Genomic DNA, 57,189 nt, shown 5'->3' with positions numbered 1-57,189 from the left:
CCGGCCAGACGATAATAGAGCCCGAGCAGCGAGGTCGGCGAGCGCGGGCCAAGATGACTGCCGAGGGTGGCATCGAAGGCGAGCAGCCCCTTCAGCCTGTCGTCGGCGAGCTGCTCGTCAAGCAGGTCGGCAACGTTCATCAGAAGCACGCGCAGGAAGTCGCGCATGTCTTCCTTGCCGAGTTTCTTCAACGCTAGCGCGGTCTGGCCGAGCGAAGCTGTCTCCAGCAGCGACATGCCACCGAGATCAGGCGGCCGGCGCGACAGGAACGGCTTCAATATGCCGGCATAGCGCAACAGCTGCGCGCGCAAATCCTTCCAGGCGGACTGTTCCGACGAACTGGCGCCGGTCAGCACCTCGCCATATGCGCCATGCAGGACAAGTGGCGGTGCATCTTTCGACAATGCGACTGACGGGATGAAGTCGGCGCGGGCGATTTGCAGCCCGTGCTTTTCCAGCTCCAGCGTCTTCATCACATCGGGGTGCAGCCGGTTCAGCACATGCGCGATCGACGAGACGCGAAAACCGGGCGCGAATTCCTCGGTGCGCGCCGCGCCGCCGGGTTCGGCTGCGGCTTCCAGCACCAGCACCTTGCGGCCGGCCTTCGCCAGCGTGGCGGCAGCGACAAGCCCGTTATGGCCGCCGCCGATAACGATGCCATCAAATAACGTCATGGGCCGGGCTCATATGCGAGGTGGATTTTGCGAGATCGCGCAGGATTTCGGCCGCAGCATTGCGGCCGGGCGCGCCCATGACGCCGCCACCGGGATGGGTCGAGGAGCCGCACATATAGAGCCCACCGAGCGGCGACCGATACTGCGCATAGCCCGGCACCGGGCGGTTGAACAGAAGCTGGTCGAAGGTGAGTTCGCCCTGAAAAATGTTGCCTTCGGTGAGACCGACCTCGGCCTCGATTTCGCGCGGCGTGCGCACTTCCATGTGGACGATGCGGTCGCGAAACCCCGGCGAGTATTCAGCGATCTGCGCGATCACGCTTTCAGCAAAACCGTCGCGGTCGGCATCGGTCCACTCGCGGCCGTTCACCTTGGGCGGCGCGTACTGCACGAAGCAGCTCATGAAGTGTTTTCCCGGCGGGGCCATGGTCGGGTCGAGCGTCGTCGGGATCACCATGTCGAGGAAGGGATCGGCGGACCAACGGCCGGCCTTCCAGTCGTCATAGGCGCGCTCCATGCGCTCAATCGAATCGGTGAAATGCATGTCGCCGCGATAGACTGGCGAGTCCTTCGGCAGCGCCGGGAATTCCGGCAGCGAATCGAGCGCGATGTTGACCTTGCCTGAGGAGCCGCGGATCTTGAAGTTCTTGACCCGGCGCAGGAAGATGTCGGGCAGTTCCTTCTCCTCGACCAGCTTCAGGAAGGTGCGCTTCACGTCGGCATTGGAGACGACCAGCTTGCCGTAAATCTCCTCGCCGCCGGCAAGAACGACGCCCTTGGCCTTACCTCTGTTCACCAGCACATGGTCGACCTCGGCGCTGGTGCGGATCGTGCCGCCGGAGGCCTTGAAGGAGGCTGCCAGCGCCTTGGTGACTGCGCCCATGCCGCCGCGCGCATAGCCCCAGGCGCCGACCGATCCGTCGACCTCGCCCATATAGTGGTGCAGCAGCACGTAAGCGGTGCCGGGCGACATCGGTCCGAGAGCCGTGCCGATGATGCCGGACAAAGCGAAGTTCGCCTTGATGACGTCGGTCTCGAAATATTCGTCGAGGAATTCCGAGATCGACATGGTCCAGAAGCGCAGCGTCAGCGCCATTTCCTCGGCGGAGAGACCGGCGAATTTCTTGCCGAGATAGAGCAGTTCGCCGAGGTCACGCGGTCGCAAACTGGTCGGGTCCGGCGCGGTGCGCATCAGCAACGGCTGGATGAAGCGGCACTGGCGCGTCACGTCGCGAGAGTAGCGGTCATAGGCCTCGGCATCCCTTTTGGAGAAGCGGGCGAATTCGCGCCGGTGCGCGTCGTGGTCGCGGTAATTGGCGAGGTAGTCGCCGTTGCGCGTGAACACCGCACCGCCCTCATAGGAAATGACCTGCAGGCCAAAGCGCGGCAGGTCGAGGTCACGCATGATTTCGGGGCGGAATAGCGAGCAGACATAGGAGCAGTTGGAGTAGAGGAAGCCTGGCGTCAGCTCCCGGCTGGTGGCAGCACCGCCGACCCAGTCGGTCTTCTCCACCACCAACACGTCGAGACCGGCGCGCTGGAGGTAGCAGGCATTGACCAGACCGTTATGTCCGCCGCCGATGACGATCGCATCCCAAGCTTTCATTGTGGCCCAGTCCTCCCTGTTTTGCGTCATTCCCAAGGGGAAGCGCTATGCGCTTCTCCCGCGGAAAACCGCTCACATTTTTCCTGGAATTGCTAAGGCGACCCGCTCTTCATTTTTGCGTGATCTGTTCCCGAATGCGCGGAATTTGGCATGACATCAGCCATTCTGTCCAGCCATTCTGAATGAATGTTCAACAAATGATATTGCGTTTTCCCGCATCTGCGCTACGCTTCGCCGGCGTTCGAACCGAGCATTCCGTCGATTGGGGGACCGAGGGCTGATGATCGAAACGGCAGACGCCGAACCGGAATATGACGACACCGCCATCCGCTTCCTCGAGGCGCTGTGGGGCGATGGCTACCTGTCGCCAGGCGGGCCGGACGAGGTCGACCGGGTGGTCGAGGGGCTTTCGCTCAAGGGCAGGACGATCCTCGATATCGGCTGTGGCTGCGGTGGCATCACGTTGCATCTGGTCGAGCGTCACGGCGCGGCCCACGCCACCGGCTTCGATGTCGAACGGCCGGTGATCGCGGCGGCCAGACAGCGCGCCGCCGCGCGTGGCCTTGGCGAGCGCGCCGGCTTCGTTCAGGCGCCTCCGGGATTGCTGCCTTTCGCCGACAGCTCCTTCGATGTCGTCTTTTCCAAGGATGCGCTGTTGCATGTGCCCGACAAGGACGGGCTCTTCGCCGAGATTTTCCGCGTGCTCAAGCCGGGCGGGGTCTTTGCCGCCTCCAACTGGATGATCTCGCATGACGGCGAACCATCGCCCGACATGAAGGCGTATGTCGCAGCCGAGGGGCTGTCCTTCGCGATGGCTTCGCCAGCGCGCTATGCGAAGGCGATGCGTGGCGCCGGTTTTGCGGATGTCACCGTCAGAGACCGTAATCCCTGGTACCGCGAGGTGGCGCGAGGGGAGCTCGAAAGGCTGAAGGGACCACTCTATCCGGCCGTTGCCGCAGTGGTGGGCGCGGCCTATGTCGACAAGAACATACGAACCTGGGAAGCCATGCAGAAGGTGCTTGACAGTGGAGAGCACCGTCCCACTCATCTTCGCGGGTCGAAGCCGGATGCAAAGTGATAGCCGGCGATGCTGGAGACCATCAGACGCATGAAAACGGCAGACGCCAGGGACGCGCTCCTTGAACCGGCGCGGAAAGCCGAATCCGAGAAACGCGGGCGCAAGGCCTCGAAGGAGGTCAGGCAGCTTCAGCTCATCGAGGCGACGATCGATTCGCTGGCCAAGCGCGGCTATTCGGAGACGACAATGGCCGACGTCGCCGATGGCGCCGGCTTGTCGCGCGGCATCGTCAATTTCCATTTCGAGAGCAAGGAAAAGCTGCTCGTCGCGACGCTGCAGTATATGTATGACGAGTATTCGGCGCATTGGCGCAATGCGCTGCAGAAAGCAGGCGACGATCCTGCCGACCAACTGCAGGCCCTGGTCGCTGCCGACTTCGACCGCTCGATCTGCAACAAGCGCAAGCTCGCCGCATGGTGCGCCTTTTGGGGCGAGGCCAAGTCACGGCCGACCTACCAGGCGCTGAGCAGCGCCCGCGACGTCGTCTATCAGGACATCTTCATCGAGCTCTGTGCGACGCTCAAGCAGAGCGGCGGCTACGCCTATGAGCCGCAGGTCATGGCATTGGCGCTTAGCGCCATGCTGGAAGGGCTTTGGCTGCGGCTGATGATGGGGACCGAGAACACGACCCGCGAGACCTCCTTGCAGGCGGCGAACGAATTCCTGTCGGCGGCTTTCCCGAAACACTACCCGCGGAACGCCGCCGCCCCGACCAAATCATCAGAAAAGACGAAATCATAAGAAAACCACAGAGGATGGAACAGCAATGAAGACACTGACAAGACGCCTGACACTGACGCTCGCACTGGCCGGAACCCTGGCGGCCTCCGCCGCCGCCTTGGCGATCGCCGCCGACAAGGATCTGATCGTGTTCGACTGGTCCGGCTACGAGGATCCGGGCTTCCACCCGAAATATGTCGAGAAGAACGGCGATTCGCCGACCTTCGCCTTCTTCGGCGATGAGGACGAGGCGTTCGAGAAGGTCCGTTCCGGCTTCAAGGCCGACCTTGGCCATCCCTGCTCGCAGAGCGTGGTGAAATGGCGCGAGGCTGGCCTGCTGCAGCCGCTCGACACCTCGAAGATCACGGGCTGGAAGGACCTCAATCCCGGTATCATGGCGATGAAGAATCTCGCCACCACCGATGACGGAAAAGCCTGGTTCATGCCCTGGGACTGGGGCAACACGCAGCTCACCTACAATTCCTCCAAGATCGACGACAAGGACGTGCAGTCGCTGAAGGCGTTCGCCGATCCGAAGTTCAAGGGCCGGGTGTCGATCGGCGACAATGTCGACGACGCCTATGCGCTGGCGAGCCTCGCCATCGGCCTGAAGGACTGGACCAAGATGACGGACGCCCAGTTCAAGCAGGCATCCGATTTCCTGCGCCAGGTGCACAAGAATGTCCGCTCCTACTGGACCGACACCACCGACATCGTGCAGTTGTTGAGCGGGGGCGAGGTCGACCTCGCCTGGGCCTGGAACGATGCGACCGTGCAGTCGGTCGCAGCCGGCATGCCGATCAAGTCGAAGAAGGACACGGCGGAGGGCATCTCGACCTGGGTCTGCGGCTATGTGTTGTTCAAGGATGCGCCCGGCAACATCGACAAGGCCTACGATTATCTCAACGCAGTCAACGATCCGGAGATCGCCAAGGTGCTGGTCAAGGACTGGGGCTACGGCCAGGCCAACGCCAAGGGCATGGCTGGTGTCGACCAGGCCGTCCTGAAGGAAAAAGGCTATGACGACGTGCAGAAATTCGTCGACAAGACGCTGTTCCAGCAGCCGCTGCCGTCCGATCTCAAGCTCAAGATGATCGCCGAGTTCGAGAAGATCAAAGCGGGCTATTGAGGCCTGCTTTCGAGTGGCCGTTCCTACCCGCTCGGATATGGAACTAGGGTGATTGCTCGGGTTGCCATCATCCATTCGAGCGCTGGCGCCGCCCCTCACCTGCCTGCCGGCATCCTCTCCCCGTATAGTGACGGGGAGAGGGGCGCTGTCGTCGCCGGTTTCGCCAATCGCCGACGTTGCAGGAAGAGTGCCGGCACTGCGGGCAGCCTTCTTCTCCCCGTCGCTATACGGGGAGAAGTGCCCGGCAGGGCGATGAGGGGCAGCGCTGACTTCAATGATTGCCGGTCCCGGCCGCAAGTTGGTCCGAAGTGGTTGCTCCATCGAATTCGCGGCCTCGCCAAAGCTTGGGAATTCTCCTAACCTCGCTCTCGGCATCTTTCGCGATGGGGGAGTTTTCGCACCATGAATTCCGCGCTTCGCCGTCTTGTTGTCGCCGCCGCCTGCATGGTTGGCGCCGGCGCGGTTTACGCGCTCGCCGAAGGCGGCGGTAACCTCGTCGTATTCGACTGGTCGGGCTATGAGGATCCGCTGCTGCATCCGGCGTACACGACCAAATACGGCGCCGAGCCGACCTTTGCTTTCTTCGGCGACGAGGACGAGGCCTTCGAGAAGATGCGGGCAGGCTTCAAGGCCGATGTCGCGCATCCCTGCTCGCAAAGCGTGGTGAAGTGGCGCGAGGCCGGCCTGCTGCAGCCGCTCGACACGTCCCGGATCGCTGGCTGGAAGGATCTCAATCCAGGTATCATGGCGATGAAGGATCTCGCCGTCACCGCCGACGGCAAGGCTTGGTTCATGCCATTCGACTGGGGCAACACCTCGCTGCTCTACCGCACCGACAAGGTGACGGCCCAACAGGCACAGTCGCTCAAGATTTTCGCCGATCCGCGGTTCAAGGGCCGCGTCACCATCGGCGACAATGTCGATGACGCCTATGCGCTGGCGAGCCTAGTCATCGGTCTCAAGGACTGGACCAAGATGACCGACGACCAGTTCAAGCAGGCGTCCGCTTTCCTGCGTGACGTGCACAAGAACATCCGTTTCTACTGGACCGACGACACCGACCTCAACCAGGCCTTTATCGGCAACGAGGTCGACCTCGTCTGGGGCTGGAACGAGACCTTCGTGACGCTGAAGGGACAGGGGCTGCCGATCGCCATGAACCGCGAGACCAACGAAGGGATTTCGACCTGGGTGTGCGGCTACGTGCTGATGAAGGATGCGCCAGGCAAGCTCGACGAGGCCTATGATTTCCTCAGCGCCGTCAATGCGCCCGGCGTGTCGGACTATATGGTCAAGACCTTCGGCTACGGCCACGGCAATGGCGCCGGGATGGCTGCGATCGACCACAAGGTGCTGGCCGACCGCGGCTTCGACAATCTCGACAAGTTCCTCGACAAGACCTTGTTCCAGCAACCCGTCGCGCCGGAACTGAAGCAGCGCATGGTCGCCGAGTTCGAGAAGATCAAGGCCGGCTATTGAGCGACAAGACCGAAAGGACCGGCGTCGTCATCGTGGGGGCCGGCTTCACCGGTCTCTCGGCCGCGATCGAATTGAAGCGCGCCGGCGTCGATTTCGTGCTGGTGGAAGCCCGCGATCGTGTCGGCGGCCGCGTCGAGGCGGTGCGAAACGGACTTGGCGAGCGCATCGACAGCGGCGGCCAGTTCCTGTGCGAGGACATGCCTCAGCTGATGGAACTGGCCCGGGCTCAGGACAAGACCTTCGTCGAGACCTACGTCGAGGGCGATTTCATCACCCATCCGGCGATGTCGGCCCCGAGAGCCGAGCGCACCTATCATGCCTCGATGGCGATCCGCGAACGCATGAACAGGATCGAGCCCAACGATCCCGCGATCGAGGGCCTGACCGTTGCCGACTGGCTCGAAGGCCAGAACGACACGGCTGACGCCAAGGCGGCCTTCCGGTCGATGATCGAAGGCCTGTGGTGCCTGGCCCTGGAGAAGGTGCCGCTCTGGTACCTGATCGACAATGACCGGCGCATCACCAATGAGGTGCCGGAGCTGCAATATTCCCTGCGCGAGACCATGCAGTCGGTGGCCGACGATCTGGCTAGGGATTTCGACGGCCGGGTGAGGCTCGGTGAACCGGTCACCCGCATCGAATATGGTCCGCCAGGGGTTCGTGTTGTCTCGAGCAATGGCGTGATCGAAGCGCGCGCCGTTCTGGTGGCCGTGCCGCCGGCGACAGCCGCGAAGCTCGATTTCACGCCCGTCCTGCCAGCAGCCTTGGACAGGGCGCTCGGCGCCTGGGAAAGCGGCGCCGTGATCAAGATCCTGGTGCGCTATCCCAGGCCATTCTGGCGCGAGCGGGATTTGAGCGGGATGGTGATGTGGCGGGATCTGCCGGGGCTGTTTGCCTGCGACGCCAGCAAGGATCCCGATCATGCGGCGCTTGTCGTCTTCGCCGGCGGGCCTCTGGCGCTGCGCTGGCACGAACTCGGCGAGGCGGACCTGCGGGCGCAGGTGACGATGAGGCTTGTGGAGGCGCTCGGTCCGGAGGCTGCGGATAGTCTCGATTTCAGCCGCCGCGACTGGACGCACGATGGCTGGAGCGGCGGTGCCTATAGCGACCTGATCATCGACGTGACGGCGAGGGATGCCGAACGCACCATTCTTGCCGGTGCGCCGCCGCTGCATTTCGCTTCGTCGGAATTGTCGCCGTCATTCCCGGGCTATGTCGAAGGCGCGATCGTGGCCGGGCGCATTGCGGCGCGCAGGATCATCGCAGATGTTCAGTCGGCCATCGCGACCAGGGCTTCGGGATCATAGGCGAGGCGGATCGGGGTGCCGACCGGGATATCGTCGGCGCCGAAATCGTTGGTCTCGGTCACCGACAACGGCTTTTCCAGGCCCGGGATTTCGACGATCAGATGGGTGATCTCGCCGAAATAGTGGCGCTCGACCACCTTGCCGGCGACCTCGAATTTGGCTGTCGCGTTGTCCCATAGCACGCGCAGCCGCTCCGGTCGGATGCCGAGCGTCGCGGCGCCGCCATTGCGCACGAAAGCCTTGGGCTTGTCGGTCTTGATGCGGCCGAATCCGAGCGTGTCGACGATCAGCGAGGCGCCATTCTCCTCGACGATCTCGGCCTTGACGAAATTCATGCCGCCAAGAAAGTCGGCGACCTGGCGGTTGACCGGACGCTGGTAGATTTCCTTTGGCGACGCGACCTGCGCGATCTTGCCGCCGAACATCACGGCGATGCGGTCGGACATGGCGAGCGCCTCGTACTGGTCGTGGGTGACCAGCACGAAAGTGATGCCGACCGCCTGCTGCAGCCGGCGCAACTCGACTTGCATCTGCTCGCGTAGCTTCTTGTCAAGCGCCGACAGCGGCTCGTCGAGCAGCAGAACTTTTGGCCGCATTACCAGGGCGCGGGCAAGCGCGACGCGCTGGCGCTGGCCGCCGGAAAGCTCGGTGGCAAGCCGCTTGCCGAGGCCGGTGAGCGAGACCTGCCCCAGTGCTTCCTCAACTCGGCGCTTCTCTTCGCCGCCCTGCAGCTTCAACCGCTTCAGCCCGTAGGCGACGTTCTGCTCGACATTGAGGTGCGGGAAGATCGCGTAGCTCTGGAACACCATGTTGGTCGGCCGGCGGTTGGCCGGGATGCCTTCCATGGGCTGGCCGCCGACCGCGATCGATCCGCTGGTCGGATTGTCGAAGCCGGCGATCATGCGCAAAAGCGTGGTCTTGCCGCAACCGGAGGGTCCAAGCAACGAGAAGAACTCGCCTTCCCTAATGGTCAGGGAGGCGTCGTCCAGCGCCTTGAACGCTCCGTAGCTGCGGGTGACGTTGCGGATCTCGATCATCGGCCTTTCGGATTGGATCCTGTCCCCGTGAGGGAGCTCGATCCGCGGCTGCTCAGGCATAGAGGCCTCCCTCGTTCTGGGTGCGTCTGGCCGCGCGGCGACGCAGGATTTCGGCGATCGTCATCAACAGGAAGGAGGCGACCAAAAGCAGCGTGCCCAGCGCCAGCACGCCGGGCAGTTTCGACGCGAAGCGCAACTGGCCCCAGATGTAGATCGGCAGCGTCGCCTCGGTGCCTGTCAGGAAGAAGGCGATGATGAACTCGTCCAGCGAGATGGTGAAGCAGACCAGCAGGCTGGAAATGATCGCCGGCGCCACCATGGGCAACGTCACGCGCCGGAAGGTGCCGAAGGCGCTTTCGCCGAGATCGGCGGAGGCTTCCTCGAGGCTGCGGTCGAAACCTTCGAAGCCGGAGGTCAGCACCGTCATCGAATAGGGAATGCAGACCAGGACGTGGCCAAGCACGACGGTGAACAGTGACAAGCTCAAACCAAGCTGCAGCATCACCAGCAGCATGGAGATGGCAACGATGACTTCGGGCAGCACAAGCGGCGCCATGATCAGCCCGTTGATGGCGCGGCGGCCGGGATAGCGGTAGCGGGTGATCGAGCGGGCGGCGAGGATGCCGAGTACGGTGGAGAGGATGGCCGCCGAGACGCCGACGATCAGGCTGTTCCAGGCGGCGTCGAGCAGCGCCGGCGTGCGCGGCAGGTCTTCGTACCATTGCAGGGTGAAGCCGGTCAGCGGGAATTTCGGCGTCGCCGCCGTGTTGATCGAGAAGATCGGCAGGAAGATGACGGGCAGATAGAGGAAGACGATGTAGAGGAACGCATAGGCCGACAGCCAGCCGCCCGGCAGGAAGCGCCGCGCTCTCATCGCGCCATCCTCTGCAAGGTGCGGATGATCAGCACCGTGGCGCCCGCCATCAGGGAGACGATCAGCATGGTGGTGACGGAAAGTGCGGCGCCGAGCGGCCAGTTGGCGGCCTTGCCGAACTGCGCCTGGATAGCGTTGGCGATCATGACGCCGTCCTTGCCGCCGACGAGCTTTGGCGTGACATAGTCGCCGACCGTCGGGATCATGACGATCAGCGCCGCGGAAATGATGCCTGGCGCCGACAGCGGCAAGGTCACGCGCAGGAACGAGCGCAAGGGGCCATCGCCAAGATCGGTAGCCGCTTCGACCAGCGTGCGGTCGACCTTCTCCAGGGACACGAAGATCGGCAGAATGGCGAAGGCCGCCCAGGCATGGGTGAGGGTGATGATGACGGCGCTCGAATTGTAGAGCAGGGCTGTCGATGGTTCGTCGATGATGCCGAGGCCCATCAGGCCGGAATTCAAGACCCCGTTATAGCCCAGGATGACCTTCCACGACATCACGCGCAAGAGATAGCTGGTCCAGAACGGTATGGTGATGAGGAACAGCCAGAGGCTCTTGTGACGGCCGCCATGGAAGGAAATGAAGTAGGCGATCGGGTAGGCGAGGACGACGGTGAACAGGCTGACCGTCAGTGAGATGTAGAGCGAGCGCCACAACAGATCGCGGTAGATCGGCTCGGTCAGAGCGACGCGGTAGTTCTCCAGCGTGAAGGTGCGGTCGATGGTCAGGTAGTGCTGCGTCCAGAAGGAATGGGCGATGACCACCATGATCGGCAGGACCAACAGGATCAGCGCGTAGAGGAAGGTCGGGCTGATCAGGGCAAAGCCCTGTACGGGCTCGGATCGCAGAAGGGCATTTCGTCTGGCCCGCGTCATGCGCAACGGGGGCGACCCTTCCGCAGCCACAGTCATTACAGGGCACCGGGGGGCAGGGCTCCGGGTGCGATCTCGGTTGCTGGCCTGGACTGTCCCGCCATACGGCATCCCATTGGGCTGGCGCCGGCTATTGTTCCCCTTGCCGGCTTTCTTTCATCATGCGCGCATCCGCGGATTGAAATCAAGCGCTAATTCTGCAATGTTGATTGAACGGACATTCAAAATCGGGTGAGCAGGGCGAAGATTTCGGCCATGGCGGACCGGATTGATGCCCGGGAAATTCGAGGGATGATGTGGAGGCGATGATGGCGGCTCTGAGAGATCTGAAGGCACGCGAAACGGCTGGCCCTGGCAACGACGATGCGGCCGAACTGGCCAGGCGTCATCTCATCCAGCCCTGGCCTTATGCCGGTTCCGTCGGTTCGGAGGCGCGCGCGCTGATCGGTGAGGGCGATGGCATCTACATCACCGACAGCACCGGCAAGCGGCTGATCGATGGGCCTGCCGGCATGTGGTGCGTCAATGTCGGCCATCGTCGAGAGGAACTCGCCAGGGTGATGTACGATCAGGCGATGGCGCTGTCCTACAACACGCCTTGGTACACGATGAACGCGCCATCGGCGGAGCTTGCCAAACGCATCGCCGGCCATGCCCCAGGCGAACTCAGCCATGTCTTCTACACCACGGGCGGTTCGTCCGCGGTCGAGACGGCGCTGCGCTTCATGCAGTTCTACAACAATGTGCGTGGCCGGCCGGAAAAGAAGCTCATCCTGAGCCGAGGCGGCGCCTATCATGGCTCGACCTATCTGTCGGCCTCGCTCAATGGCCGTCCGCGCGATCGCGACTGGATGGACGGCGCCGACGAATTGGTGGTCAAGCTGTCCTCGCCCGATCCGTTCAGGCGCCCGCAAGGGATGAGCCTTGCCGCCTTCACCGATTTCCTCGTCGACCAGTTCCGCGACACGGTGGCGCGCGTCGGCGCCGACAGAATAGGCGCCTTCATCGGCGAACCGGTGCAGGCTTCCGGCGGCGTCGTCGTGCCGCCCGATGGCTATCTCAAGCGTATCCGCGAGATCTGCCGTGGCAACGACATCCTCTACGTCTCCGACGAGGTGGTGACGGGCTTCGGCCGGCTTGGCCATGTCTTTGCCTCGGGCGATGTGTTCGGCATCGATCCGGACATGATCACCTTCGCCAAGGGCGTCACCTCAGGCTATTTCCCGCTCGGCGGCGTCATCATCTCGGAGCGGCTGCTGGAAAACCTGCGCCGGTCCAACCATCCCGATGCGCTGTTCGGCCATGGCCTGACCTACACCAGCCATCCCGTCGGCTGCGCGGTGGCCTTGAAGAATCTCGACCTGCTGGAGGAAAGCGTGCTTGCCCACACGCAGGCGGTCGCGCCCTATTTCCAGGCGCGGTTGAAGACGTTGGAAGAGCTGCCGCTGGTCGGCGAGGTGCGCGGCGTGGGGCTGATGGGCTGCGTGGAATGCGTCGCCGACCGCGAAAGCAAGGATCCACTGCAACTCGACAAGGATGTCGGCAAGCGCATCGACGCCCACTGCCACGAACTTGGCCTGCTGGTGCGGCCACTGATCAACATGTGCGTGATGTCGCCGCCACTGATCATCACGCGCGAGCAGATCGACGACATGGTTGGCATCTTGCGCGAAGGCATTTCACGCACGATGGATGATCTCAGGAAAGAAGGCGTGTGGCGGGGATGATTGGCAGCTTCTACACTCGCGACCGCAGCGCGTCGTTCAGATTCCACATGTCCTTTTCCTCTGGCGCGGTCTCCAGGCCCAGCACCGGAATCTGCTTGCGCAGGTGGTCGTGGTGCGTGCGTACGCCATATTCGAGGTCGGAGAGGTAAAACCCCTCGAAGGCCTCGGACAGCATGGATTCGTTCGACCAGACCGAGAGCTGCACATCTTCCGACATGGTGTCACGATCGATACGGAAGGAGAGGTAGCGGGCAGCGGCCTGCTCGCGACTTTCATCGCGGTAGCGATAGATGGCGCCACGCAGCAGGGTCTCACCCGTCGACAGCGGGAACTCCTGGTAGAACTGCACCGATTCCGGCATCACCGACAGGACGGCGTTGGGGAAGATGCCGTAATAGACCCAGGCCTTCCTGAGATGGTCCGGCAGATGCGTCGGCTCCGGCGCGATCTTGACGTAGTTCCTGACGCTCCAGCGGCGGCCGGCATGCGGGTTGTAGGTGGCGAAGGAGCGCGAGACGCCGTTGATGAAGGGCTCGTCGAAATAGGTGGCGCCATAGAGATCCTGCAGGGCCGGATGCGCCATGGCGACGTGATAGCCTTCATTGTCGACGTCGCGCACCGACTTCCAGTTGACCGGTGTCTTCTGGGTCCAGATGCCCCAGGAGGGCACCATGTCGGCGGCCTTGTAGTGTGCGAATTCGGGTTCGATCGGCTTCAACAGCTCGGCGACCGAGGGCTGTGGCCCGCCATTGCGGAAGCGGATGAAGATGAAGCCCATCCAGACTTCGAGATCGAGCGGCATCAGGCCGAACTCGGTCTTGTCGAGATCGGGGAAGGAGCGCGGCCGGGCGGCGCCGCGCAACGTACCGTCGAGGTTGTAGACCCAGCCATGGAACGGGCAGACCAGCGCGTTCTTGCAATTGCCCTGGCTGTCGGCCACGACGCGGCTGCCGCGGTGGCGGCACATGTTGTTGAAGCCGCGCACGACGCCGTCCTTGCCGCGTACGATCAGAGCGCGCTCGCCAATGACATCCATGGTGAGATAATCACCGGCATTCGGTATGTCGCAGACATGTCCGGCGATCTGCCAATGATTGCGGAAAACATACTCCTTCTCCAGTTCTAGAAGGGCGGCGGAATGGTAACTCCAGCCCGGTAATCCCCGCCGGTCCCAATCGTTCGGGATTGCCACGTCACGGAGGTGCGGGTTCATGAACCGTCTCTTCTTTTTATTGAATATGCATTCAATATAATCATATTTTGCATTGAAATGCAATGGCTTGTGGAAATACGCAGATTCCGTATCGGAAATGTAAGCCCAGGTTCCAACGGCATCCGGCTCCGCCGCGGGCCCCGAAAACCCCGGAAAATCCGGGTGTTAGCCGGACTTCCACAACCTCCGCCCTGTCGCCGGTTCACGCTGCAAATCGCGCCCCTCGACAAGGTATTGCGCTGGCAAGAAAGCCCCGGCGGCGCACGGAGGGCAACCCGCCACTCAGGTCAAAATAGCCAATGACCGATTTTGACCGTTTCTGCCCGCATGGATGTTTCAATCCGGTTACATTGCCGCGCTCTCGTCACCTTTGCGCCGTTACAGAGCGCGATTAAATTCGTTTTATCGCAAAAAGAAAATCAACGAAGGGGAAGATGATGCATGCGAAAGTCCAGATCACCAGCGGCAACCGCTTTCAGGCTCCAGAGCGCGCTGACCGCCGCCCGAAGCTGGCCCTTCGCCAGCGTGCCAGCGACCACCCGATGGCAATGTTCATGGCGCTGGCTGCTTGCGCCTTCGCCGGCATGGCGTTCACGCCGACGGTCGGTCCGGCCTTCGCTTCGTTGAATCCGCCTGCCAACGTCATCGAAGGTGCGCCGACCACAACCACGACCGCCCGCCTGCCGATGCCAGCGATCGATTTCGCCTGCAAGGGGCAAGCCTGGGGCGCCGAGAGCGTGGATTGCCTGCGCGCCATCGCCCAGCAGTCCGGAACGCACAAGGTCCGCGCGATCCGCATGATCGCCAACGCCGTGCCGGTGACCAGCACGCCGAACATCTTCTGATTTTTGTCTCCGGGTTTCTGCCTGGGCATGATTCCGAAAACAGGTTCCCGTTTGGGGATCATACCCTGACCTCCCCGAGCGCACCTCCAGCGCTCTCCTCGGCTCCCGCCGCACGTCGGCCGGGGGCCTCTTTTTATGCTTTCAACGCGGCCTGCTCGGCAATGGTCGAAAGCACGCTGCGTACATCCAGCGTGCTGAACGGTTTTTCGAGGATCTGGGGCCGCTGCTGCGCCGGCAACGCCTCGATTTCCGCCTTCGCGCCGATGAGGTCGCCGGTGACCAGCACGAAGCGCCGCGCCAGGTCGGGGCGCTCGGCGAGCAGTTCGCGGTAGATCGAAATGCCTGATGTGCCGGGCATGCGCAGATCCGAAAAGACGATGTCAGGCGGCATGTGGCCGCTCAAGGTGGCGGCGCTCGATTCCCAGACCGGCGCGATCCGCGACTTGATGCCCATCAATTCGAGAATGTCGGACAAGGACCCGGCGACGTCAGGCTCGTCATCGATGATCAGGGCATGGCGCAGGCCGCTCGATCGCGGCTGGCTTTCGCCAGCTGCGATCATGCCTGCCGAGATAGCGGGCAACTGGACGACGAAACGCGCGCCTCTCGGCTGCACTTCCTCGAACCAGACATTGCCATTGTGCCGCTCGATGATGGATTTCGAAATCGACAGGCCGATGCCGGTGCCGACACCGACCGGCTTGGTGGTGAAATAGGATTCGAAGATGCGGGAGCGGATGGCTTCGGGAATGCCGGGGCCGTTGTCCTCGACCGAGAAGCCGGGATTGCCCCGGTCGCCACGGAAGCTCCGCACCTTGATCAGCCGATCGCCGGCGACGCCAGCCAGGGCGTGCTGGCTGTTGATGAGGAAATTGGCCGCCACCTGCGTCACGTGGTCGGCGTCGGCCATGGCCAGCAAGGGACCCGGTGCGAAATCGGTATCGATGATGATGCCGCTCGAGCGCGCGCCATAGGCGGTCACTTCGAGAGCGGCGCGGATCACCTGGTTGAGATCGGTCTCGGCCTGCGCCGCCGGATGGAGGCGGACCATCGACAGGAAGCTCTTGACGATGCGCCCGCAGCGCTCGGCGGCGGCGCGCACTTTTTCGGCGCGCACCTTGGTCTGCGGATCGCTTGCGAATTCATGCAGCAGCGTCGATTGCGCGACCACCACGGCCAGCGGGTTGTTGAGTTCGTGTGAGACGCCCGCGAGCAGCGAGCCCATCGCCGCCATCTTCTCGTTCTGGTGCAGCTTCTCGCGCTGCCGGTTGATCTCCTCCTCGGCGCGCAGCCTCTCGCGCAGGTCGCGGATGGAGCCGAAGATCAGCCGGCGGTCGGCGACCCGCATCTCGGTCGCCGTCAGCTCGATCGGAAAGACCTCGCCGGCGGCATTCTGCGTCACCGTCTCGAGCCGCTGGCCGACCATGGGCGCGCCGCGGCCGGACATGTAGTCGGCGCCCGAGGAATAGCCCTTGCGGTAATATTCCGGAACGACGGTATCGAGCAGGTCCTTGCCGAGGATTTCGCTGCGCTGGAAGCCGAACATCTTTTCCGCGGCCGGATTGAATTCGATGATCGATCCGGCCTCGTCGATGACGATGATGGCGTCGAGCGAGGCCTGCAGCATGGTGCGGCGGATCACCTCGCTGGCATGGGCGTCGGAAGGGGAGTGTTCGATGGCGTCGCCGATGGCGAGCGCGATGATGTGCAGCGTCGCCTCTTCCTCATCGGTCCATTCACGCTCCTCGACGCAATCATTGACCGCGAGCGTGCCCCAGAGATGGCCGTGCGCGAAGACCGACACCGACAGGAACGACTTGATGTTCTGCTTTTCGAAATCGGCCCTCAGGAACCCCGAGAGATCACGCGTATGCCCGGCGAATATCTTGCCTTGCCGCTCATCCTCGGCCAGCCGCTCCAGCAGCGGATCCGAATTGACGATCGACTGCATGATGACGGTCGGTGAGGCCAGTTCGCCGCCAAAATCGGGGTCGATCCAATAGGCGGCGACCGACTGAGCGAAACCCTGGCCGGGCAGTTCGCGCAAGCGGAACAGGATGCCGCGCTGGCATTCCATGGCGTGGCACAGCGTTTCCAATACGCCGTCCATTTCGCGCTGCCAGTCGCCTGCCTCGCGCAGCCGGCGCACGACACGCACGGCCGCCATCGCCGCGCCTTGCCTGAAACCCTGCATATCCGTGCTTGCCGTGTCGCCCGTCATTGTCAGCCGCTATTCCAGAGTCACGCCATCGATCGGCTGGCAACGGCCGTGGAGCGGAACCCCCGTGGGTCTGACGCTCAGTTGCCGTCGCCGGTCGGCAGCGAGAAGATATAGCCTTCGCCGCGTACCGTGCGCAGGAATTTCGGATTGGCCGGGTCCGTCTCGATCTTCTTGCGCAGACGCATGATGCGGATGTCGACGGCGCGCGATGATTCCGGATCCTCGGTGAAGCCGATCGCCTCGGAGATCGCAGCCCGGGTCAAGAGCCGGTTGGCGCGGGTCAGGAAAACCTCCAGCACGTCGAATTCGCTCTTGGCCATGTCGATCACAGTGCCGTTGGCGCCGGTGACCAGCCTGCCGTCGAGATCGGCCTGGAAGGGGCCGAAGGCGACGGAGCGGCGGTCGGTCCTGGCTTTCCTGTCCTGCGGCTCTATCGGCTGCGGGACACGGCGCAGCACGCTGCGCACCCTGGCCAGCACCTCGCGCAGTTCATACGGCTTGACGATATAGTCGTCGGCGCCGAGTTCCAGCCCGACGATGCGGTCGAGCGCGGTGCCGGCGGCGGTCGCATAGATGATGCCGATCGGCATTTTCGAGCGCAGCCAGCGGCCGAGCGACAGGCCATCCTCGCCAGGCATGGCGATGTCGAGGATGGCCAGATGGAAGGGCTGCGTCTCGATCAGGCTGCGCGCGGCGGCCGCGGTTTCCGCGGTCGCCACATCATAGCCCGCGGCGCCGAGATATTCGGCGACCGCGTCCCTCAGGTCGGGCTCGTCCTCGACGATGACAATTCTTGCCCGCACGATGCTCTCGCTCCCACTTTCAGTGGAAAGTAGATTGGGTATAAACATGATGTCCAGCACTCATATCCGGTTGCCAGGGAACGGTTGGAAAACATGGCCGCACGAGCCGTCATCGCGCTTGTTTCCGTCGCCGAGGTCGTGGCGACCGAGCTTGCCGACCATCTTGAGCGGCGCGGCCATGACGTGCGTCAGGCGCGGCAGCCCTGGGAGGCGGAATCGCTGCTGGAGGGCAGAGGCATCGATGTCGTCGTCGTCGGGGACAGCCTCAGCCAGGCGGAAGGGCGGGATCTGCTCAGGCGTTATGGCGGCCAAGGCGGGGGCGGCGAACATGGACCGGATTTCATCCTGATATGCCGGCCGGCCGATCTCCTCGACAAGGTGCTGGCGCTCGAGCTTGGCGCCGCCGACGTCGTCGAAAGTCCGCTCAATGTCAGGGAACTCGCCGCGCGTGTCGGCGGCCTGCTTTCGCGGCGTGGCAGGGGCACCCAGGAACTGATCGTGCTGGAGAACGCGACCGTCGATCTGAGATCGGCGATCGTCATGCATCGCTCCGGTACGCAGGAGCAGCTCTCGCCCGGCCAGGTGGCGCTGCTCAGGCTGTTCCTGGCGAGCCCGCGCAAGGTGCTGACGCGTGACGACATTATGGCGGCGGCGCCGGCCGAGAATGCCGACGCCTTCGATCGCTCGATCGACTCGCGCATCGTGCGACTGCGCCGCAAGCTCGATACCGAGACCATCACCACCATACGCGGCGCCGGCTACAGGTTCGATCCGCCGCGGCAGTTCGCCGACTGACGGCTGCCTTTTCCCGCTTGTTCCCCGGATCAGCATCGGCCCTTCCATTTCCGCGCCGATGCGCGCGAGGTTCAGCGCACCACCAGCAATGACGGACCCGAGGCCATGTCGCCGCCGGCGACGAACTCGCTTGCGTGAGCGCGTTCCTTGAGGAGCACGCTGGCGAGTGCGGCAAAGCCGAGCAGACCCTGCGCATAGAGCAGCGCGGAAAGCACGGAAGCTGCGAATTTCGTTTTCATCGTCGGAATTCCCCAAAAAATGCCGGTGTCGCGGGTCGCTTCAGGAAACTCCCGAAGTGCCCGCGCCGCCCACGGAGCCCCCCGTCGCGGCGCGGGCCTTCGGTCCTCTCGGCAGCAAGTTGCCGGAGGGGCCGCGCAAAACCAGCAGCCGAAGGCCAACCCGCCAGAGGGCCTTCAACCGGGCGATGCGCAGGCTGGAAACAATCCAGACCGTGGCGCAAAACAGAGCGACGTGCAGGGTCGAAATCTCGCTCGAACTCATCGCTGCCAGCTTCGCCGCCGGGCGGCGGGCAATGCTGCCGACGCCGCCGATGGCCGCCGCCGCGATGCTGATCCTGAAGAGCCAGGACCGCGTGTTCGTTTTCGTTCCCATGGTCGTTGCCGTCTGCTTTCGTTGGGTCAACTTTTGCCTCCCGTCCGTATCCGGATCATGCCGCCAAAAGCCGCGCTTTGTTGCAGTTTGGTTTCGAAATTCGCCTCCATCCTTTCATATAGCGGCAAGTCGAACTTTCGTTTCGGTATGAATACCTATGTACGTCATCCCTGACCACGTGTTTCGGATGGGATAGTTGCCGACGATACCGATTGCTCTGTTAACCAGGGGAAACAAATTCGAAACACAAACGCGTATTTCGCGAAATATCACCGAAACATGCGGGAGGGATAAGCCACCCATCGAATTGGAGCCGGCCTGATCGGCAGAGAGAGGGGACGTCATGCACACCGCCATTTCCGCAAAGCTCATCAACATCACCGCCGCCGCGTTCATGGGCAGCGTGCTTCTGTTCGGCGCAAACGCCGCCCATGCCGCCAACACCGTCGTGGCACGCGTTTCGCTGTCGCAGCAGGTCATGGAAGTCTCGGTCGACGGCCGGCCGACCTTCGCCTGGAAGGTTTCCACCGGCGACAGGGCGCATGTGACGCCGACCGGCTCGTTCAAGCCGACGCGCATGCACGAGATGTGGTATTCGAAAAAGTACGACAACGCGCCGATGCCGCATTCGGTCTTTTTCAGCGGTGGCTACGCGGTTCATGCCACCTATGCCATCAAGCGCCTCGGCCAGCCGGCCTCGCATGGCTGCGTGCGGCTGCATCCGGACAATGCCGCCGATTTCTACCAGCTTGTCGAGACCTTCGGGCCGGCCAACACCAGCATCGTCATCGTCAAGTAGCAGGCAGGTTGCCGCGCTCGGCCATATGCCGGAGCTGCTGGAGCGACCGCCAAAAAAAGAGGCCGGAAAAATTCCGGCCTCTTTTTTGTTTCTTGCGTCCTGTGCGTCAGCTCGGCAGCGCCGGCATCAGCTTCGGATCCGGCTTTTCCGCCAGATGCGGCAGGTCCTTGCTGGCGATGAAGGTGTAGAACATGGGCACGACGAACAGCGTGAACATGGTGCCGACCAGGATGCCGGTGAAGATGACGAGGCCCATCGAATAGCGGGCCGCGGCACCGGCACCGCTGGAAACGATCAGCGGCACCACGCCCAGCGCCATCGCGGCCGTCGTCATGAGGATCGGCCGCAGGCGCACCTTGGCCGAGGCGATGATGGCGTCACGCCGCCGCATGCCATGCAGTTCTCGCTGCTGGTTGGCGAATTCGACCAGCAGAATGCCGTGCTTGGTGATCAGGCCGATCAGCGTGATCAGTCCGACCTGGGTGTAGATGTTGAGCGTGCCGAGGCCCAAATTGAGCGGCACGATCGCGCCGAAGATCGACAATGGCACCGCCATCATGATGATCAGCGGATCGCGGAAGCTTTCAAACTGCGCCGCCAGCACCAGATAGATGACAATGACGGCCGCGCCGAAAGCGATCAGGATCGTGTTGCCCTGTTCCTTCTCCTGCCGGGACTGGCCGGAATAGTCGATGAAGAAGGTGTCGGGCAGGCTCTCCTTCGCAATGTCCTCGAGGACTTTCAAACCGTCGCCGGTTGTGACACCGGGCAGCGGCAGCGCCGAGATCGTCGACGAATTCAACTGGTTGAACTGCTCGATGGCCGCCGGCGAGGCATTGTTCGAAATCGTGACCACGGCCGACAGCGGCACCATCTCGCCCGTCACGCTGCGTACGAAGTATTGGCCGAGCTTTTCGGGATTGTCGCGGAATTCCTGCGGCACCTGCGGAATGATGTCGTAGCTGTTGGAGTCGCGGTCGAACTGCGCCACTTCAGCGCCGCCGACCAGCAGCGTCAGCGTGCGGCCGATATCGGCGATCGGCAGGTTGAGGGCGGCGGCGCGGTCGCGGTCGATGGTCACCGTCACCTGCGGCGCATCATAGGCCATCGAATTCTGGACGACGATGAAGCGGCCCGAGGCCTGCGCCTTGTTCTTGATCTTCTCGGCTTCCTCGAACACCTGAGCGGAATCGCCGGTCGAGCGCACCACCATGGAGATCGGCAAGCCGCCGCCGGAGCCTGGTAGCGTCGGCGGCGCGAAGACAAAGGCCTGGACACCCGCCACCTTGGCGATACGAGCCGTAATGTCGGCCTGCAGTTCCTTCGAATTGCGCTTCCGCTCCGCCCAATCCTTGAAGGCAAAACCGACGAAGGCGCTGTTGGTCGTGCCGCCGAACGCGACGGCGGAGAACTGCGCCCGTGTTTCGGGGATATCCTTCACCAGGCCCAGGATCTGGTTGACGTAGGTCTCGGTGTAATCGGAGGTCGCATAGCGCGGCCCCGTCACCAGCGAGAGCAGGAAGCCCTGATCTTCTTCCGGCGCCAGTTCCGTCGAGGTCTTGGTGAACATGAAGCCGGTCACGCCGACAAGCGCCAGCACAATGAGCAGCGTCAGCGGGCGATAGTTCAAAGACCCCGTGACGGCGCGCTCATAGACGTGCTCGACACGCGAGAAGGTGCCGTCGACGATGCGCTGGAAGCGGCCGGCATTGCCGGGCTTCAGGAGGCGCGCCGACATCATCGGCGTAATGGTGATGGCAATGACGCCAGACAGCACCACGGATCCGGCAAGCGTCACCGCGAATTCGCGGAACAGGGCGCCGGTCAGGCCGCCGGTGAAGGCCAGCGGCGCGAACACGGCGGCCAGCGTCATGGTCATGGCGACGATGGCCGACGCGATCTCGCGCATGCCGCTGAAGGCCGCTTGCATGGGCGGCATGTGGTCTTCTTCCATGTGGCGGTGGATGTTTTCCACCACCACGATGGCGTCGTCGACGACAAGGCCGATCGCCAGCACCATGGCCAGCAGCGACAGAAGATTGATCGAATAGCCCACCGCGAACAAAAGGAAGCAGACGCCGATCAGCGACAGCGGGATGGTGATGATCGGCATCATCACCGAGCGGAACGAACCGAGGAACAGCAGGATGACGATGACGACGATGGCAACCGCCTCGCCGATGGTCTTGAACACCTCGTCGATCGAGGCGCTGATCTGACCGGTCGCGTCGTAGACGACCTCGATCGTCATGCCTTTGGGCAGCGTCTCCTGAATCTGCGGGACGAGCTTGGTGAGCGCGGCCGCGGTGGTCAGCGGATTGGCCGCCGGGGTTGGGAAGATGGCGAGGAAGGTGCCGGGCTTGCCGTTGAAGGAGACCCTTGTGTCGGTGTTGGCGGCGGCGAGTTCGACGCGAGCCACATCGCGCAGGCGCACTACGTTGCCGTCGGTCGAACGTAGCGGTAGAGCCGCGAACGCCTCGGGCGTCTGCAGCGTCGAGCGCACCGTGATAGAAGAGACGACATATTCGTTCTGGGTGTTGCCGGGCGCCGACAGGAAGTTGGAGTTGTTGATCGCCGTCAGCACCTCGGCAGCCGTCACGCCGCGGGCGGCGAGCCTGACCGGGTCGATCCAGACGCGCATCGAGTATTCCTGGGCGCCGAAGATCTGCACGTCGGCGACGCCTTCGACCGTCGACATGCGGGGCCTGATGACGCGCTCGATATACTCGGTCAGCTGCTCCTTGGTCATGTTCGGATTCTGCATCGAGATGTACATCATCGCGAACTGCTGACCCGTACCCTTGACGATGACCGGGTCCTTGGAGGCGTCCGGCAAGGTGCCGCGCACGCCCTGGACCTTGGACAGCACTTCGGTCAGCGCCACGTCGGGATTGGAACCGAGCTTCATCTGCACCGTCACGGTGCTGGAGGACGGACGGCTGGACGAGGTGACGTAGTCGATGTTCTCGGTCGAGGCGACGGCGCGCGCGATCGGGGCGGAAATGAAGCCCTGGATCAGGTCGGCGCTGGCCCCCGGATAGGCCGTCGTGATGGTGATCGCCGTTTCGTCGACCTTTGGATACTGCCGGATCGACAGGTTGAAGATGCCCTGGAACCCGAGCAGCAGGATCATGCAGGCAAGGACCGTCGAAAGGACGGGCCGGCGGATGAAGAGATCGGAAAAGCTCATTGCTGGTCGGCCTGCTTGTTCGCCGATTTGGTCGGATCGATCGTGTTGTCGACGTTGACGGACATGCCGTTGAAGAGCCGGTTCTGACCCGCGGTGACGACCTCGTCGCCGGCCTTCAGACCCTCGACGATCTCGACCATGCCCTGATTGCGGCGGCCGGGCTTGACGAAGACCTGTGACAGGACCAGCGCCGGCTTGTCGGCTTCCGCCGCCGGCTTGGCCGGATCGGCCGGCTTGGCGGCGTCGGAAGCGGCCTTGTCCGCTGGCTTGGCATCCGCCGGCTTGTCGGTGGCCGCCGCGGCTGGCTTTTCCTCCGGCTTGGCCGGCTGTGCCGGGGCCGCCCCGGCGGGTTTGGCCGGCTGCACCACGAAGATGTAGTCGCCATAGAGGCTGGTGGTCAGCGCCGTCTGCGGCAGTGACAGCACGTCCTGCTCCTCGGGCAGCTCGACACGCACCTGCACGAACTGGCCAGGGGTCAATCTGCCTTCGGGATTGGCGACTTCCGCCCGGATGTTCACCAGCCGGCTGGACGGGTCGATCTTGGGGTCGATGCCACGGATTTTGCCGGCGAAAGGCATGTCGCCGCCGCCCTGGCCAAGCCGAACGGTCTGGCCGATCTGGAGCAACGGCAGCTGCTGTTCGGGAACCGAGAAGTCGACCCGCATCGTGTCCAGATCCTGCAAGGTTACCACGGACGTGCCGGTCGCTAGGTACTGGCCGAGATCGATCTTGGGGATGCCCACCGTGCCGCTGAACGGCGCCCTCAGCTGCTTCTGGTCAAGCACCGCCTGCAGCTTGTTCACCTGCGCGGCGGTGGCCGATGCCGTCGCCCGCGCTGTGTCGAGCGTAGCTTCCGCATTAACGCCGCGCTTCTGCAGTTCGACGGCGCGCGTCAGTGCCGTCTCGACGAGCGCCACTTGCGCCTTCGTCGCTTCGAGATCGGCCCGCTCGACGGCATCATCGAGCTGCAGCAGGACCGCGCCATCCGCAACCTTCTGGTTGGCATGGAAGAGGATCTCCTTGACGATGCCGGCGGTTTCGACGGTCAGGTCGACGCCACGCACCGCGCTGACAGTACCTATGGCCTCGACGCCCGGCGTCCAGTTCGACGGCTTGGCGATGGTCGTCGACACGGTCGCCGCCGGCGGCTTCATGGTGGCGAAATACTGCTTGATGCCGTTGTCGCGCAGGAAGTTGAAGCCGACGATGCCGCCGACCACGATGACGAGCACGGCAAGGACCACAATAATGAGAAAGATACGGAGTATGCGCTTGAACAAGGAAGTCCCCTCAGTCGAAATCCGGCGCGAAGCGCGGACATCAGGACACATATCGACCGCAGGTCCCGATTTCAAATAATGGCGGCCTTACTGTACCGTCTGGACGGTCTTGTCAATTGGGCCTAAGCTTGCTTAGGGAGGCGCCATGAGAGCCCAACGACCGAATTCGCGCGAGAAGATTCTCGCCGCGGCGGCTGATGTTGCCCGGGAATCCGGGCCTGGTAGCCTGTCGCTTGATGCCGTCGCCAGCCGCGCCGGCGTGTCGAAGGGCGGACTGCTCTACAATTTTCCCACCAAGGCCAAATTGATGCAGGGCCTTGTCGAAGGTTATCTACGCGATTTCGAGCAAGCGCTGGAATCGGCGAACAGCAACGACAACGACAAAAATCCCCTCGCCGTCTATATCAAGCTGTCAGCGGAGGATTGCGAGGAAAAGCAGCCGTCCGCATCCTGGATCTTTTCGGCGATCGCCGAGGATCCCGATTTCATGACGCCGATAAAGACATTCAAGCGGCAGCTTTTCGAGCGCCTGAAAGGCGAGACGCCGGACCTCAAATCGCTGCTGGTCTGCTATCTCGCCATCGAAGGACTGCGCAGCATGAACCTGTTCGATTCCGACGTGCTGTCGAAGGACGAACGCGAGCTTTTGGTATCCTCACTTCTCGATATCGCCAAATAGGCTGCCTGGCCGGCGAAGGACGCCGCCGCAGCCGTCGTTCAGTCGACGGCGCGTTCGATATCCCGGCGCAGGACGATCGCGGTTGTCAGGTCCTCGACGCCGCCGAGAGTGGCAACGAGGTCGCGCAGTGTGTTGAGGCGGTCGATCGACGGTACTTCGACCTCGACGATGAGATCGAGCTGGCCGCTGACTGATGATACCCGCCGGACCTCCGGATAGCGCGCCAGCTGGTCGAGAATGCCGATCGACGGCGTGCGGGTGAGCGTTACCAGCAGAAAGGCGCGGATCAACCCTGGGTCCAGTTGGCCGATATCGGCCCGATACCCTCTGATAACGCCGCTCTTTTCCAGCGAGGCAACCCGTTCGCTCGTCGCGCTGCGCGACAGGCCGATGCGCCCCGCAAGCGTTTTCAGCGGGATGCGCGCCTCCTTCGACAGGATGCCGAGAATGTCCCTGTCCTTGGCGTCCAGTTCCTTCATTGCGCGCGCTCCATACGGTTCCGTCAATGTGCCGGGCAATGCGGTCATTGTGCCGGTATAACCGACGCTTTGCCGGATGCCCGATTTTCTGGCCCATGCCAAGCTTGACAAATCAGATCCGGATTGCCCGATGACCAACGTCTCATACCCAGCGCCTCAAATCTCGCAGACCGAGGCCGTCGATATCGCAACGCGGCACTTCGGCATTGCCGGCAGCGTCACACCGCTCGACAGCGAACGCGACCGGAATTTCAAGCTGACCGCTCCAGACCAATCGCTCTGGATCCTGAAGATCGTCAACGCCAGCGAGCCGCTCGTCGAAAGTGAATTCCAGACCGCGTTGTTCGATCATCTGGAGCGCCATAGTCCGGACCTCGCCGTGCCGCGTCTCAGGAAGACGGGGCGGGGCGCTTCGCTGGCCCATACAAAAGTGCCGGGCGGCGAAGATCATGCCGTGCGCCTGGTGTCATGGCTTCCCGGACGGCCGCTGGCCGAGAGCACGCCCAGTCCGGCGCTGCTGGAAAGCCTGGGCGGCGCGCTTGGCCGGCTCGATCGTGCCCTGCAAGGCTTCATCCATCCCGGCGCATTGCGCTCTTTCGACTGGGACATTCGCCAGGCAGGTGCCGCGCGGCAACGCCTTCACCACATTGACGACGAACAGGACCGCGCCTTGCTAGAGCGGTTCCTCGATCATTTCGATGCCGAGGTGGCGCCCCGGCTGTCGGCATTGCGAACGCAAGTCATTCACAATGATGCCAATGACTGGAACGTGCTCGTCGATCTCGAAAGGCCCGAGCGTGTCGCCGGGCTGATCGATTTCGGCGATGCGCTGCACAGCGTGCTCATCGCCGAGGTTGCCGTCGCCTGCGCCTATGCCATCCTCGATGCAGAGGATCCGATCGGCGCCGCCGCCCGTCTCGCCGCCGGCTTCCATGCCGAGTATCCATTGCGTGAGGAAGAACTCGACCTGCTCTTCGATCTCATTGCGATGCGTCTCGTCACCTCGGTGACGCTGTCGGCGGCACGCAAGGACCGCACAGCCGACAATCCCTACCTGTCGATCTCGGAAGCACCGGCCTGGCGGCTGTTGCGTCGTCTGGGCAGGATGAACCGGCGCTTCGCGACGGCGATCCTGCGCCATGCCTGCGGCTTCGAAGCCGCCTCCGGAGCGCGCGCCGTGACAGGCTGGATCGCGGCCAACCGCACGCAACTTCTGCCGATCCTCGACCGTCACCCGGCGACGCTTGCCAAGGCGCTCGTGCCCTATGGCGATCCGCAAAATCCGATGACGGTGACGTCGGCGACACAGCAGCCCGACAAGGCGACCGAATGGTGGGATGCCTATTGTGCCGAACATGGCGTCGCGCTCGGCATCGGTCCCTGGGGCGAGGCTCGCACCGTCTATACCAGCGACATTTTCGAGTCGCGTTTCGTCGAAGGCGCGCGCCGCGCTAACCATCTCGGCCTCGATCTTTTCATGCCGGCGGGCACACGGCTCTACACGCCGCTCGCCGCGACCGTCAGGAGCGTCGAGATCGAGGAGGATCCGCTCGGCTATGGCTGTCTCGTGGCGCTGGAGCATGTGCCGCCGGGCTGCCCGCCTTTCGTCACGCTGTGGGGGCACATGGCGCATGAGGCTGGGCGGCGGCTGAAGGCCGGCGACCGGCTTGAAGCCGGCGCGCTTGTCGGCGAGATGGGTACGCCGGCGGAAAATGGCGGCTGGGCGCCGCATCTGCATTTCCAGATATCGACGAATACGAGCCTTGCCGCGCGCGACATCCTTGGGGTCGGCGAGGAGCGCTATCTCGACGTGTGGAAGGAATTGTTTCCCGATGCCGCGGACCTTGCCGGAATTCCGCCCGAAACCTTCCGCCAGAGCGGCCGGTCGCGTCCAGAGATCGTCGCCGCACGCAAGGCGTCACTGCTGCCCAATCTCTCCATCTCCTATTCCGAGCCGATCAAGTTCGTGCGCGGCGAAGGCGCCTGGCTGATCGACGATCGCGGCCGCGCCTATCTCGACTGCTTCAACAATGTCTGCCACCTTGGCCATGCGCATCCCGATGTGGTCGAGGCGATCGCGAGGCAGGCGGCCAAGCTCAACACCAACACCCGTTATCTGCACGATGCGATCGTCACCTATGCCGAGCGGCTGACGGCGACGCTGCCCGCCGGCCTGTCGGTGGCGTCCTTCGCCTGCTCGGGCAGCGAGGCCAACAGCCTGATGCTGCGCATGGCGCGGACCCATACCGGGCGCAGCGAGGCGATCGTGCTCGACTGGGCCTATCACGGCACGACGCAGGAACTGATCGACCTCAGCCCTTACAAATACAAGCGCAAAGGCGGCAAGGGGCGCCCGGCGCATGTGTTCGAAACGGTCATTCCGGACAGTTACCATGCTCCGGCGGAGTGGCCTGAGGGCGAGCATGCAAAGCGGTTTGCCGAGAGCGTCACCGAGCAGATCGCCGATATGGCGAGACAAGGCCGCGCGCCCGGCCTGTTCCTGGCGGAATCGATCCCCAGCGTCGCCGGCCAGGTGTTCCTGCCCGAGGGATATCTCAGGGAAGTCTACGCGATGGTGCGTGCCGCCGGCGGCATCTGCGTCGCCGACGAGGTGCAGGTAGGCTTTGGCCGTGTCGGCAGCCATTGGTGGGCTTTCGAAACCCAGGGGGTGACGCCCGACATCGTCACCATGGGCAAGCCGATCGGCAACGGCCACCCGATGGCGGCCGTGGTGACGACCACGGAGATATCAGCCTCGTTCAACAACGGCATGGAGTATTTCAACACCTTCGGCGGCAATCCGGTGTCCTGCGCGGCCGGGCTCGCGGTGCTCGACGTCATCGAGCGCGACGGGCTGAGGCGCAATGCGCTGGAGATCGGCGACTATCTCATGGCGCGCTTCAAGGCGCTGCAGGCCCGCTACGAGATCATCGGCGACGTGCGCGGCCAGGGGCTGTTCCTCGGTATCGAACTGGTCGAGGACCGCAAGAGCAAGAAACCTGCGACCGCCCTTGCCCGCCGCATCAACGACGGGGTTCGGGCACGCGGCGTGCTGATCGGCACCGAAGGGCCGCATGACAATGTGCTGAAGATGCGCCCACCGATGATCTTCAGCAGGGCCAATGCAGATCATCTGGTCGGCGTTCTCGATGAGACGTTGGCCGCGGTTCTGGCGGAACTGGCTTAGGACGACACCGCGCAAGGAGGCGCGCGGGCGGAATTCAGGATCAACGATTTCAGGAACGTCCGGCGCGTCACGTGCCGGCGGGAGGAGAGGCTTTGCCTCATCAAGGGAGGAAACCATGAAACATGCAATCGTCAGCGCGCTCTTGCTCGCATCGGCCACTTTGCCGGCCAAGGCGGACACATTCGACATCGTCAAGCAAAGGGGATCGATCATCTGCGGCGTCAGCCAGGGCGTCGCGGGCTTTTCGGCGCCCGACGACCAGGGCAAATGGAGCGGCTTCGATATCGATTTCTGCCGCGCGGTCTCGGCCGCCGTCTTCGGCGACCCCGACAAGGTGAGTTACGTGCCGCTGTCGACCAAGGAGCGCTTCACGGCGCTGCAGGCCGGCACCGTCGACATTCTGTCGCGGCAGTCGACCTGGTCCTTGTCGCGCGACACCGGCATGGGCATCCATTTCGTCGGCGCCGCCTATTATGACGGCCAGGGCTTCATGGTGCGCAAGGACCTCGGCGTGGACAGCGCGCTGAAGCTCTCAGGCGCCACGATCTGCGCCGAACAAGGCACGACGACCGAGCAGAACGTCGCCGACTACTTCACCGCGCACCAGATGAAATACGAGGCGGTCGTCATCGATTCCGCCGACAGCATCATCAAGGCGTTCGATAGCGGCCGCTGCGATGTCTACACCACGGACGCCTCGGCGCTCTATGCGCAGCGCCTGAAGCTGACCGATCCCGCCGCGTTCACGGTGCTGCCGGACATCATCTCGAAGGAGCCGCTCGGCCCAGCCGTGCGCAAGGGCGACGACAAGTGGTTCGACATCGTGCGCTGGACGCTGTTTACGCTGATCGAGGCGGAAGAGGACGGCATCACGCAGGCCAATGCGGAAGCCTCGCTGAAGTCGCAGAATCCGACGATCCGCCGGTTCCTCGGCGTCGAGGGCGACAATGGCAAACAGCTCGGGCTCGACCCCGCATTCGCCTACAATATCGTCGCCAAGGTCGGCAATTACGGCGAGATGTTCGAACGCAATCTCGGCCAGTCCAGCCAGCTGAAAATCGCGCGCGGCATCAATGCGCTGTGGAACGCCGGCGGCCTGATGTACGCGCCGCCGGCGCGCTGACACCTGCCGGCGAACCGGGTGCCCCAGGTCCGCGCCCGGCGATGCTCGCCGATGTGAAAGGGGGGTGATGCGCGACCTCGACGCATTGCCGCCTCCACCGCTCTTGGCCATGATGGTCGGATAAAAACGTTTTTATTCTTCTTGAAAACGTTTTTATCCGATGATACGGATGCCGACCTGAGGAATGGGTCGCCGTTGATGGCAGAGAACAGAGAACCCGAACGCCGAGAGTTTTCGCCAACGATCAAGACGTTGGCCGCCCACACCGGCTATTCGATCGCCACCATTTCCAAGGCGCTGCGGGGATCGCCGGTCGTCGCGCGGCCGACAAGGGATGCCATCGTCGCCGCCGCGCGGGAACTGGGCTATCAGGCGAATGCGCGGGGCATGGCGCTGAGGACAGGCAAGACCTATCGGGCCGCGGTGCTGATGCCGATAACGTCCGCCGTCGGCTATGAATGGGACGGTGTCGAATACACGCAGATCCTGAGCGGCATAAGCCAGGCGCTGGAAGACAGCGACTATCAGCTGTCCGTGCACGGCTTCCGGAGCTTTGGCGATGCCTTCGACATCGCCCGCCGCATCGTCGACCAGAGCGCGGCCGACGGCCTGATCTTTTCCGGCGTGCTGGCCGATGATCCCCGTATCGACATGCTGGTCGAAAGCGGCTTTCCATTCGTGTCACTTGGCCGTTGCCGCAAGCCCCTCGTCTACGCCCATGTCGATGTCGACAATGAATGGGCGGCGTTCACCGCCACGGCGCGGCTGATCGCGGGCGGACATGAGCGTATCGCCCTGATCAACGCGGATCGGCGTCTTTCCTATGCCCTGGACAGGATCGACGGATTTTCGCGGGCCTTTCACGAGGCGGGTCTTGCCGCGTCGATCGACCTCGTGGCCGACGGCGACCTGTCCACACGCTTCGGCCGCGACAGCGCGCTCAGGCTTCTTGGCCTGCCCAATCCGCCCACCGCCCTGGTCTGCATCAATGAATCCACCACGCTCGGCGTCCTGTCGGCGCTGGGCAGCCTTGAACGGCGCGTCGGGGTGGATGTCGACGTCATCGCCTATGACGACATCAACGTCAGCGCCTATTTCACTCCGCCGATCACGACGTTCTACCAGCCGATCGAGCTTCTCGGCCGCAAGCTCGGCGAGTTTCTGCTGCGGCGCATGGCGGGCGAGGACCCGGCGGAACTCGCCCTGGTGTCGAGACCCGAACTCATCGGCCGGCAGCCGGACAATCTAGGCGGGCGAAACCGCAGTTAACCATCAAAATGGGAGGAAGAGCATGAAGAAAATCCTGATCGGGCTTGCGCTTGCGCTGCTGACAGCCGGCGCTACCAGCGCCGCCGACCTGGGCGGCAAGGTTCTGAAGGTCGGTTCCGACACCACCTCGCCGCCGATGGAAAGCGTCGACACGGCGACCGGCCAGATCGTCGGCTTCGACGTCGACGTCCTGAAGGCGGTCTGCGGCAAGATCAACTGCAAGGCCGAATTCGTCACCACCGGCTGGGACGGCATCTTCGCCGCCCTCGACCAGGGCAGTTTCGACCTGGTCGCCTCCGGTGTCTCCATCACCGACGAACGCAAGAAGGCGATGGATTTCTCCGACCCTTACATCGTCAACAGCCAGGCCGTGCTCATGCGGGTGGAAGACGAGGGTCTATCCCTCGATGACTTCAAGGCGAAAGGCAAGAAGCTCTCGGCGCAGGCCAACACCACCGACGCGCAGGTCGCTGAAAGCATTGTCGGCAAGGACAATGTGGTCGCTTACGACAGTTTCGCGGCCTCGGTCATCGCGCTGAAGAACAAGGACGTCGACGGCGTTGTCATCAACGGCGCCAATGCCGCCGCCTATGAAAAGGAATTCGCCGGCGAGCTGGTCGTGCCGATCAGAAATCTCCAGTCCGATCCTCTCGGGCTGGTCTTCCGCAAGGGCGACGAGAACATCGCCGCGTTCAATGAAGGGCTGAAGGCGATCAAGGCCGACGGCAGCCTCGACGCGCTGATCGCCAAATACTGGGGCGCAAAATAGCCGCTTGAAGGACTTCGGCTCCGGCGCCTGGCGCCGGAGCCATGGGAACGGGAGGACGGGACCGGATGCAGCTTCTCATGCGCCTGCGGCCCAGCAATCTGATCATCGTCGCGGCGTTGCCGTTCATCGTCTATCTCTTTGCTTCGTCGGTTAACTACCAGCGCTCGCTTCGCGCCATCATCGGCGTGGAGAATGGCTCGTCGGCCTTCGTGCCGGGCTTCCTGGCGCTTGCCGTCGCGTTTATCGCCGGCCTTGCCGTGGTTGTGTTCTCGCGCGCCTCGTCCAGATCGCCGCGCCTCGCGGTCGTTGCCGCCGGGATCAGCCTTGCCACCACCGTGGTGCTCGCGACAACCGGCCTGGTCCATCCCTTCGCGGCATCGGTCGTGGCGAACGCGGTCGATCCGTTCACCTCCGACCTGGTGGTTCAGGGCGTCACCCCACGGCGATTGACGGATGCCGCCGACCTCATGGTGCGCGGTCAGGCCGCTATGCTGTTGCGCGCCTATCTGGGCGTGACGATCGTGGCGCTCGGTATGTTCTTCATCGGCGCCGGTCGTGAGACCGGCAACCCGATGCAGCGTTTTGCGCGCTTGGCGCTTGCGGCGGTGAATGGGGTGGGCTTGGTCTTTATCCTGCTTTTCGCGCATATCGCATTCGCCGCGGGTGTCGCCACGACGATCCGCGCCGCCATCGCGGCCTACATACTGGCGGCAATGATGGGGCTGCTCTGGGTCGGGCTCCTCAAGCTCAAATACAGCTGGCGGGCCGACCTGACCTGCATCGCGGCAACCATCCTCATGGTTTGCGCCGCAACGTGGCTCCTGCTTCAGCCGCGCGACAGCTACGTGCTCGTCGGTTCTCTCGCCGGGAAGGTCGCGGTCACGTCCGGCACGCCGTCCGGCATACTCGGTGCGGTCCGCTATGGGCAATTTCCGGGCGGCCCCGACAACAACGAGGTGCCGCTGCGCACCTTTCGGGGCGCGCGGGAGGCGATCGACGCGATCGGCAAGATCCCGGATGTCAGTGCCGCGCTCGTTCCGGCCGCGATCGCGGCGGACGGACTGCAGGTGCTGTGGCGAACGGAGGCGTTGAACGACCGCGACAAGGCGTTCGGCATCACGATCGCGGTGCTGGCGATCGTGCTCGGCCTGCTGACTTTCGGCGGCCATATCCACCGCAGGCATCCACTGTCCATCGGGTCGGAATTCATCGTCGACACGATCCGCGGCATCCCGATGCTGGTCATCGTGCTCTATGTCGGCTTGCCGCTCGCCGGAGCGCTCAAGGACGCGACGCAGGGCGTGGTCGATCCGCCGAACCTGGTGCGCGGCATCGCCGCCATGGCGCTCGCCTATTCCGCCTATCTCGCCGAGATCTTCCGCTCCGGCATCAATGCAATCCCGGCGGGCCAGATCGAGGCGGCGCACAGTCTCGGCCTCAACGGCTGGCGCACCGCCCGGCTGGTCGTGCTGCCGCAGGCTTTCCGCATCATCATCCCGCCGCTCGGCAATGAGCTGATCGCCATCCTCAAGGACACGTCGCTCTTGTCGATCCTGTCGATCCGCGACATCACGCAGCGCATGCGGGAATTCCAGTCGGCAAGTTTCCTGCCGTTCGCGCCCTACAACTCAGCCGCCATCTTCTACATTTTCCTGACGCTGGCCGCGGCAAGCCTCGTCAGCACCATCGAGAGAAAATATGACATCAAGCATCGATAACGCTCGCCGGGCCCTCGAAGCCCGCGCCTCCGGGCTGGTCTTTCCCCGGGGCTTCGTGTTCGGCGCCGCGACCGCGGCCTATCAGATCGAAGGCGCGCCCCACGCTGACGGCAAGGGCGAAAGCATCTGGGACCGGTTCTGCCGCATTCCGGGTGCGATCGTGGACGGCTCGAGCGGCGATGTCGCCTGCGACCACTATCATCGCTGGAAGGAGGATATCGCCGTGCTCGAGGCGCTCGGCCTTGGCGCCTACCGCTTTTCCTTGGCATGGACGCGGCTTCTTCCCAAAGGTCGTGGCGAGGTCAATACCAAAGGCATCGCCTTCTATGACCGGCTGATCGATGATCTGCTCGAAGCCGGTATCGAGCCCTATGCAACGCTCTACCATTGGGACCTGCCGCAGGCACTGCAGGATCGTGGCGGCTGGTACAACCGGGAAACAGCCGCCGCCTTCGCCGATTATGCCGGGCTTGCCGCCCGCAGCTTCGGCGATCGTGTCAGGAAATGGACGACGCTCAACGAACCGTGGACGTTCTGCTGGTCGGGACACGCGACCGGAGAGGACGCGCCGGGATTCCGGGACGGCGTGAAGGGCGGCGTGGCTGCCAGTCATCATGCCTTGCTGGCGCATGGCCTGGCCGTTCCGGTCATCCGGGCCGAGGTGGCGGATGCTCAGGTTGGCATCGTCTTCGATCTCAACGTCGCGGAGGCCGCCAGCGACCAGCCGCGTGATGTCGCCGCGACACGGCGCTTCGACGGCGCCCAGAACCGCTGGTTTCTCGACGCCGTCTTCAAGGGTGCGTATCCGGAGGACATGCTGGCGCTCTATGGCGATCTGTTGCCGCCGATCCACTCCCAAGACAATGAGATCATCGCCGCGCCACTCGACTATCTCGGCATCAACATCTACCGCCGCTCGGTGATCGCGGCGGGTGACGAACTGGCGCCGCTGAGCTGCCGGCGGGTACAGCCGGAAGGCATTTATTCGGCGGTCGACTACGAGATCTGGCCGCGCTGCATGTACGACATCCTGCGCTACGTGAACGACCGCTATGCGCCGCCGGCGATCTACATTTCCGAGAATGGGGTCGCCACGACGCCGGAAACCGTCGGCAAGGACGGGCATGTCTGGGATGATCTGCGCGCAACCTATTATGTCGACCATCTCGAGCAGGTGGCCAAGGCGGCGGCCGAGGGCGTGCCGGTGCGCGGCTATTTCGCCTGGACGCTGACCGACAATTTCGAATGGGCCTATGGCTATACGACGCCCTTCGGCATCACCCATGTCGATTTCGCGACGCAGCAGCGCCACATCAAATATTCCGGCGACGTCTATGCCATGATCGCCCGGCAGGAGACCGCGCCCGTCGCGAAGAGCGCCTGACTTGGCTGGAGACGGGCAAGGCGACCGCACGGTTCTCATAACGGGCGCCGGGCGCGGGCTGGGCCACGAACTGGCACGGCAATACGCCCAGCGTGGCTGGTGCGTGATCGCGTGTGGGCGCATGCGTCCGGCCCAAGGTTTCGAAGATGGAATCGAGTTCCAGCCACTCGATGTCGCGGATACGGCTTCCATCTCCGACCTTGCCTCGCGCCTCGCCGGCAGGCCACTGGATGTGCTTGTCAACAATGCCGCCATCCGCAGCGGAAACCCTGGCCTGCACAGCTTCGCCCCGGATGAATTCCTGAAGGTCATGCGGACCAACGCGCTCGGCCCGCTGCTGCTGGCGCGGGCGCTGCGACCGAACCTGGTCGTGGGACGCATGGGGGTCATCGCCAATATCGGCAGCCGTGCCGGGTCGATGGCCGAGGGACTGATTGATGATTACGATGACGACTATGCCTACCGTTGCTCGAAGGCAGCGCTCAACATGGCAAGCGCTCAACTGGCGCAGGATTTACGCGTCGACGGGATAACGGTGTTGTCACTGCATCCGGGCTGGGTGAAGACTGACATGGGGGGCGATCAGGCGGTCTTGGCTGTCGAGGACAGCGCGCGGGGCCTGCGCATGGTGATCGACAGCGCCACGATTGAGAATAGCGGCTCCTTCCAGACCCTCGATGGCACGCATATCGGGTGGTAGCCAGATGGTGCTGCCTGTCTACGCCCGATGCCCTCGATATCTCAGTGGGACGTCGTCCGTTCGAGACCCGTCGCCGGCAGGGCTTTGCCCGTCGAGGGGTCGAACAAGCGAAGCGCGGCCTCGTCGAAGGTGAGGCTGCGCTTTTCGCCCTTGGCGACCTGGGCTCGCGGCGGGAGGCAAGCGGTCAGCCGCTGCGTGCCGATCCTGGCCGTCGTGACCAGTTCGGGGCCGGTCAGTTCGACGACCTCGATCTCCACCGGCAATGACAGGTCGGTGGCGGCTCCGGTCGCCACACGAAGCGCTTCCGGCCTGATGCCGACGACCATTTGTGCGCCTTCACGAGCCGCGTTCGCATAGCGTGCCGGCAAGGAGATCCGTACATCGGATTCGGCAATGGCCAGCTTGCCGCCGGTGACGGTGGCCTGCAGCATATTCATCGACGGCGCGCCGACGAAGCCGGCGACATAGAGTGTTGCCGGCTCGTTGTAGATCTCTTCCGGCGTGCCGAGCTGCTCGATCCTGCCGTCACGCATGACGGCGATGCGGCTGGCCAGCGTCATCGCCTCGATCTGGTCGTGGGTAACGTAGACGACGGTCGTCTGCAGCATCTGGTGCAGACGCTTCAATTCGGTGCGCATCTCCAGGCGCAGCTTGGCATCGAGATTGGACAACGGCTCGTCGAAGAGGAAGACCTGCGGCTTGCGCACCAGCGCCCGGCCGATGGCGACGCGCTGGCGCTGACCACCGGAAAGCTGGCTCGGCTTGCGGTCGAGCAACGCCTCGATCTGCAGCAGTCTCGCCGCTTCGTTCACGGCCCTGTCGCGCTCGTCAGCGGCGACGCCGCGCATCTCCAGCCCGAAGCCGATGTTGCGGCGCACGGTCAGGTTCGGATAGAGCGCGTAGGACTGGAAGACCATGGCGATATCGCGGTTCTTGGGATGGACGCCGAGGATCGAGCGGTCGCCGATCCGCACATCGCCGCTGGTCGCCTCGGCAAGGCCGGCGATGATGTTGAGAAGCGTCGACTTTCCACAGCCGGACGAGCCGAGCAGCACCAGGAATTCACCGCTCTGCAGTGCGATGTCGATGCCTTTCAGCGTTTCGACACTGCCGTAGCTTTTGCGGATGCCGCGGATTTCAAGCGCGCTCATGCATGGATTCCCTAGACTGCATCGGCCCGCCATAGTTGCGGGGCAAGGTGGAAATGGCGCGCGAGGCGACATAGGTCGCGGCGCGGAGGCACGCGGACAGCGGCTGTTCCTGCGCCAAAGCGGCCAGGAAGGCGGCATTGAAGACGTCGCCGGCGCCGATCGTGTCGACGACACGGACATCGGGCGCGGCGGCTTCGACAAGGGTGTTGTCCGGGCCGATTGCGATGGCGCCCCGCGGCCCACGCTTGACGACGAAGGTCGCGCCTTGCCTCATGCTGGATCGGATTTCCCGCGCCGCGTCCTCAGGACTCGGCAATCCCGCCAGGGTCACCGTCTCGACTTCGTTGAACAGCGCCAGCGCGCAGCGCGACAACCACGCCCTTGTCGCGGCGCAATTGACCTCGGTCCAGCCATCGATCGGCCAGCCTGTGTCGAGCGCCACGGATATGCCGTGGCGGTCGGCCCAGTCGAAAAATGCGTTGTAGTCGCGCGTGAGGTCCTCGGTCAGGAAGGAGCCGGAGAGCAGTGCGTAGCCGCCGGAGAGCGCGCTGCCGTCGAGAACGGACAAGACATCCCCGAGGCTGAAGCGGGGCAGGTGGCCGCGCGTGGTCAAGAAAGTCCGTTCGCCATCGGGATGGGTCATGCCGACCGACAAGGTCGTGCCTTCGGGACGGACCGGCCATTTCTCGGCACGGGCGCCGAACGCCTCGCGAAGCCAATGGCCGAACTGGTCGTCACCGACATTGGCGGCAATGGCGAAATCGACGCCCAGCGCTTGCCAGGCGAGCCCGGTGTTGCCGGCCTGGCCGCCGACGCGCAATTCGTCATGATCGACAACGGTCTCGGTTCCCGCCTTCGGCCATGGCGCGACCGGGCCGACAATCAGGTCGACATTGACGTTGCCGATCACCGCAAGCGGACGCATCACTCGCTCCTGGTGATCTTGGTGGTGCGCACGGGCGTGCCGGCATTGTCGACGCGGCTGTCGGCGAAGGCGATCATGAGGCGCTGCGCCACCGGCAGCATGGTGAAGACAGCGGCCATCCCTGAAGCGGGTCTGAACGAGAGCGTGACGGCACCGGCGACAGGCGCTTGCCCGGACGCGTCGAAAATGACCAGCGGCGCGCCGGCCTCGATCACTGAAAGGGCCATGGCGGTCACCAGCTCCGACGTGGGGTCGTTGCCGCGAAACAGTATGACGCCGATTTTGGGGCCGAGCATCTCCATCGGCCCGTGCCGCAACTGGCCGCCTTCGAGCGAAAAGCAGGGCAGCCGCGACAGTTCGGTCAGGCCAAGCGCCAGGGCTTCGGCCACGCCTTGCAGGCGGCGGCCGGAGGTGACGATCGTATCCACCTTGCCAAGTGCTGCGAGCGCGGGGGCGACGTCGCAATCCTGCGGAGCCTCGAGCATGGCAAGGGCAGGGGCCGGATCCTCACCCAGAGCAGCCAGGATGGCCAGATGCAGGGCCAGGGTCACGGTCAGGCTGCGTGTGGCGGCGAAAGCCAGCTCGGTGCCGCCGTCGCCGACCAGGCAAGGCGCAGTGCGGGCGAGAAATGAACCGCCTTCGAGCGTCAGGCCGAAAATGTCCGAGCTGCCGCCGGCCCGCGAAAACCATCTGACGACCTCGGCGCTTTCGCCGGATTGCGAGGTCACGATTACGGTGCGGCCCGTGAGCGGCAGTGGCTGGCCAAGCTGTTCGGACAGCGGCAGCGCCAGCGCATCGATGCCGAGCCCGCGATAGAGCGGCTCGACGGCTCGGCCGACAGCATGCGAGCCGCCCATGCCAAGCAGGAGCAGACGACCGGTGCGCTTGATGGAAGCGGCGGCCTTCTTCGCCTCGGCCGTGTTCTGCCGGAACGAAGCGATCGCATCCGCATGCTGCCGCGCCATTTCGCGGTCGATTGCGACCAGTCCGGCCGGCCGTTCTTTATCTGCAGTCATCATCATCCTTTCACACCGCCGCTGGTCAGGCCCGAGATCAGCGCCCGCTGCATGACAAGGCCGATCAATACGGGCGGCAAGGCGGCCAGCACGCCGGCGGTGGCGATCAGCCCGTAGTCGGAAACACGGCCGCCGGCCAAATCGGCGATGGCGACGGTCAAGGTCTTGGCGCGCTGGTCGGAGGTGAACAGCAGCGCGTAGAAGAATTCGTCCCATGCCAGCAGCACGGCGAACAGCGCCGATGTCGCCATAACCGGTGCCGCCAGCGGCAATGTGATGATGCGCAATGTCTGGAACAGGCCGGCGCCGTCGATCATCGCCGCCGCCTCGATCTCGCGCGGGATGGAATCGAAGCCGGATTTCATCAGCCAGGTGGTGAAGGGCGCCAGGATGGTGAGATAAACCAGCGCCAGGCCGAAGACATTGTTGAGCAGGCCGAGATGCGACAGGCCCATATAGAGCGGCACGGCCAGCGCCACCGGCGGTAGCATGTAGGTGGCGATGACCATCGACAGCGACCAGCCGATCGCTGGTGTGCGCGACACCGCCCAGCCGGCGGGGATGGCCAAGGCGAGTGCCGCCAGCGTCGCCATGCCTGCGATCTCGAGACTGTTGCGCAGCGATGAGGTGAAGGCAGCGCCGGCACTGTTTTCGGCCGTCGACAGCAATTGCCGGTAGCGGGAGAAGTCGGCTGCCTGCGGCCACCAGCGCATCGGCTTGGCGGCAAGATCGGCGGCCGGCGAGATGCTCATGATGAACAGCCAGGCGATGGGCGCCAGGATGATCGCGGCGAGCAGCAGCGCGCAGGCATAAATGAAGACGGTGAAGGCAGGGCTCCTGCGTTCCATCAGGCGGCACTCCCGGCGGTCTTTCGCACCAGCGCCGCATAGGCAACCGCCAGCACCGTGACGAGCAAGGTGACGATCAGCGCCAGCGACGCGCCCGAGCCGGCGCGCTGGAAGGAGAAGGCTTCCTGGTAGACGAGGATCGAGAGCGTTCGCGTGGTGTTTGCAGGCCCGCCGCGGGTCATCACCCAGATGATGTCGAAAACCTTGAAGGCCTCGATGGTGCGCAGCACCAGCGCCACCATCAGCGGCCCGGCGAGATAGGGCAGGATGACGAAGCGGAAGCGGTTGAAAGGTCCCGCGCCATCGACGAGCGAGGCGGCGGTGATGTCGCGCGGCACGGCTTGGAGAGCGGCGAGCGCGATCAGCGCCACCAGCGGAAAATTCTTCCAGCAATCGGCGACGATCAGGGCCGCCAGCGCCGTTCCCGGCTCGCCGAGCCAGGATCGGTAGGCGTCGATGAGATGCAGTTGCGTCAGCGCGGCATTGAGCGCGCCATATTCGGGATTGTAGATCAGCCGCCACAGCGTGGCGTTGACCACGGTCGGCAATGCCCAGGGCAGGATCATCAGGGCGCGCAGGACGGCGCGGCCGCGAAATTCTTGGTTGAGCAGGAGGGCGGCGAGGACGCCGATCACCATTTCGGCGGCAACAGAGATGACCGCGAACAATGTCGTGGTCACCAGCGTGCGCGAGAAATTCGAGCTCGACAGCATGTTGTAATAATTGTCGAAGCCGACGAAATCGCCGCCCGTGCCCACCAGCTTGGCGTCGGTGAAGGAAAGGCCGACCGTGTCGACCAGCGGCCAGCCGATGACGGCGACCATGACCACGAGCAAAGGCAGCATCAAGAGCCATGCGCGGGTCGTCATCCAGGTGCTCGACATCAGAGCAGCCTCTCTTCTTTCATCTGTGATCTGGACATAGCACGGGCGGCACTCGCGCATGACCCCGGAAATCGGAGGCCGATTTCCGGAAAGGATCATGCGCAAGATAGGAAGTGCTACAGCGTCTTTTACGCGTCATAAGGGACGCGGCGCTGTAGTGCCGCCCGTATCGAACGACTAGCTTGCCTCAGAGGCCGCTGTTCTGTGCTGCGGTCTTCAGGGCATCTTCCGGCGAAGACGTGCCGAGCAGCGATTCCTGGATGGCCTGCTGCAGCGCGGTCGACAGTTCCTGGTATTTCGGCGTGGTCGGACGCGGATACATGGCTGCCAGACCGAGCTTGGCGGCGGCGATCAGCTCCTCCTGGCCCTTGGTGACGGCCGGGTCGTCATAGGACGAGGCCCAGATCGGCAAAGAGAGCTTGGCGTATTGGTTCTGCGTGGCTTGCGAGGTCATGAAGGTGATGTACTTCCAGGCCTCGTCCGGGTGCTTGGAGACCGCGGTGACGCCGAGGCCCATCGAGCCGTTGACGGCCGACACTTCGCTGGTGCCGGCAACGCCCGGCGCCGGCACGACGCCGACCTTGCCGGCCACCTTCGAGTCCTTCGGGTCGTTGGCCATGTTGTACATGTAGGTCCAGTTCAGCGCGAAGGCGGCGTCGCCGTTTTCGAAGACCTTGCGAACGTCCTCTTCCAGGAATTCCTTGGAATTGGGATTGGTGAGACCCGACTTGTAGCTGTCGACCATGTATTTCAGCGCCAGCAGGCCGCCGCCATTCTGGAAGTCAGGCTTGCCGTCCTTGAGGAAGTCGCCGCCATAGGCGCTGACCAGCGTGGTGTAGTCGCAGATCGCGGCCTCGGCCTGCGACCAGCTCCACGCGATCGGCGTCTTCAGCAGGCCCTTGTCCTGGATCATCTTGGCCTGTGCGCCGAGTTCTTCCCAGGTCTTCGGCGGGGTCTTGATGCCGGCCTTTGCAAGGATGTCCTTGTTGTAGAACAGGTATTTGGTGTCGAGGATCCAGGGCATGCCATAGAACTTGCCGTCATACTGGACGGTGGTCCAGGCGCCCGGCAGCACGCCCTTCTTCATGTCGTCGGTGATCTTCGAAGACACATCGACCAGCACCTTGTTGGTGGCGTATTCGGCCGGCCAGATGACGTCGAACAGGACGACGTCATAACCGCCGCCCGACCCTTGAGCGAGCACGGTCTTGTCGTGCAGGCCCTCATAGGGGACGAATTCGAGATTGACCTTGACGTCCGGATTGGCCTTGGTGAAGGCATCCGTCATGGCGCGCACGTCGGCCTCGCTGTAGGCGGCCTGCGCCATGAACAGCGCGTTGAGCGTCGTTTCGGCGAAAGCGTGGGGGACGAACAGTCCTCCGGCAAAGACGGCGCCGACCAGTGTCTTGGTGATTGTCTTAAGCATTTTCTTCTCCCATTCCGGCGTTGACGGGTCGGCGGTGCCTGCGTTTGGCATCGTCTTCCCGGATCCATGTCGCGCGACCTGATCATCACCGGCTGCCCGTGGCGACAGGCTGGGAGCCTGACCATTTTGTTTTGCGGCGCCCGGCTTACATTAAGTCAACTCGCTTGACTTAATTAGTCGATCAATATTCTAATGGAGTCAAGAGGGGAAACGCCGATGGACGACATCAGCCCGATCCGCGCCAAGAGCGGCACCAACCAGGAGGGCACCAGCGCGCATAATCGCCGCGTCATGATCGAGGCGCTGCGTCTCAATGGCGCGCTGTCGCGGGCCGATCTGGCGCGGGCGACGCAGCTCACCAAGCAGGCGGTCTCCAACATCATCGAGGACCTGGAAAGCGATGGACTGGTCGTGGCGCTCGATGCGGTGCGCAAGGGCAGGGGCCAGCCGTCGACCCCCTACAGGCTGGTGCCCGAAGGCGCCTTCGCCATCGGCCTGCAGATCGACCGTTACCTGACGCGGGCGGTCGCGGTCGACCTGATGGGCAGTGTGCTGGCGCGCGCCGAGGCGAACCTGCCCTTTGATGAGCCGTCAAAGGGCGTCGAGGTGATCCTGGGCCTGATCGATGGCGTCCGGCGCGAGCTGGCCGGCATCTCCTCGCAGTCGGAGAAACGCCTCGTCGGTCTCGGCGTCGCCATGCCCGGCCCGTTCGGCCTGAAGAATTCGGATGACAAATGGATGATGCCGGCCTGGCAGAAGTTTCCGCTGCTGGACACGCTGGCCAAGGGCACGGGCCTGAATGTCGGCCTGCAGAACGACGCCGCGGCCTGCGCGACGGCGGAGCGCATCGTGGGTGCCGCGCATGGCGTCGACCACGCGGTGTGCCTTTATGTCGGCTACGGGATCGGCGCCGGACTGATCCTCAACGGCGAGCTGTACAGCGGCGGCCATGGCAACGCCGGCGAAATCGGCATGGCCCTGCTGTCGCCGGCCGGTCCGGGCTCGACACCGCTCGAACATCGCGCGTCGCTGGCCTCGCTTTACCAGCATCTCGTTCTCGATCCCGCCGACGAGGACCTCTACGGAAAGATCGGCGCGCTGGCCGCGTCGGGTGACGTGAAGATCATGCGCTGGATCGACGGGGCGGCGCACGACCTGCGCTGGAGCGTGCATCTGATCGAAACCATCTTCGATCCGCAGACAGTGATCCTGACCAGCGGCGCGCCGGAAGCGCTGGCGCGCCGGCTTGTCGAGGCGATGCATCCGCTGCTGCCGTCGATCGCCGACCGGCCAAGCCGGACCTTGCCGCGGCTGCAGCTCGGCACCACCGACCCCTGGTCGATCGCGCTGGGCGCGGCGGCGGCGCCGATCAGCCGCGCCTTCGATCCGCTGTTCTCGGCGATCCTGAAGACACGCTCCGGGCCCGCTTGAAAGGGACCGTGCGTCGAAGGCAGAGCCTCGCCCCGCGTCACACAGGGTTCATCGTCCGGACATAGCGTCTTTTCCAGTTCTTTGCTGCAATGCAATAGGAGTGGGACATGGTGGACATAGTTTCTAGTGAGGCGGGCATTCCGAGACCAGATCATCCGCTGGATAGTTCTGGCGGCGCGAAGTGGTTCCTGCCGGCCTTCGGGGTGCTGGTGCTGGTCGGCGTGGTCTATGTTGGCTACGCGCTGAGCCAGGACCTGGCGGTGGCCAAGACGGTGCCGTGGATCCTGCTCGGCATCGCCTTGCTGATCGCGCTCGGCTTCGAATTCGTCAACGGTTTCCATGACACCGCCAATGCGGTTGCGACCGTCATCTACACGCGCTCGCTGCCGGCGGAATTCGCCGTCATCTGGTCCGGCGCCTTCAATTTTCTCGGCGTTCTCACCTCCAGCGGCGCGGTTGCCTTCGGCATCCTGTCGCTGCTGCCGGTCGAGCTGATCCTGCAGGTCGGCTCCTCCTCCGGCTTCGCCATGGTGTTCGCATTGCTGGTGGCCGCGATCCTGTGGAACCTCGGCACCTGGTTCCTCGGCCTGCCGGCGTCCAGCTCGCACACGATGGTCGGCTCGATCATCGGCGTCGGCCTCGCCAACCAGTTCATGGCACCCGCCGGCAGCGCCACCAGCGGCGTCGACTGGTCGCAGGCAACCAATGTTGGCGTGACCTTGCTGGTATCGCCGATCATCGGCTTCTTCGCCGCCGCCATCCTGCTCTATGCGATGAAGCTTCTCGTCCGCAATCCGGCGCTCTACGAGGCGCCGAAGGGCAATGCCCCGCCGCCCTGGTGGATCCGGGCGCTGCTGATCTTCACCTGCACCGGCGTCAGCTTCGCGCATGGCTCCAATGACGGCCAGAAGGGCATGGGCCTGATCATGCTGATCCTGATCGGCGTCGTGCCGACGGCCTATGCGCTGAACCGTACGCCTGACATCAACTATCTCGAAGCCTACAAGTCGGCTTCGGTTAACGTGGAGACCGCGCTGGGCAAATATGTGAAGCCCGGTGTCACCGTCGCCGATGCGAAGGACGCCAAGGCAGCGGTGCAGGATGCCGTGCGCACCCGGACCTGGAGCGACAAGACGACGGTTGCGTTGCAGACCTTCATCCACAGCACAACGGCCGAGCTGCAGCCTTACGCTTCGGTCGACAATGTGCCGACCGATCTGGTCAGCAACGCCCGCAACGACATCTATCTGATCGGCGAGGCGCTGAAACTGATCGACAAGAAGCAGTTGCTGCCGATGGAGGCCGCCGATCTCAAGGCGGTCACCGACTATCACAAGGCCGTCGACAACGCGACGAAGTTCATCCCGATCTGGGTGAAAGTCGCGGTCGCCTTGGCGCTCGGCCTGGGCACGATGGTCGGCTGGAAACGCATCGTCGTCACGGTCGGCGAGAAGATCGGCAAGAGCCACCTGACCTACGGCCAGGGCGCTGCCGCGGAACTCGTCGCCATGGTCACCATCGGCATGGCCGACCGTCTGGGTCTGCCGGTGTCGACGACCCATGTTCTGTCATCCGGCGTCGCCGGCACGATGGCGGCGAACGGCTCGGGCCTGCAGTGGTCGACGGTGCGCAATCTGCTGCTCGCCTGGGTGCTGACCCTGCCGTGCTCGATCGCGCTCGCCTTCGCGCTGTTCATCGTCTTCCGTCAGGTGTTCTGAGCGCCAGACCCTCAAAAGAACGGCGCCACCTGCGGCGCCGTTTCTCTTTGTCGGCCCATCCTGCGAAGACCACTGAGGAGTCAGAGCGTGCGCCTTCCCAAGCGAACGCGCCGCTTCGAACGGTTCAGCTTTCGATGGAATCGTTGGCCGGCTCCAGCCTCACTCCTGCCGCCGCGCAACTTCCGCCCGGCTACGGCGGCGCAGCTGGCGCAGCGACAACACATGCAGCAGGATTGAACTCGGCACCACGAAAGCAGGGGTTAGCACACCCGGATAATCGCCAGCGCCGATGCTCAGCACATCCGGAACGATCAACTGCCACGGGCCGGGCGAGGTGATTATGCCCATGGTGATCGCGACAGCGAAATCGGCAAGGCCAAGGACGTTCCAGAGAGTTGCCGCCCTGCCGCCTCCGGCTGTGCCGTTCGCCACCGCGATCGCCGCCGGCAACGCGAGCAGTCCTGTCAGCATGTCTCCGATGCCTGCTGGCACTGCGAACACGCCGGGCAGCGCACCATGCAGCCACGCCGCGAGAGCCCAACTGCCGAATACGCGGTAGAGCTGAACCGCGACGAGCCAGCTCGCTGGCATCGCATCGAGCACCTGCCCGATCCGCCCAGAGAACAGCAACAGCGGCGCGCCGATGACCACCGGCAGGAAGATGGCCGATGGCAACGCCGGTAAACCCGTGGCGTCCTGGTGGAAGACGCCATTGATCGCGGCGCTCCAGGCGACGGCGAACCACAGCGTGTCCGCGATCATGATCGCCAACCAGGTCGCGCGACGTTGACCGGGCGTCAGGCTCGTATGTTCGAGGCCGAGCCACAATCCCAGAGCGACGAGCCCGTGAGCCGCGAGCTGGTGGAACGTGGTCGGAACGCCGCTGTCCGGGATCGCCGGCCAACGATAGATCAAGAGTAGCCACAGCGCCGTGAGCGGCACAAACCACAGCAGGCCGCGCCAGGCGTCACGCGATGGAACGACAGCAGGGGAAACGGCTTCGGCGGCCATCGGCGGTACTCCATTGAGCCCAGCGCATTCTGCTGGCGCCCAGATGTAAGCCCGCTCTCCGCGAGCGGCTATCCGCGATAATGTTGATGGCCTATGAAGCAGAGCTTCACAGTTTACGGGCTTCCAGCCGAGCGACCGCTATGCATTTTCCCGAGATTGCTCAGCTTGTGGCGGGTGCAAGTATCAAGTCGGATCTTCGCGATGCAGGTCGTGGATGGTGACGCCATCGGCATTGGTCGGCAGCATCAGCCATTTCTTGTGACGCAGCGTGCGCTCGGTGTCCTCGAGGCCCATCTCCCAATGCTCGCGCATCGAGGTGCCTGAAAACTCGTAGTCCTTGGCGTGACCCTCGTAGCCCTTGTGCTGATAGATCAGGTGGACGATGTTGACGACGCCGGCGTTGGAATAGTCGGCGATCAGCTCCTTCTCGCCTTCCTTGAGCTGCTCCGGCGGCACGCGCTTCAGCGCATCGAGCAGCTTCATCTTCAGCGCATGGATGCGCTCGAAATTGTCGGTGTTCTGCCGCGTGCGGCTCGAATACATGATGTCCTTGTGGCGCGACAGCACGTCGGCCATGCCGCGCGGCAGCACGCCGCGAGCGCTGAACAGATCGACCTGGAACACCAGCGAGGAACGGTCCTCTTCCTGGTCGAGCAGATATTGCAGCGGCGTGTTGGAGACGATGCCGCCATCCCAGTAATATTCGCCCTCGATGCGGATCGAGGGGAAGGCCGGTGGCAGCGCGCCGCTGGCCATGATGTGCTCCGGCGCGATCCGCACCTTCTCGGTGTCGAAATAGACGAAGTTACCGGTCCTGACATTGACCGCGCCGACACTCAGCCGCTTCTTGCCGTCGTTCAGCACATCGAAATCGATCAGGCTCTCCAGCGTGTCCTTCAACTCGGCGGTGTCGTAGAAGCTGGTGGCGCCTTCCGCTCCCGACAGCTGGAACCAGGGATTGGGATTGCGCGGCTTGAAGAAACCGGGCTGGCCCATTGTCATCGTCATCAACGACGAGGTTTGGTTGCGGATGTCGCGGTAGATGTCGCCTTCGGGCGTGTAGGACCAGATCTTGCGGCCGGAAATCGTCTGCCAGAACTGTTCCAGCCGCTGCAACCGGCGGCTCGGTTCATTGCCGGCGATGATCGCGGCGTTGATGGCGCCGATCGAGACGCCGGATAGCCAGCTCGGTTCGCAGCCGGCATCGGCCAGCGCCTGATAGACCCCTGCCTGATAGGCGCCGAGCGCACCGCCGCCTTGGAAGACCAGCGCGATACGGTCATACTGCGCCGTGATTTCCTCGATGGTGGCGGCTGCTGCCTTGTTGCGGGTACGCTCAAGCACGGACTTTCTCCAGCTGGGTTGCGCTGGCAGCGGATCGGCTGTGGTCAGCGAGGTAATCATGTACGACTTCGCCCAGGCCGAGCGTGAGGTCCGCCTTGAAGTGAACCGCCGACACGATGTCGAGCACGGGCAGCTTCGCCACGTCGGCCATGACATGGGGCCGCAGATCGAGCGCGGCCGGCGCGGTCCAGGCTTCCTTCAGCGTGATGTCGGTGAGGTAGTAGCGGACCAGTTCGCAGATGCGCGGCGTGCCGTCGACATGCGGGATGATCTTGATCAGGAAATTGGGGGCGGCGAGCGAAGCGAGCACGGAATCGTGGTCGGCTTCCCGATGCTTGTAGCCCATCGTGCCGGTGGCGCACAGAACGCTGCCATAGTGCAGCGTGCCGACGATCACCTCGCCTTCATGGACGATCTTGGGGTTGGCGAGCTTTTTCGGAAACCCCCACAGCTCACGGCCGCCGGCGATCGGCGCGTCGTCGTCGAGATACATGGAATGGACATAGCCGCCGTGCTGGCCCTTATGGCGTACGGGAATGACCTGACCGGTCTCGGTGTAGTCGCCGAAGCCGGTCGAGTCCGGCATGCGGATGAATTCGTATTTGACCAGCGGCTCATCGATCTCCAATGGCGCCGGCACGACGGCCTCGAGCGCCTCGCGTGTCGTGCGGTAGGTGATGATGATGTATTCGCGGTCGAAGAAACGATAAGGGCCGGGCGGGAAGGAGGGATTGGTGAGCGGCATCGCATAGGCGCGCTTCACGACATCGGCGATTTCCATCCAGGTGCCCCCAACGTTCGAAAATGACCCCGCGCGAATGCGCTGGGAAATATGTTGCATGGCAGCATGACAATGCCGTGTCATCGCCAAGACGCCCTTTCACGAAGCCGGCAAAGGCGGTCGCGGGGCTGTAATCGAGCCGACACATGGCCGTGGCATTGTCTTGTTGCGCCGCACAAACTATCTGCCTCAACACCACTCCCTCCCACCTCTTGCGAGATCTCCCCATGGGTTCCCTGTCTTCGAAGAATGCGCTTGTCACCGGCTCGACCAGCGGCATCGGCCTCGCGATCGCCCGCGCCTTTGCCGCCGAGGGTGCCAACGTCACCATCAATGGCCTTGGCGACGCCGCTGCCATCGAGCAGGAGCGAGTCGGCATCGAGAAGGATTTCGGCGTCAGGTGCCGCTATTCCGACGCCAACATGATGGATGGCGCCGCGGTCACCGACATGATCCACGACGCGGAAGAGGCGTTCGGCAGCCTCGACATCCTGGTCAACAATGCCGGCATCCAGCATGTGGCGCCGATCGAGGAGTTCCCCGACGACAAGTGGGAAGCCATCATCCGCATCAACCTGCTTGCCGCCTTCTACGCCATCAAGGCGGTGGTGCCGGGTATGAAAAGCCGCAAATGGGGCCGCATCATCAACACGGCCTCGGCGCACGCACTGGTCGCTTCGCCGTTCAAGTCGGCCTATGTTTCGGCCAAGCATGGCATATCGGGCCTGACCAAGACGGTGGCCCTGGAAGTCGCCCAGAACGGCATCACCGTGAACGCGATCGCGCCCGGCTATGTCTGGACGCCGCTGGTCGAGAAGCAGATCCCCGACACGATGAAGGCGCGCGGCATGACCGAGGAGCAGGTCAAGCACGACGTGCTGCTGGCCGCGCAACCGACCAAGGAATTCGTCACCGTGGAAGAGCTTGCGGCACTGGCATTGTTCCTGTGTTCGGATGCGGCCAAGCAGATCACCGGCACGACCTTGCCGATGGACGGTGGCTGGACGGCGCAGTAGAGCTGGTCGAAACATACCGGCTTCAGGCCGACGCCAGGCGGCGGCAGGAAGGCAGTGCGCGGGCCCATGAAAATCATCCAGCTCTCCGATCCGCATCTGATGGCGCCGGGTGGCCGTCTTCATGGCTCCGATCCGCTCGCCCGGCTGGAGGCTTGCCTGGCCGATATCGGCAGGAACCATGCCGATGCCGATCTGGTGGTGGTATCAGGCGACCTGACCAATGATGGCGAGCGCGCCGCCTATGCGGCATTGAGGCAGACGCTGGCGGGGTTCGTGCCGCCTTGCCGGTTGATGCTCGGCAACCACGACGACAGGGCGCTTTTTCTCGAGATGTTCCCGGAAGCGCCGGCCGGGCGCGGGTTCGTCCAGAGCGTCTTCGATGGCAGCGATGGCCGCCTGATCCTGCTCGACACGCTGGACGCCGGACATGTCGAGGGCAGGCTGTGCGCGGCCCGTCTCGACTGGCTCGACGAGAAGCTGCAGGAAGCGCGCGACCGGCCGGTTTTCCTCTTCATGCACCATCCGCCGTTCCGGATCCACATGCCGGTGCTTGACGAGGTCAGGCTCGGCGACGCCGATGCCTTGCATGACATTCTCCGGCGCCACGGCAATGTCGGCCACATCTTCGCCGGCCATGTCCATCGGCTGATCGCCGGCAGTTGGCGCGGCATACCAGTCAGCACACTGCGCAGCACCAACCACCAGAGCGCACTGGATTTTTCGGACAGCTGGCGGCTGGGCCATGAGCCGCCAGCCTATGCCGTCATCTTCATCGACGCGGATGGGGTGGTGGTGCATTTCCACGATTTTGGGGCCGGCCAGCCCGAGCCGGTCAAGGGTCCTTGACGAGGCGGCTTTCGCCGCCGCCGAGGTGGGTCTCCCACACATGGTCCGAGATCAGCCGCCGGTACTCCCGGGTCATGACCAGTTTTCTGTGCGAGGCGCCGCCGATGTGAAAAAAAGCGCCGCCCAGCATGCGATGGTCCGCCTCTACCCCACCAAAGTCGAGATCGGCTGCCGTCTTCTGCGCATCCGAAACATCGTTCTCAGCAAGCCCGCGATACAGCAGCGTCCAGTTTCCGCCGCCGGTGTCCATTCCGCTGACAAAACGCGGTGTGAAGTCCAGGTCCAGTCCTTGCACGGCGCTGAAGCGGAAGAAGCAGAACCCAGCCCACATGAACCAGGCTTCAGGGTCCGCTTGCGCTGGGCGCTTTGAGCCGTAGACGACTTTTCCCTCCATCATTGCGGGAATGTCCACGCGGGCGATCGGAAAGCAGTCGTGATCCAGAAATCCGAAAAGCTCCGGCCGCAATGACCGAACGACGTTGTGGAAGATCCAGTTCATGGAAATCCCGTGCGACCGGTTGGGATGGCCTTCCCGATTCCGAGGCAAACCGAAATAAGTGACTTTTCGCTCCCGGCAGATGTCCGCAATACGCACCCTGGCTGATCGATCGGATGAATTGTCAACGACGACCAGCGTCATTCCCGAGGAATACAAATGCCAGGCGCGAGTGAGCGCATCGATGACCCAGGGCGTATTGAAGGCAATGACAAAGCAGAAGCGCTGGGAGCCGGTTTGCCGCAACTCCTCGGCGAATTTCAGGCCTTCGGGAATGCCGCGCGCGCGAAAATCACGCTCAATCAATGCGTTGCGAAAAGCCTTGACCTTTCTGACGGGCCAGTTGTGGTTCAGCAGATCAACAAGGCCCTTGGCCGGCTTCCAACTCATGCAAACTTCGCCATTGCTCCAAAATCGGATGCCTGCTCATAAGACGAAGCCCATCTTCCCACAACCCTGGTCTTGAACCGCGAGAATTCGCGACCACCGGCTGGTCCGTACACGCATGCTGTATTTCAACCTGATCTGGTCGCGGGCGCTATCAATCGCGACATCGTAGCGCTAAAACGCCATCCGGGTTCTGCACGGGGTTGATATGTTTGTTGCGATCTTTCGCGCATTGCGCGCCATTCCCTTCATTGCTGCAAGTATTGCGCCGTAAAGCAGATAGCCCAGGACCTGGTGGCGCATTGCCGAGTATGACAGGGCCATCGGCGTCAGGAATCGCTTGGCGGTTCCCTCCACCACCCCGCGGCGCGCCGCGATGCGCCTGGCGAGCGCCTCATGCGACTGCGTGTAGGCCTCTGGATCGCCCGTCGTGCCGGACGAGAAGATCAGGAAGGCCGGACTAGCGTCATCCATCGCGGCGGCGTTGGCGTCGAATCCTGGCGCCGAGGCCGATTTCCAGCCGGCGTCGAAAAGCGCGTTCGGATATGCCTCGTCGCCCGGCATGGCGCGGCTTTCGAAAACCATTTTCAGGCCGAAGTCGCGGGCCTGCCTGGCACGCTGGCTCCTGGGGGTTCGAAAATCGACAACGACGGGGGTGGCGCCGATTTTCCAGCAGGCAAGGATGGACAGCACCACGTCGATGTTGTCGACCATGGCAAGGCCGACGCGGTCGCCCGGCCCGATGCCCGATGCGCCGAAATTGGCGGCAAGATGCCCTCTCTGCGCCAGCGCCTGGGCATAGGTGAGCGGTCGCTGACCATCGCGACCTTGTCGCCATGGGCGGCGAAGGCCTCCAGTATCTGCCGGCCAAAACTCATTGGCGATGCGGGTTCTTGCGTACGGCCCCGACCCGGGCGGAGAGGAACGTGATGATCTCCGCGTCGATCGCATCCATGTTGGCCTTGCGGAATTTGTTGTGCGTGCCCGGCATGACGACCGTCTTCACGCTGGCCTTGTCGGAGGCCCAGCCCTTGTAATCCTTCACGGTCGTGGCGCCCCATTCCGAACTGGCGAGAATGAGGATGTCGCAGGGATAGGACGAGGGCACAAAGCCGGCAGCGGTCTGCAGCAGCGCGCTCTTGTAGGCTTTCTTGCGCAGATGCCGCCCCAGACGTGTCTGTCCGAGGCGACCGTTTCAGCGTGTCGCGCAACAGGCGCCAGTAGATCACCTTGCGGGCGATATCGCGCCGCCTTCTCTCGGTGAGGCGATCGTCGGGCATTGGTTTCAGCCAGGCCGAACCTGGCGATGGCGGATCGATGAGCACGATCGCCGGCCGTTTGCCCGTCGCCTCGTGGCCCAGCCGGCCGACCTCGATCGCCAGCAAGCCACCCACGCATATGCCACCGATGATCTCGGGATGCCTGCCGGTCACCGAGGTCAGGGCTTCAAAATAGTTGGTGCCAATTTCGGCCATGGTGGAATAGGGCGTCTCGCCGGGTTCCGTGCCCATGCCGCGCACGGCCATGATCGCGTATCTGTCTTTCAGACGCCTGCTGAAGCGATTGGCGAACAAGGCCGAGCCGGTGATGCCGTGGATCATCGCGATCGGCTCCTGGCCGACGCTGCCGGACACCGGCACGATCAGTTCGCGGGCCGGATGCTCCGGTACCAGCGACGCGATCAAGCGGCCGAATTCACGCGGTGTCTGGGCTTCGAGCAGGACCGAGGTCTGCAATTTGACGCCGAACCGCTTCTGCACGGCAAGCACCAAAGTCTCCGCCATCAGCGAATCGCCGCCGAGATCGAAGAAATTGTCGTCGAAGCCGACTGCCGGTACGCCCAACTCCGTGGCGAAGATGCCGGCAATCGCATGGGCCGGGCCATCGCCTGGCACTGCCACAGGTCCAACCCGTTGTTGCACGTTCATCGGAAGCCCCTAACCGATGCATGTTCACTGCCAACGCTTTTACGCAGGCTCCTAACAAGTATCCTGTGCGCCATGGGACGGGACGCACGCGCGCCGCCATTGCGTGCAGTCTCGTCACGGCAATGTGGAATTACGCGGTTTGCCGGCTCTCCACCGGCTTTTTCTGCTGTGCTGCACGCATTGTGAAAGTGCTGCAAAAACACGCAGATTTTGGACATTAGTCTTGACAGAAATACAGATGTTCAATACCCGTCAGGCAATTGAACAAGCCTGCATTATGGGAGGATGAGCGGTATGGCTTCCAATGTTTCGTTGACGGGCCTTGCTCGCGATCTCGAGGAACGCGGCAAATCGGGCAAGCCGATCCGCATCGGCCTGATCGGGTCGGGCGAGATGGGAACCGACATCGTCACCCGTGTCGCCCACATGTCGGGCATCGAGATCGGGGCGATCTCCGAGCTGAACCTGCCTGCCGCCAGCAAGGCGGTGGACATAGCCTTCCAGGAAACCGGCCATGCGCGCGAAGTGTCGAACGCTTCGGCGATGACGGCTGCCATGGAAGCCGGCAAGGTGGCGGTCACCAATGACGCCAGCCTGGTCATCAACAATGATCTTATCGACGTCGTCATCGATGCCACCGGCGTTCCCGCCGTCGGCGCCGAGATCGGTTTGCGCGCCATGGAGCATGGCAAGCATCTGGTGATGATGAATGTCGAGGCCGACGTCACCATCGGCGCCTATCTGAAGAGCGAAGCCGACCGGCTCGGCGTCACCTATTCGCTGGGCGCCGGCGACGAGCCGTCCTCCTGCATGGAGCTGATCGAATTCGTCTCGGCGATGGGCCATCCGATCGTCGCCGCCGGCAAGGGCAAGAACAATCCGCTCAACATCGACGCCACGCCGCCCGCCTATGAGGAAGAGGCCAGGCGCCGGCACATGAACGTGCGCATGCTGGTCGAGTTCGTCGACGGCTCGAAGACCATGGTCGAGATGGCGGCGATCGCCAATGCCACCGGACTGGTGCCGGACAAGGCTGGCATGCATGGCCCTGCGGCGACGCTTGGCGAGTTGAACAAGGTCCTGGTGCCGCAGAAGGATGGCGGCGTCCTGTCCAGGGTCGGCGTCGTCGACTATTCGATCGGCAAGGGCGTCGCGCCGGGCGTCTTCGTCGTCGCCGACATGTCCCACCCGCGCATCTCGGAGCGCATGGAAGATCTGAAGATGGGCAAGGGCCCGTACTTCACCTTCCACCGCCCCTATCACCTGACTTCGCTCGAAGTGCCTCTGACCTGCGCCCGCGTCGTGCTCTACGGCAAGGCCGACATGGTGCCGCTGGCCAAGCCGGTGGCCGAAGTGGCCGCGGTTGCCAAGAAGGACATGCGGCCGGGCGAGAAGCTCGACGCGATCGGCGAATATTGCTATCGCGCCTGGATCATGACGGCGCCGGAAGCGCATGCCGTCAGGGCCATTCCCTGCGGCCTGCTGCAGGGCGGTTCGGTGACGGCGCCGATCAAGAAGGGTGAGTTGATCACCTACGCCAATGCCACCCCGGCTCCGGGCTCCAAGATCGCCGAACTGCGCGCCCGCCAGGACAAGCTCGTCTACGGAACCGTGGAGGCGTGATCATGGCCGGAGCCAGCAAAGCCGTCGCGGACAGCCGCGCCAACCTGCCTTTCGTCTATCGCCAGTACAGCGCCGAGCAGTTGAAGCAGGTGCTCTACAAGATGTACCTCATCCGCCGCTTTGAAGAGGGCGCGGAGGAAAGCTACACGCGCGGCCTCATCCACGGCACCATGCATCTATCGATCGGCCAGGAGGCCAGCGCCATGGGCATCTGCATGCCGCTGGGCGAGGATGACCAGATCACCTCGACGCATCGAGGCCATGGCCATTGCATCGCCAAGGGCGCGGAAGTGAAGCGCATGTTCGCCGAGTTCTTCGGCAAGACCACGGGCTACTGCAAGGGCCGCGGCGGTTCGATGCACATCGCCGATGTCGCCAAGGGCAATCTCGGCGCCAACGGCATTGTCGGCGGCGGCATTCCGATCGCGGTTGGCGCCGCGCTGTCCTCCAAGATGATGAAGACCGGCAAGGTGGTCGTCTCCTTCTTCGGCGACGGCGCCAACAATGAGGGCGCCTTCCACGAGGCGCTCAATATGGCGGCGGTCTGGAAGCTGCCTGTCATTTTCGTCTGCGAGAACAATGGCTACGGCATGTCGACATCGACGGCCCGGTCGACCGCGGTCAAGAACATCGCCGACCGTGCCGCCGCCTATTCGATGCCTGGCGTCATCGTCAACGGCAACATCTTCTCCGAGGTCGCCGAGGCTTCGTACAAGGCGGTCGAGCGGGCACGCGCGGGCGAGGGGCCGACGCTGATCGAGTCCAAGACATACCGCCATCGCGGTCACTCCAAGAGCGACCGCAACCGCTACCGCACCAAGGAAGAGATCGAGGACTGGATGTCGAACCGCGACCCGATCACGCTGTTCGAGAACGAGTTGCGGGAATTCGGTTTCATCGACGACAAGGGCATCGAAGCCATCCGCGACGCGGTGGCGCAAGAGATCGCCGACGGCATCGAGTTCGCCAAGGCGAGCCCCTCGCCCGACGTCAGCGAGACCGGAAATTACGTGTATACGGAGCAGGCGTGATGGACGCGATGGTGCGTGAACTGAGCTACGCCCAGGCGATCCAGGAAGCTATGGCGATCGCCATGGACATGGACGAGCGCGTCTTCCTGATGGGCGAGGATATCGGCGTCTATGGCGGCGCCTTCCAGGTCACTGGCGACCTGGTCGATCGTTACGGCGCGGACCGGGTGCTGGACACGCCAATCTCGGAACTGGGTGGTGCTGGCGTCGCAGTCGGCGCTGCCGTCACCGGCATGCGGCCGATCTTCGAATTCCAGTTTTCGGATTTCGCCACGCTCGCCATGGAGCAGATCGTCAACCAGGCCGCCAAGATGCGCTTCATGCTGGGCGGCGAGGTTTCAGTGCCTGTCGTCATGCGCTTCCCTGCCGGCTCCGGCACGGGGGCCGCCGCGCAGCACAGCCAGAGCCTGGAAGCCTGGCTCGGCCATGTGCCGGGACTGAAGGTCATCCAGCCGGCGACACCCTATGATGCCAAGGGCATGCTTCTGGCTGCTGTCGCCGATCCCGATCCGGTCATGATCTTCGAGCACAAGCTGCTCTACAAGATGAAGGGGCTGGTGCCGGAAGGCTATTACACCGTGCCGATCGGCAAGGCCGACATCCGCCGCGAGGGCCGCGACCTCACCATCGTCGCCACCTCGATCATGGTGCAGAAGGCGCTTGACGCCGCCGCCACGCTGGAGGCCGAAGGCATCGACGTCGAAGTCGTCGACCTCCGGACCATCCGGCCGATGGACAAGCAGACCGTCATCGACAGCGTCAAGAAGACGTCGCGGCTGATGTGCGTCTACGAAGCCGTCAAGACGCTGGGCATCGGCGCCGAGGTCAGCGCCATGATCGCCGAGAGCGAGGCGTTCGATTATCTCGATGCGCCGATCGTGCGACTGGGCGGCGCGGAAACGCCGATCCCCTACAATCCGGAGCTGGAAAAGGCCACGGTGCCGCAGGTTCCCGACATCATCATCGCCGCGCGCGACCTCGTGAAAGGGGTTCGCTGAGACATGCCGACCGAAGTCATTCTTCCCAAGGTCGACATGGACATGGCGACCGGACAGATTTCGCGCTGGTTCGCCGAGGAAGGCGCTCAGGTCAAGAAGGGCGACGTGCTGTTCGAGATCGAGACCGACAAGGCCGCGATGGAGATCGATGCGCCTGCCAGTGGCGTGCTTCGCGACGTGACCGGCAAGGAAGGCGTCGATATTCCGGTCGGCGCGCCGGTCGCCTGGATCTATGCCGACGGCGAGGCTTATGGGACCAAGCAGGACGCGGCGCCAGTCTCCCCCCTCGCGACGAAGCACGATGTCCTTTCAACTGCCGGGAGCGAGGCGCCCCCCTCCGCCCTGCCGGGCATCTCCCCCACAAGGGGGGAGATCGGCCAATCGCCGTCGGGCGCACGCGCGACACCGTTGGCTCGCCGCTTGGCGCGCGAGGCGGGTCTCATCCTTTCAGCCATATCAGGCACCGGCCCGCATGGCCGTGTGGTCAAGGCGGACATCGATGCGGCGATTGCCAAGGGCGGCGCCAGGGAGGCTCCGGCGGTCGCTCCCGAAGCTCCTGCCGCATCTGCGCCGGCAGTAAAGGCAATGTCGGACGATCAGGTGCTGAAGCTGTTCGAGCAAGGCTCTTATGAACTCGTCCCGCACGACAATATGCGCAAGACCATCGCGCGGCGCCTGGTCGAGGCCAAGACCACCATCCCGCATTTCTACCTGACGCTCGACTGCGAGCTCGACGCGCTGCTTTCGCTGCGCACGC

The 57,189-nt window shown here is 63.7% G+C and carries 50 protein-coding genes and 1 pseudogene (1 of these 51 only partly in view); 25 read left to right on the top strand and 26 right to left on the bottom strand.

The window, feature by feature from the left end:
* Together EN850_RS24640 and EN850_RS24635 are read right to left on the bottom strand one after the other, a co-directional pair.
* A protein-coding gene (locus EN850_RS24640) for an NAD(P)/FAD-dependent oxidoreductase (protein WP_136092470.1) crosses the window boundary here: on the bottom strand, positions 1–674 show its 5' end (the start). Its footprint begins 892 nt before the window's first position; 674 of the gene's 1,566 nt are visible here — the first part of the coding sequence; it begins with the start codon at positions 672–674; the stop codon falls past the left edge of the window.
* Positions 661–2,280 (bottom strand): NAD(P)/FAD-dependent oxidoreductase, encoded by a 1,620-nt coding sequence (locus tag EN850_RS24635; RefSeq protein WP_136092469.1) that lies wholly within the window; start codon positions 2,278–2,280, stop codon positions 661–663. Before EN850_RS24635 ends, EN850_RS24640 begins: the two co-directional genes overlap by 14 nt.
* Positions 2,281–2,560: 280 nt before the next feature.
* Here EN850_RS24635 and EN850_RS24630 point away from each other — a divergent pair, with 280 nt between their 5' ends.
* From EN850_RS24630 to EN850_RS24605, 5 genes are all read left to right on the top strand, one after another.
* A complete protein-coding gene (locus EN850_RS24630; RefSeq protein ID WP_136092468.1) occupies positions 2,561–3,358 on the top strand; it encodes a methyltransferase domain-containing protein in 798 nt (265 codons plus the stop codon).
* Positions 3,359–3,388: 30 nt separating this feature from the next.
* Complete coding sequence (gene betI / locus EN850_RS24625) at positions 3,389–4,099, top strand: transcriptional regulator BetI (RefSeq protein ID WP_245520745.1); 711 nt, start codon at positions 3,389–3,391, stop codon at positions 4,097–4,099.
* Between the two features lie 25 nt (positions 4,100–4,124).
* Positions 4,125–5,207: an ABC transporter substrate-binding protein gene (locus tag EN850_RS24620; RefSeq protein ID WP_136092466.1), complete on the top strand. Its 1,083-nt coding sequence runs from the start codon at positions 4,125–4,127 to the stop codon at positions 5,205–5,207.
* Between the two features lie 402 nt (positions 5,208–5,609).
* The gene (locus EN850_RS24610) at positions 5,610–6,686 is read left to right on the top strand and encodes an extracellular solute-binding protein (RefSeq protein WP_127275754.1); all 1,077 of its coding nucleotides are present in this window, start codon (positions 5,610–5,612) and stop codon (positions 6,684–6,686) included.
* Entirely contained in the window at positions 6,683–7,993 is a 1,311-nt protein-coding gene (locus EN850_RS24605) for a flavin monoamine oxidase family protein (protein WP_135863060.1), read from the top strand. Before EN850_RS24610 ends, EN850_RS24605 begins: the two co-directional genes overlap by 4 nt.
* Here the strand turns inward: EN850_RS24605 and EN850_RS24600 are convergent.
* Genes EN850_RS24600 through EN850_RS24590 form a run of 3 tightly spaced genes read right to left on the bottom strand, consistent with a single transcriptional unit; the run spans position 7,957 to position 10,818 of the window.
* Entirely contained in the window at positions 7,957–9,030 is a 1,074-nt protein-coding gene (locus EN850_RS24600) for an ABC transporter ATP-binding protein (RefSeq protein WP_136092465.1), read from the bottom strand. The genes EN850_RS24605 and EN850_RS24600 overlap by 37 nt on opposite strands.
* Positions 9,031–9,082: 52 nt before the next feature.
* Entirely contained in the window at positions 9,083–9,904 is an 822-nt protein-coding gene (locus EN850_RS24595) for an ABC transporter permease (RefSeq protein WP_127275751.1), read from the bottom strand.
* Positions 9,901–10,818 carry an ABC transporter permease gene (locus EN850_RS24590; RefSeq protein WP_127872038.1) on the bottom strand — a complete coding sequence of 306 codons (918 nt, stop codon included), beginning with the start codon at positions 10,816–10,818 and terminating at the stop codon, positions 9,901–9,903. Before EN850_RS24590 ends, EN850_RS24595 begins: the two co-directional genes overlap by 4 nt.
* 269 nt (positions 10,819–11,087) lie before the next feature.
* On the opposite strand from EN850_RS24590, the gene EN850_RS24585 reads away from it, so the two are divergent.
* Complete coding sequence (locus EN850_RS24585) at positions 11,088–12,506, top strand: aminotransferase (protein ID WP_136092464.1); 1,419 nt, start codon at positions 11,088–11,090, stop codon at positions 12,504–12,506.
* 10 nt (positions 12,507–12,516) lie between these two features.
* Here the strand turns inward: EN850_RS24585 and EN850_RS24580 are convergent, their stop codons facing one another.
* A complete protein-coding gene (locus EN850_RS24580; RefSeq protein ID WP_136092463.1) occupies positions 12,517–13,719 on the bottom strand; it encodes an aromatic ring-hydroxylating dioxygenase subunit alpha in 1,203 nt (400 codons plus the stop codon).
* Positions 13,720–14,156: 437 nt separating this feature from the next.
* On the opposite strand from EN850_RS24580, the gene EN850_RS24575 reads away from it, so the two are divergent.
* A complete protein-coding gene (locus EN850_RS24575) occupies positions 14,157–14,564 on the top strand; it encodes a hypothetical protein (protein WP_127872167.1) in 408 nt (135 codons plus the stop codon).
* A gap of 133 nt (positions 14,565–14,697) precedes the next feature.
* Here the strand turns inward: EN850_RS24575 and EN850_RS24570 are convergent, their stop codons facing one another.
* Both EN850_RS24570 and EN850_RS24565 read right to left on the bottom strand, forming a co-directional pair.
* Positions 14,698–16,785, bottom strand: a complete 2,088-nt coding sequence (locus tag EN850_RS24570) for a PAS domain S-box protein (RefSeq protein WP_167531408.1) — start codon at positions 16,783–16,785, stop codon at positions 14,698–14,700.
* 77 nt (positions 16,786–16,862) lie between these two features.
* Complete coding sequence (locus tag EN850_RS24565; protein ID WP_189522880.1) at positions 16,863–17,636, bottom strand: response regulator transcription factor; 774 nt, start codon at positions 17,634–17,636, stop codon at positions 16,863–16,865.
* 45 nt (positions 17,637–17,681) lie between these two features.
* Between EN850_RS24565 and EN850_RS24560 the strand changes: the two genes are divergently transcribed.
* A complete protein-coding gene (locus tag EN850_RS24560; RefSeq protein ID WP_136092462.1) occupies positions 17,682–18,383 on the top strand; it encodes a response regulator transcription factor in 702 nt (233 codons plus the stop codon).
* Between the two features lie 71 nt (positions 18,384–18,454).
* Here EN850_RS24560 and EN850_RS24555 read toward each other — a convergent pair whose 3' ends face one another.
* Positions 18,455–18,622, bottom strand: coding sequence for a hypothetical protein (locus EN850_RS24555; RefSeq protein ID WP_127275745.1), 168 nt, complete (start codon positions 18,620–18,622; stop codon positions 18,455–18,457).
* A 40-nt stretch (positions 18,623–18,662) separates the two neighbouring features.
* Complete coding sequence (locus tag EN850_RS24550) at positions 18,663–18,995, bottom strand: hypothetical protein (RefSeq protein ID WP_136092461.1); 333 nt, start codon at positions 18,993–18,995, stop codon at positions 18,663–18,665.
* A gap of 343 nt (positions 18,996–19,338) precedes the next feature.
* Between EN850_RS24550 and EN850_RS24545 the strand changes: the two genes are divergently transcribed.
* Positions 19,339–19,794, top strand: a complete 456-nt coding sequence (locus tag EN850_RS24545) for a L,D-transpeptidase (protein ID WP_127275743.1) — start codon at positions 19,339–19,341, stop codon at positions 19,792–19,794.
* Between the two features lie 106 nt (positions 19,795–19,900).
* On the opposite strand, the gene EN850_RS24540 is transcribed toward EN850_RS24545, so the two are convergent.
* Together EN850_RS24540 and EN850_RS24535 are read right to left on the bottom strand one after the other, a co-directional pair.
* Positions 19,901–22,984, bottom strand: a complete 3,084-nt coding sequence (locus EN850_RS24540) for an efflux RND transporter permease subunit (RefSeq protein WP_135920087.1) — start codon at positions 22,982–22,984, stop codon at positions 19,901–19,903.
* On the bottom strand, positions 22,981–24,264 hold the full coding sequence (locus tag EN850_RS24535; RefSeq protein ID WP_135920089.1) for an efflux RND transporter periplasmic adaptor subunit: 1,284 nt from the start codon (positions 24,262–24,264) through the stop codon (positions 22,981–22,983). Before EN850_RS24535 ends, EN850_RS24540 begins: the two co-directional genes overlap by 4 nt.
* A gap of 145 nt (positions 24,265–24,409) precedes the next feature.
* On the opposite strand from EN850_RS24535, the gene EN850_RS24530 reads away from it, so the two are divergent.
* Positions 24,410–24,943, top strand: coding sequence for a TetR/AcrR family transcriptional regulator (locus EN850_RS24530; protein WP_127278764.1), 534 nt, complete (start codon positions 24,410–24,412; stop codon positions 24,941–24,943).
* 38 nt (positions 24,944–24,981) lie between these two features.
* On the opposite strand, the gene EN850_RS24525 is transcribed toward EN850_RS24530, so the two are convergent.
* The gene (locus EN850_RS24525; protein WP_136092460.1) at positions 24,982–25,422 is read right to left on the bottom strand and encodes an Lrp/AsnC family transcriptional regulator; all 441 of its coding nucleotides are present in this window, start codon (positions 25,420–25,422) and stop codon (positions 24,982–24,984) included.
* Between the two features lie 130 nt (positions 25,423–25,552).
* On the opposite strand from EN850_RS24525, the gene EN850_RS24520 reads away from it, so the two are divergent.
* From EN850_RS24520 to EN850_RS24490, 7 genes are all read left to right on the top strand, one after another.
* The gene (locus tag EN850_RS24520; protein WP_136092459.1) at positions 25,553–28,609 is read left to right on the top strand and encodes an aminotransferase class III-fold pyridoxal phosphate-dependent enzyme; all 3,057 of its coding nucleotides are present in this window, start codon (positions 25,553–25,555) and stop codon (positions 28,607–28,609) included.
* A gap of 115 nt (positions 28,610–28,724) precedes the next feature.
* Positions 28,725–29,732: an amino acid ABC transporter substrate-binding protein gene (locus EN850_RS24515; protein ID WP_136092458.1), complete on the top strand. Its 1,008-nt coding sequence runs from the start codon at positions 28,725–28,727 to the stop codon at positions 29,730–29,732.
* A gap of 198 nt (positions 29,733–29,930) precedes the next feature.
* Positions 29,931–31,001: a LacI family transcriptional regulator gene (locus EN850_RS24510; protein ID WP_135918133.1), complete on the top strand. Its 1,071-nt coding sequence runs from the start codon at positions 29,931–29,933 to the stop codon at positions 30,999–31,001.
* A gap of 22 nt (positions 31,002–31,023) precedes the next feature.
* Complete coding sequence (locus tag EN850_RS24505) at positions 31,024–31,770, top strand: transporter substrate-binding domain-containing protein (protein WP_135863048.1); 747 nt, start codon at positions 31,024–31,026, stop codon at positions 31,768–31,770.
* A 65-nt stretch (positions 31,771–31,835) separates the two neighbouring features.
* On the top strand, positions 31,836–33,488 hold the full coding sequence (locus EN850_RS24500) for an amino acid ABC transporter permease (protein ID WP_136092457.1): 1,653 nt from the start codon (positions 31,836–31,838) through the stop codon (positions 33,486–33,488).
* Positions 33,469–34,872 (top strand): GH1 family beta-glucosidase, encoded by a 1,404-nt coding sequence (locus EN850_RS24495; protein ID WP_136092456.1) that lies wholly within the window; start codon positions 33,469–33,471, stop codon positions 34,870–34,872. Before EN850_RS24500 ends, EN850_RS24495 begins: the two co-directional genes overlap by 20 nt.
* Before the next feature lies 1 nt (position 34,873).
* Positions 34,874–35,572: an SDR family oxidoreductase gene (locus EN850_RS24490; RefSeq protein WP_136092455.1), complete on the top strand. Its 699-nt coding sequence runs from the start codon at positions 34,874–34,876 to the stop codon at positions 35,570–35,572.
* A gap of 41 nt (positions 35,573–35,613) precedes the next feature.
* Here the strand turns inward: EN850_RS24490 and ugpC are convergent, their stop codons facing one another.
* The 6 genes from ugpC to EN850_RS24460 form a co-directional block, all read right to left on the bottom strand.
* Entirely contained in the window at positions 35,614–36,723 is a 1,110-nt protein-coding gene (ugpC, locus tag EN850_RS24485) for a sn-glycerol-3-phosphate ABC transporter ATP-binding protein UgpC (RefSeq protein ID WP_136092454.1), read from the bottom strand.
* The gene (locus EN850_RS24480) at positions 36,710–37,648 is read right to left on the bottom strand and encodes a PfkB family carbohydrate kinase (RefSeq protein ID WP_136092453.1); all 939 of its coding nucleotides are present in this window, start codon (positions 37,646–37,648) and stop codon (positions 36,710–36,712) included. The genes ugpC and EN850_RS24480 overlap by 14 nt, the downstream gene beginning before the upstream one ends.
* Positions 37,648–38,670 (bottom strand): SIS domain-containing protein, encoded by a 1,023-nt coding sequence (locus tag EN850_RS24475; RefSeq protein WP_127872021.1) that lies wholly within the window; start codon positions 38,668–38,670, stop codon positions 37,648–37,650. The genes EN850_RS24480 and EN850_RS24475 overlap by 1 nt, the downstream gene beginning before the upstream one ends.
* On the bottom strand, positions 38,667–39,512 hold the full coding sequence (locus tag EN850_RS24470) for a carbohydrate ABC transporter permease (protein ID WP_136092452.1): 846 nt from the start codon (positions 39,510–39,512) through the stop codon (positions 38,667–38,669). Before EN850_RS24470 ends, EN850_RS24475 begins: the two co-directional genes overlap by 4 nt.
* Positions 39,512–40,396 (bottom strand): sugar ABC transporter permease, encoded by an 885-nt coding sequence (locus tag EN850_RS24465; protein WP_136092451.1) that lies wholly within the window; start codon positions 40,394–40,396, stop codon positions 39,512–39,514. Before EN850_RS24465 ends, EN850_RS24470 begins: the two co-directional genes overlap by 1 nt.
* Positions 40,397–40,583: 187 nt before the next feature.
* Positions 40,584–41,822 carry an extracellular solute-binding protein gene (locus EN850_RS24460; protein ID WP_136092450.1) on the bottom strand — a complete coding sequence of 413 codons (1,239 nt, stop codon included), beginning with the start codon at positions 41,820–41,822 and terminating at the stop codon, positions 40,584–40,586.
* A 216-nt stretch (positions 41,823–42,038) separates the two neighbouring features.
* On the opposite strand from EN850_RS24460, the gene EN850_RS24455 reads away from it, so the two are divergent.
* Together EN850_RS24455 and EN850_RS24450 are read left to right on the top strand one after the other, a co-directional pair.
* Positions 42,039–43,253 carry an ROK family transcriptional regulator gene (locus EN850_RS24455; protein WP_136092449.1) on the top strand — a complete coding sequence of 405 codons (1,215 nt, stop codon included), beginning with the start codon at positions 42,039–42,041 and terminating at the stop codon, positions 43,251–43,253.
* 107 nt (positions 43,254–43,360) lie between these two features.
* Positions 43,361–44,971 carry an inorganic phosphate transporter gene (locus tag EN850_RS24450; RefSeq protein ID WP_136092448.1) on the top strand — a complete coding sequence of 537 codons (1,611 nt, stop codon included), beginning with the start codon at positions 43,361–43,363 and terminating at the stop codon, positions 44,969–44,971.
* A gap of 159 nt (positions 44,972–45,130) precedes the next feature.
* Here EN850_RS24450 and EN850_RS24445 read toward each other — a convergent pair whose 3' ends face one another.
* From EN850_RS24445 to EN850_RS24435, 3 genes are all read right to left on the bottom strand, one after another.
* Positions 45,131–45,982 carry an MFS transporter gene (locus EN850_RS24445; protein ID WP_136092447.1) on the bottom strand — a complete coding sequence of 284 codons (852 nt, stop codon included), beginning with the start codon at positions 45,980–45,982 and terminating at the stop codon, positions 45,131–45,133.
* Between the two features lie 183 nt (positions 45,983–46,165).
* Complete coding sequence (locus EN850_RS24440) at positions 46,166–47,326, bottom strand: patatin-like phospholipase family protein (protein WP_127280248.1); 1,161 nt, start codon at positions 47,324–47,326, stop codon at positions 46,166–46,168.
* Entirely contained in the window at positions 47,319–48,107 is a 789-nt protein-coding gene (locus tag EN850_RS24435; protein ID WP_136092446.1) for an acetoacetate decarboxylase, read from the bottom strand. The genes EN850_RS24440 and EN850_RS24435 overlap by 8 nt, the downstream gene beginning before the upstream one ends.
* Positions 48,108–48,334: 227 nt before the next feature.
* On the opposite strand from EN850_RS24435, the gene EN850_RS24430 reads away from it, so the two are divergent.
* The gene (locus tag EN850_RS24430) at positions 48,335–49,123 is read left to right on the top strand and encodes a 3-hydroxybutyrate dehydrogenase (protein WP_136092445.1); all 789 of its coding nucleotides are present in this window, start codon (positions 48,335–48,337) and stop codon (positions 49,121–49,123) included.
* Between the two features lie 66 nt (positions 49,124–49,189).
* A complete protein-coding gene (locus tag EN850_RS24425) occupies positions 49,190–49,969 on the top strand; it encodes a phosphodiesterase (protein ID WP_135863026.1) in 780 nt (259 codons plus the stop codon).
* Here EN850_RS24425 and EN850_RS24420 read toward each other — a convergent pair.
* From EN850_RS24420 to EN850_RS37245, 4 genes and pseudogenes are all read right to left on the bottom strand, one after another.
* Positions 49,956–50,855: a hypothetical protein gene (locus tag EN850_RS24420; protein WP_136092444.1), complete on the bottom strand. Its 900-nt coding sequence runs from the start codon at positions 50,853–50,855 to the stop codon at positions 49,956–49,958. The genes EN850_RS24425 and EN850_RS24420 overlap by 14 nt on opposite strands.
* A gap of 171 nt (positions 50,856–51,026) precedes the next feature.
* Positions 51,027–51,803 (bottom strand): class I adenylate-forming enzyme family protein, encoded by a 777-nt coding sequence (locus EN850_RS24415; protein WP_245512006.1) that lies wholly within the window; start codon positions 51,801–51,803, stop codon positions 51,027–51,029.
* Positions 51,727–51,960, bottom strand: a complete 234-nt coding sequence (locus tag EN850_RS37250) for a hypothetical protein (protein ID WP_246689270.1) — start codon at positions 51,958–51,960, stop codon at positions 51,727–51,729. Before EN850_RS37250 ends, EN850_RS24415 begins: the two co-directional genes overlap by 77 nt.
* 241 nt (positions 51,961–52,201) lie before the next feature.
* Positions 52,202–52,780: pseudogene (locus EN850_RS37245) on the bottom strand (phosphopantetheine-binding protein); the annotation flags it as partial.
* 294 nt (positions 52,781–53,074) lie between these two features.
* Here EN850_RS37245 and EN850_RS24405 point away from each other — a divergent pair.
* From EN850_RS24405 to EN850_RS24390, 4 genes are all read left to right on the top strand, one after another.
* Positions 53,075–54,403 (top strand): NAD(P)H-dependent oxidoreductase, encoded by a 1,329-nt coding sequence (locus tag EN850_RS24405; RefSeq protein WP_136092443.1) that lies wholly within the window; start codon positions 53,075–53,077, stop codon positions 54,401–54,403.
* A gap of 2 nt (positions 54,404–54,405) precedes the next feature.
* Entirely contained in the window at positions 54,406–55,434 is a 1,029-nt protein-coding gene (locus EN850_RS24400; protein ID WP_127279553.1) for a thiamine pyrophosphate-dependent dehydrogenase E1 component subunit alpha, read from the top strand.
* Positions 55,434–56,432: an alpha-ketoacid dehydrogenase subunit beta gene (locus EN850_RS24395; protein WP_127872165.1), complete on the top strand. Its 999-nt coding sequence runs from the start codon at positions 55,434–55,436 to the stop codon at positions 56,430–56,432. Before EN850_RS24400 ends, EN850_RS24395 begins: the two co-directional genes overlap by 1 nt.
* A gap of 3 nt (positions 56,433–56,435) precedes the next feature.
* Positions 56,436–57,189, top strand: a 754-nt coding sequence (locus EN850_RS24390; RefSeq protein ID WP_135897773.1) for a biotin/lipoyl-containing protein, incomplete at its 3' end; no start/stop codon positions are given.

This window comes from Mesorhizobium sp. M8A.F.Ca.ET.207.01.1.1, assembly GCF_004794715.1.
Classification (GTDB): domain Bacteria; phylum Pseudomonadota; class Alphaproteobacteria; order Rhizobiales; family Rhizobiaceae; genus Mesorhizobium.
Note: the sequence above shows the minus strand (reverse complement) of the source record. Positions and strands in the feature narration are given on the sequence as shown.

What these genes read in the sequence shown, in the direction of transcription:
- EN850_RS24635 (WP_136092469.1), bottom strand. Translation starts at nt 2,280, where the DNA reads ATGAAAGCTTGGGATGCGATCGTCATCGGCGGCGGACATAACGGTCTG.
- EN850_RS24630 (WP_136092468.1), top strand. Translation starts at nt 2,561, where the DNA reads ATGATCGAAACGGCAGACGCCGAACCGGAATATGACGACACCGCCATC.
- betI (WP_245520745.1), top strand. Translation starts at nt 3,389, where the DNA reads ATGAAAACGGCAGACGCCAGGGACGCGCTCCTTGAACCGGCGCGGAAA.
- EN850_RS24620 (WP_136092466.1), top strand. Translation starts at nt 4,125, where the DNA reads ATGAAGACACTGACAAGACGCCTGACACTGACGCTCGCACTGGCCGGA.
- EN850_RS24610 (WP_127275754.1), top strand. Translation starts at nt 5,610, where the DNA reads ATGAATTCCGCGCTTCGCCGTCTTGTTGTCGCCGCCGCCTGCATGGTT.
- EN850_RS24600 (WP_136092465.1), bottom strand. Translation starts at nt 9,030, where the DNA reads ATGATCGAGATCCGCAACGTCACCCGCAGCTACGGAGCGTTCAAGGCG.
- EN850_RS24595 (WP_127275751.1), bottom strand. Translation starts at nt 9,904, where the DNA reads ATGAGAGCGCGGCGCTTCCTGCCGGGCGGCTGGCTGTCGGCCTATGCG.
- EN850_RS24590 (WP_127872038.1), bottom strand. Translation starts at nt 10,818, where the DNA reads ATGACTGTGGCTGCGGAAGGGTCGCCCCCGTTGCGCATGACGCGGGCC.
- EN850_RS24585 (WP_136092464.1), top strand. Translation starts at nt 11,088, where the DNA reads ATGGCGGCTCTGAGAGATCTGAAGGCACGCGAAACGGCTGGCCCTGGC.
- EN850_RS24580 (WP_136092463.1), bottom strand. Translation starts at nt 13,719, where the DNA reads ATGAACCCGCACCTCCGTGACGTGGCAATCCCGAACGATTGGGACCGG.
- EN850_RS24575 (WP_127872167.1), top strand. Translation starts at nt 14,157, where the DNA reads ATGCATGCGAAAGTCCAGATCACCAGCGGCAACCGCTTTCAGGCTCCA.
- EN850_RS24570 (WP_167531408.1), bottom strand. Translation starts at nt 16,785, where the DNA reads ATGACGGGCGACACGGCAAGCACGGATATGCAGGGTTTCAGGCAAGGC.
- EN850_RS24565 (WP_189522880.1), bottom strand. Translation starts at nt 17,636, where the DNA reads ATGTTTATACCCAATCTACTTTCCACTGAAAGTGGGAGCGAGAGCATC.
- EN850_RS24560 (WP_136092462.1), top strand. Translation starts at nt 17,682, where the DNA reads ATGGCCGCACGAGCCGTCATCGCGCTTGTTTCCGTCGCCGAGGTCGTG.
- EN850_RS24555 (WP_127275745.1), bottom strand. Translation starts at nt 18,622, where the DNA reads ATGAAAACGAAATTCGCAGCTTCCGTGCTTTCCGCGCTGCTCTATGCG.
- EN850_RS24550 (WP_136092461.1), bottom strand. Translation starts at nt 18,995, where the DNA reads ATGGGAACGAAAACGAACACGCGGTCCTGGCTCTTCAGGATCAGCATC.
- EN850_RS24545 (WP_127275743.1), top strand. Translation starts at nt 19,339, where the DNA reads ATGCACACCGCCATTTCCGCAAAGCTCATCAACATCACCGCCGCCGCG.
- EN850_RS24540 (WP_135920087.1), bottom strand. Translation starts at nt 22,984, where the DNA reads ATGAGCTTTTCCGATCTCTTCATCCGCCGGCCCGTCCTTTCGACGGTC.
- EN850_RS24530 (WP_127278764.1), top strand. Translation starts at nt 24,410, where the DNA reads ATGAGAGCCCAACGACCGAATTCGCGCGAGAAGATTCTCGCCGCGGCG.
- EN850_RS24525 (WP_136092460.1), bottom strand. Translation starts at nt 25,422, where the DNA reads ATGAAGGAACTGGACGCCAAGGACAGGGACATTCTCGGCATCCTGTCG.
- EN850_RS24520 (WP_136092459.1), top strand. Translation starts at nt 25,553, where the DNA reads ATGACCAACGTCTCATACCCAGCGCCTCAAATCTCGCAGACCGAGGCC.
- EN850_RS24515 (WP_136092458.1), top strand. Translation starts at nt 28,725, where the DNA reads ATGAAACATGCAATCGTCAGCGCGCTCTTGCTCGCATCGGCCACTTTG.
- EN850_RS24510 (WP_135918133.1), top strand. Translation starts at nt 29,931, where the DNA reads ATGGCAGAGAACAGAGAACCCGAACGCCGAGAGTTTTCGCCAACGATC.
- EN850_RS24505 (WP_135863048.1), top strand. Translation starts at nt 31,024, where the DNA reads ATGAAGAAAATCCTGATCGGGCTTGCGCTTGCGCTGCTGACAGCCGGC.
- EN850_RS24500 (WP_136092457.1), top strand. Translation starts at nt 31,836, where the DNA reads ATGCAGCTTCTCATGCGCCTGCGGCCCAGCAATCTGATCATCGTCGCG.
- EN850_RS24495 (WP_136092456.1), top strand. Translation starts at nt 33,469, where the DNA reads ATGACATCAAGCATCGATAACGCTCGCCGGGCCCTCGAAGCCCGCGCC.
- ugpC (WP_136092454.1), bottom strand. Translation starts at nt 36,723, where the DNA reads ATGAGCGCGCTTGAAATCCGCGGCATCCGCAAAAGCTACGGCAGTGTC.
- EN850_RS24480 (WP_136092453.1), bottom strand. Translation starts at nt 37,648, where the DNA reads ATGCGTCCGCTTGCGGTGATCGGCAACGTCAATGTCGACCTGATTGTC.
- EN850_RS24475 (WP_127872021.1), bottom strand. Translation starts at nt 38,670, where the DNA reads ATGATGATGACTGCAGATAAAGAACGGCCGGCCGGACTGGTCGCAATC.
- EN850_RS24470 (WP_136092452.1), bottom strand. Translation starts at nt 39,512, where the DNA reads ATGGAACGCAGGAGCCCTGCCTTCACCGTCTTCATTTATGCCTGCGCG.
- EN850_RS24465 (WP_136092451.1), bottom strand. Translation starts at nt 40,396, where the DNA reads ATGTCGAGCACCTGGATGACGACCCGCGCATGGCTCTTGATGCTGCCT.
- EN850_RS24460 (WP_136092450.1), bottom strand. Translation starts at nt 41,822, where the DNA reads ATGCTTAAGACAATCACCAAGACACTGGTCGGCGCCGTCTTTGCCGGA.
- EN850_RS24455 (WP_136092449.1), top strand. Translation starts at nt 42,039, where the DNA reads ATGGACGACATCAGCCCGATCCGCGCCAAGAGCGGCACCAACCAGGAG.
- EN850_RS24450 (WP_136092448.1), top strand. Translation starts at nt 43,361, where the DNA reads ATGGTGGACATAGTTTCTAGTGAGGCGGGCATTCCGAGACCAGATCAT.
- EN850_RS24445 (WP_136092447.1), bottom strand. Translation starts at nt 45,982, where the DNA reads ATGGCCGCCGAAGCCGTTTCCCCTGCTGTCGTTCCATCGCGTGACGCC.
- EN850_RS24435 (WP_136092446.1), bottom strand. Translation starts at nt 48,107, where the DNA reads ATGGAAATCGCCGATGTCGTGAAGCGCGCCTATGCGATGCCGCTCACC.
- EN850_RS24430 (WP_136092445.1), top strand. Translation starts at nt 48,335, where the DNA reads ATGGGTTCCCTGTCTTCGAAGAATGCGCTTGTCACCGGCTCGACCAGC.
- EN850_RS24425 (WP_135863026.1), top strand. Translation starts at nt 49,190, where the DNA reads ATGAAAATCATCCAGCTCTCCGATCCGCATCTGATGGCGCCGGGTGGC.
- EN850_RS24420 (WP_136092444.1), bottom strand. Translation starts at nt 50,855, where the DNA reads ATGAGTTGGAAGCCGGCCAAGGGCCTTGTTGATCTGCTGAACCACAAC.
- EN850_RS24415 (WP_245512006.1), bottom strand. Translation starts at nt 51,803, where the DNA reads ATGCGATCGACGCGGAGATCATCACGTTCCTCTCCGCCCGGGTCGGGG.
- EN850_RS24405 (WP_136092443.1), top strand. Translation starts at nt 53,075, where the DNA reads ATGGCTTCCAATGTTTCGTTGACGGGCCTTGCTCGCGATCTCGAGGAA.
- EN850_RS24400 (WP_127279553.1), top strand. Translation starts at nt 54,406, where the DNA reads ATGGCCGGAGCCAGCAAAGCCGTCGCGGACAGCCGCGCCAACCTGCCT.
- EN850_RS24395 (WP_127872165.1), top strand. Translation starts at nt 55,434, where the DNA reads ATGGACGCGATGGTGCGTGAACTGAGCTACGCCCAGGCGATCCAGGAA.